At 69.2% G+C, this 56,995-nt stretch carries 50 protein-coding genes, 1 pseudogene and 1 riboswitch (2 of these 52 running past the window's edge); of the genes and pseudogenes, 33 read left to right on the top strand and 18 right to left on the bottom strand.

What is annotated here, in order from left to right:
• The 6 genes from ASE66_RS08610 to ASE66_RS08585 all read right to left on the bottom strand — a co-directional run.
• A protein-coding gene (locus ASE66_RS08610; RefSeq protein ID WP_057189203.1) for an SDR family NAD(P)-dependent oxidoreductase crosses the window boundary here: on the bottom strand, positions 1-60 show its 5' end (the start). 720 nt of this gene lie to the left of the window's left edge; the window shows 60 of its 780 coding nt (coding positions 1-60); the start codon lies at positions 58-60; the stop codon falls past the left edge of the window.
• A 121-nt stretch (positions 61-181) separates the two neighbouring features.
• The gene (locus ASE66_RS08605) at positions 182-1,726 is read right to left on the bottom strand and encodes a xylulokinase (RefSeq protein WP_082613287.1); all 1,545 of its coding nucleotides are present in this window, start codon (positions 1,724-1,726) and stop codon (positions 182-184) included.
• 203 nt (positions 1,727-1,929) lie between these two features.
• A complete protein-coding gene (locus ASE66_RS08600; RefSeq protein ID WP_057189202.1) occupies positions 1,930-3,231 on the bottom strand; it encodes an NAD(P)/FAD-dependent oxidoreductase in 1,302 nt (433 codons plus the stop codon).
• Between the two features lie 12 nt (positions 3,232-3,243).
• Positions 3,244-3,975 (bottom strand): amino acid ABC transporter ATP-binding protein, encoded by a 732-nt coding sequence (locus tag ASE66_RS08595; RefSeq protein ID WP_057189201.1) that lies wholly within the window; start codon positions 3,973-3,975, stop codon positions 3,244-3,246.
• A complete protein-coding gene (locus ASE66_RS08590; RefSeq protein WP_057189200.1) occupies positions 3,972-4,634 on the bottom strand; it encodes an amino acid ABC transporter permease in 663 nt (220 codons plus the stop codon). Before ASE66_RS08590 ends, ASE66_RS08595 begins: the two co-directional genes overlap by 4 nt.
• Before the next feature lie 87 nt (positions 4,635-4,721).
• Positions 4,722-5,477 carry an ABC transporter substrate-binding protein gene (locus ASE66_RS08585; RefSeq protein WP_057189199.1) on the bottom strand — a complete coding sequence of 252 codons (756 nt, stop codon included), beginning with the start codon at positions 5,475-5,477 and terminating at the stop codon, positions 4,722-4,724.
• Between the two features lie 137 nt (positions 5,478-5,614).
• Here ASE66_RS08585 and ASE66_RS08580 point away from each other — a divergent pair, with 137 nt between their 5' ends.
• The 6 genes and pseudogenes from ASE66_RS08580 to cueR all read left to right on the top strand — a co-directional run bounded on the left by ASE66_RS08580 (position 5,615) and on the right by cueR (position 11,550).
• Positions 5,615-6,202, top strand: a complete 588-nt coding sequence (locus tag ASE66_RS08580; protein ID WP_057189198.1) for a helix-turn-helix domain-containing protein — start codon at positions 5,615-5,617, stop codon at positions 6,200-6,202.
• Between the two features lie 318 nt (positions 6,203-6,520).
• Positions 6,521-7,393, top strand: a complete 873-nt coding sequence (locus ASE66_RS08575; protein WP_082613286.1) for an alpha/beta fold hydrolase — start codon at positions 6,521-6,523, stop codon at positions 7,391-7,393.
• Positions 7,394-7,474: 81 nt separating this feature from the next.
• Positions 7,475-7,735, top strand: a pseudogene (locus ASE66_RS08570) (c-type cytochrome); the annotation flags it as partial.
• A gap of 302 nt (positions 7,736-8,037) precedes the next feature.
• A complete protein-coding gene (locus ASE66_RS08565) occupies positions 8,038-8,502 on the top strand; it encodes an NUDIX hydrolase (RefSeq protein WP_057189196.1) in 465 nt (154 codons plus the stop codon).
• Between the two features lie 115 nt (positions 8,503-8,617).
• On the top strand, positions 8,618-11,161 hold the full coding sequence (locus ASE66_RS08560) for a heavy metal translocating P-type ATPase (RefSeq protein ID WP_244494835.1): 2,544 nt from the start codon (positions 8,618-8,620) through the stop codon (positions 11,159-11,161).
• On the top strand, positions 11,158-11,550 hold the full coding sequence (gene cueR / locus ASE66_RS08555; RefSeq protein WP_057189195.1) for a Cu(I)-responsive transcriptional regulator: 393 nt from the start codon (positions 11,158-11,160) through the stop codon (positions 11,548-11,550). The genes ASE66_RS08560 and cueR overlap by 4 nt, the downstream gene beginning before the upstream one ends.
• Before the next feature lie 104 nt (positions 11,551-11,654).
• On the opposite strand, the gene ASE66_RS08550 is transcribed toward cueR, so the two are convergent.
• Positions 11,655-11,936, bottom strand: coding sequence for a hypothetical protein (locus tag ASE66_RS08550; RefSeq protein ID WP_057189194.1), 282 nt, complete (start codon positions 11,934-11,936; stop codon positions 11,655-11,657).
• A 206-nt stretch (positions 11,937-12,142) separates the two neighbouring features.
• Between ASE66_RS08550 and ASE66_RS08545 the strand changes: the two genes are divergently transcribed.
• The 4 genes from ASE66_RS08545 (at position 12,143) to ASE66_RS08535 (ending at position 16,285) form a co-directional block, all read left to right on the top strand.
• The gene (locus ASE66_RS08545) at positions 12,143-13,567 is read left to right on the top strand and encodes a cytochrome P450 (RefSeq protein WP_057189193.1); all 1,425 of its coding nucleotides are present in this window, start codon (positions 12,143-12,145) and stop codon (positions 13,565-13,567) included.
• Positions 13,568-13,654: 87 nt separating this feature from the next.
• Complete coding sequence (locus tag ASE66_RS31985; RefSeq protein ID WP_156412066.1) at positions 13,655-13,933, top strand: hypothetical protein; 279 nt, start codon at positions 13,655-13,657, stop codon at positions 13,931-13,933.
• On the top strand, positions 13,933-14,388 hold the full coding sequence (locus ASE66_RS08540; protein ID WP_057189192.1) for a glycine zipper domain-containing protein: 456 nt from the start codon (positions 13,933-13,935) through the stop codon (positions 14,386-14,388). The genes ASE66_RS31985 and ASE66_RS08540 overlap by 1 nt, the downstream gene beginning before the upstream one ends.
• 136 nt (positions 14,389-14,524) lie before the next feature.
• A complete protein-coding gene (locus tag ASE66_RS08535) occupies positions 14,525-16,285 on the top strand; it encodes a hypothetical protein (protein ID WP_156412065.1) in 1,761 nt (586 codons plus the stop codon).
• 17 nt (positions 16,286-16,302) lie between these two features.
• Here the strand turns inward: ASE66_RS08535 and ASE66_RS08530 are convergent, their stop codons facing one another.
• The gene (locus ASE66_RS08530; protein ID WP_057189190.1) at positions 16,303-16,875 is read right to left on the bottom strand and encodes a hypothetical protein; all 573 of its coding nucleotides are present in this window, start codon (positions 16,873-16,875) and stop codon (positions 16,303-16,305) included.
• A 203-nt stretch (positions 16,876-17,078) separates the two neighbouring features.
• Between ASE66_RS08530 and ASE66_RS08525 the strand changes: the two genes are divergently transcribed.
• The 6 genes from ASE66_RS08525 to ASE66_RS08500 all read left to right on the top strand — a co-directional run bounded on the left by ASE66_RS08525 (position 17,079) and on the right by ASE66_RS08500 (position 31,801).
• Positions 17,079-19,445: a hypothetical protein gene (locus ASE66_RS08525; RefSeq protein WP_156412064.1), complete on the top strand. Its 2,367-nt coding sequence runs from the start codon at positions 17,079-17,081 to the stop codon at positions 19,443-19,445.
• Positions 19,442-22,981 carry a hypothetical protein gene (locus ASE66_RS08520; RefSeq protein WP_057189188.1) on the top strand — a complete coding sequence of 1,180 codons (3,540 nt, stop codon included), beginning with the start codon at positions 19,442-19,444 and terminating at the stop codon, positions 22,979-22,981. The genes ASE66_RS08525 and ASE66_RS08520 overlap by 4 nt, the downstream gene beginning before the upstream one ends.
• 315 nt (positions 22,982-23,296) lie before the next feature.
• On the top strand, positions 23,297-24,784 hold the full coding sequence (locus ASE66_RS08515) for a hypothetical protein (protein ID WP_057189187.1): 1,488 nt from the start codon (positions 23,297-23,299) through the stop codon (positions 24,782-24,784).
• Positions 24,781-27,438, top strand: coding sequence for a penicillin-binding transpeptidase domain-containing protein (locus tag ASE66_RS08510; protein ID WP_057189186.1), 2,658 nt, complete (start codon positions 24,781-24,783; stop codon positions 27,436-27,438). Before ASE66_RS08515 ends, ASE66_RS08510 begins: the two co-directional genes overlap by 4 nt.
• Positions 27,435-30,470 carry a hypothetical protein gene (locus ASE66_RS08505; RefSeq protein ID WP_057189185.1) on the top strand — a complete coding sequence of 1,012 codons (3,036 nt, stop codon included), beginning with the start codon at positions 27,435-27,437 and terminating at the stop codon, positions 30,468-30,470. Before ASE66_RS08510 ends, ASE66_RS08505 begins: the two co-directional genes overlap by 4 nt.
• A 164-nt stretch (positions 30,471-30,634) precedes the next feature.
• Positions 30,635-31,801 carry a helix-turn-helix transcriptional regulator gene (locus ASE66_RS08500; protein ID WP_057189184.1) on the top strand — a complete coding sequence of 389 codons (1,167 nt, stop codon included), beginning with the start codon at positions 30,635-30,637 and terminating at the stop codon, positions 31,799-31,801.
• Between the two features lie 50 nt (positions 31,802-31,851).
• Here ASE66_RS08500 and ASE66_RS08495 read toward each other — a convergent pair whose 3' ends face one another.
• From ASE66_RS08495 to ASE66_RS08475, 5 genes are all read right to left on the bottom strand, one after another.
• Positions 31,852-33,363, bottom strand: coding sequence for a hypothetical protein (locus ASE66_RS08495; RefSeq protein WP_057189183.1), 1,512 nt, complete (start codon positions 33,361-33,363; stop codon positions 31,852-31,854).
• A gap of 72 nt (positions 33,364-33,435) precedes the next feature.
• Positions 33,436-33,993, bottom strand: a complete 558-nt coding sequence (locus ASE66_RS08490; RefSeq protein ID WP_057189182.1) for a hypothetical protein — start codon at positions 33,991-33,993, stop codon at positions 33,436-33,438.
• The gene (locus tag ASE66_RS08485; RefSeq protein ID WP_057189181.1) at positions 33,990-35,549 is read right to left on the bottom strand and encodes a hypothetical protein; all 1,560 of its coding nucleotides are present in this window, start codon (positions 35,547-35,549) and stop codon (positions 33,990-33,992) included. The genes ASE66_RS08490 and ASE66_RS08485 overlap by 4 nt, the downstream gene beginning before the upstream one ends.
• Before the next feature lie 184 nt (positions 35,550-35,733).
• Positions 35,734-36,684: a hypothetical protein gene (locus ASE66_RS08480; protein WP_057189180.1), complete on the bottom strand. Its 951-nt coding sequence runs from the start codon at positions 36,682-36,684 to the stop codon at positions 35,734-35,736.
• Between the two features lie 48 nt (positions 36,685-36,732).
• Positions 36,733-37,368, bottom strand: a complete 636-nt coding sequence (locus ASE66_RS08475; RefSeq protein ID WP_057189179.1) for an OmpA family protein — start codon at positions 37,366-37,368, stop codon at positions 36,733-36,735.
• Between the two features lie 294 nt (positions 37,369-37,662).
• Here ASE66_RS08475 and ASE66_RS08470 point away from each other — a divergent pair, with 294 nt between their 5' ends.
• On the top strand, positions 37,663-38,616 hold the full coding sequence (locus ASE66_RS08470; protein WP_057189178.1) for a hypothetical protein: 954 nt from the start codon (positions 37,663-37,665) through the stop codon (positions 38,614-38,616).
• Between the two features lie 116 nt (positions 38,617-38,732).
• Here the strand turns inward: ASE66_RS08470 and ASE66_RS08465 are convergent, their stop codons facing one another.
• Both ASE66_RS08465 and cobD read right to left on the bottom strand, forming a co-directional pair.
• A complete protein-coding gene (locus ASE66_RS08465; protein WP_057189177.1) occupies positions 38,733-39,704 on the bottom strand; it encodes a D-2-hydroxyacid dehydrogenase in 972 nt (323 codons plus the stop codon).
• 104 nt (positions 39,705-39,808) lie between these two features.
• Positions 39,809-40,813: a threonine-phosphate decarboxylase CobD gene (cobD, locus tag ASE66_RS08460; RefSeq protein WP_057189176.1), complete on the bottom strand. Its 1,005-nt coding sequence runs from the start codon at positions 40,811-40,813 to the stop codon at positions 39,809-39,811.
• Here cobD and cbiB point away from each other — a divergent pair.
• The 3 genes from cbiB (at position 40,812) to ASE66_RS08445 (ending at position 42,529) form a co-directional block, all read left to right on the top strand.
• Entirely contained in the window at positions 40,812-41,798 is a 987-nt protein-coding gene (gene cbiB / locus ASE66_RS08455; RefSeq protein WP_057189175.1) for an adenosylcobinamide-phosphate synthase CbiB, read from the top strand. The genes cobD and cbiB overlap by 2 nt on opposite strands.
• A 66-nt stretch (positions 41,799-41,864) precedes the next feature.
• Positions 41,865-42,089 (top strand): hypothetical protein, encoded by a 225-nt coding sequence (locus ASE66_RS31980; protein WP_057189174.1) that lies wholly within the window; start codon positions 41,865-41,867, stop codon positions 42,087-42,089.
• Positions 42,086-42,529, top strand: a complete 444-nt coding sequence (locus tag ASE66_RS08445; protein ID WP_057189173.1) for a TA system VapC family ribonuclease toxin — start codon at positions 42,086-42,088, stop codon at positions 42,527-42,529. Before ASE66_RS31980 ends, ASE66_RS08445 begins: the two co-directional genes overlap by 4 nt.
• A gap of 5 nt (positions 42,530-42,534) precedes the next feature.
• Here ASE66_RS08445 and cobO read toward each other — a convergent pair whose 3' ends face one another.
• Both cobO and cobU read right to left on the bottom strand, forming a co-directional pair.
• On the bottom strand, positions 42,535-43,146 hold the full coding sequence (gene cobO / locus ASE66_RS08440) for a cob(I)yrinic acid a,c-diamide adenosyltransferase (protein ID WP_057189172.1): 612 nt from the start codon (positions 43,144-43,146) through the stop codon (positions 42,535-42,537).
• Between the two features lie 12 nt (positions 43,147-43,158).
• Entirely contained in the window at positions 43,159-43,671 is a 513-nt protein-coding gene (cobU, locus tag ASE66_RS08435; protein WP_057189171.1) for a bifunctional adenosylcobinamide kinase/adenosylcobinamide-phosphate guanylyltransferase, read from the bottom strand.
• An 83-nt stretch (positions 43,672-43,754) separates the two neighbouring features.
• Positions 43,755-43,936, top strand: a riboswitch (cobalamin riboswitch).
• Between the two features lie 34 nt (positions 43,937-43,970).
• Between cobU and ASE66_RS31285 the strand changes: the two genes are divergently transcribed.
• From ASE66_RS31285 to cobJ, 9 genes are all read left to right on the top strand, one after another.
• Positions 43,971-44,144, top strand: coding sequence for a CbtB domain-containing protein (locus ASE66_RS31285; RefSeq protein WP_082613285.1), 174 nt, complete (start codon positions 43,971-43,973; stop codon positions 44,142-44,144).
• Positions 44,145-44,154: 10 nt separating this feature from the next.
• Positions 44,155-44,910 (top strand): CbtA family protein, encoded by a 756-nt coding sequence (locus tag ASE66_RS08430; RefSeq protein ID WP_057189170.1) that lies wholly within the window; start codon positions 44,155-44,157, stop codon positions 44,908-44,910.
• 158 nt (positions 44,911-45,068) lie between these two features.
• Positions 45,069-45,494: a DUF1636 family protein gene (locus ASE66_RS08425; protein WP_057189169.1), complete on the top strand. Its 426-nt coding sequence runs from the start codon at positions 45,069-45,071 to the stop codon at positions 45,492-45,494.
• Entirely contained in the window at positions 45,491-46,540 is a 1,050-nt protein-coding gene (gene cobW / locus ASE66_RS08420; RefSeq protein ID WP_057189168.1) for a cobalamin biosynthesis protein CobW, read from the top strand. Before ASE66_RS08425 ends, cobW begins: the two co-directional genes overlap by 4 nt.
• Before the next feature lie 4 nt (positions 46,541-46,544).
• Complete coding sequence (gene cobN / locus ASE66_RS08415; RefSeq protein WP_057189167.1) at positions 46,545-50,015, top strand: cobaltochelatase subunit CobN; 3,471 nt, start codon at positions 46,545-46,547, stop codon at positions 50,013-50,015.
• Positions 50,012-51,295: a precorrin-3B synthase gene (gene cobG, locus ASE66_RS08410; protein WP_057189166.1), complete on the top strand. Its 1,284-nt coding sequence runs from the start codon at positions 50,012-50,014 to the stop codon at positions 51,293-51,295. Before cobN ends, cobG begins: the two co-directional genes overlap by 4 nt.
• A 14-nt stretch (positions 51,296-51,309) precedes the next feature.
• On the top strand, positions 51,310-51,942 hold the full coding sequence (locus ASE66_RS08405; protein WP_057189165.1) for a precorrin-8X methylmutase: 633 nt from the start codon (positions 51,310-51,312) through the stop codon (positions 51,940-51,942).
• Positions 51,939-52,691, top strand: a complete 753-nt coding sequence (locus ASE66_RS08400; RefSeq protein ID WP_057189164.1) for a precorrin-2 C(20)-methyltransferase — start codon at positions 51,939-51,941, stop codon at positions 52,689-52,691. Before ASE66_RS08405 ends, ASE66_RS08400 begins: the two co-directional genes overlap by 4 nt.
• Positions 52,688-53,479, top strand: coding sequence for a precorrin-3B C(17)-methyltransferase (gene cobJ, locus ASE66_RS08395; RefSeq protein WP_057189163.1), 792 nt, complete (start codon positions 52,688-52,690; stop codon positions 53,477-53,479). Before ASE66_RS08400 ends, cobJ begins: the two co-directional genes overlap by 4 nt.
• Here cobJ and ASE66_RS08390 read toward each other — a convergent pair.
• Positions 53,422-54,183 carry a cobalt-precorrin-6A reductase gene (locus tag ASE66_RS08390; protein ID WP_057189162.1) on the bottom strand — a complete coding sequence of 254 codons (762 nt, stop codon included), beginning with the start codon at positions 54,181-54,183 and terminating at the stop codon, positions 53,422-53,424. The two genes, cobJ and ASE66_RS08390, sit on opposite strands and share 58 nt — an antisense overlap.
• Here ASE66_RS08390 and ASE66_RS08385 point away from each other — a divergent pair.
• The 4 genes from ASE66_RS08385 to ASE66_RS08370 all read left to right on the top strand — a co-directional run.
• Positions 54,182-55,432 carry a bifunctional cobalt-precorrin-7 (C(5))-methyltransferase/cobalt-precorrin-6B (C(15))-methyltransferase gene (locus ASE66_RS08385; RefSeq protein ID WP_057189161.1) on the top strand — a complete coding sequence of 417 codons (1,251 nt, stop codon included), beginning with the start codon at positions 54,182-54,184 and terminating at the stop codon, positions 55,430-55,432. The two genes, ASE66_RS08390 and ASE66_RS08385, sit on opposite strands and share 2 nt — an antisense overlap.
• Before the next feature lie 151 nt (positions 55,433-55,583).
• Entirely contained in the window at positions 55,584-55,964 is a 381-nt protein-coding gene (locus ASE66_RS08380) for a cobalamin biosynthesis protein (protein ID WP_057189160.1), read from the top strand.
• Complete coding sequence (gene cobM / locus ASE66_RS08375) at positions 55,961-56,728, top strand: precorrin-4 C(11)-methyltransferase (protein WP_057189159.1); 768 nt, start codon at positions 55,961-55,963, stop codon at positions 56,726-56,728. Before ASE66_RS08380 ends, cobM begins: the two co-directional genes overlap by 4 nt.
• On the top strand, positions 56,725-56,995 hold the 5' end (the start) of the coding sequence (locus ASE66_RS08370; protein WP_057189158.1) for a cobyrinate a,c-diamide synthase. 1,055 nt of this gene lie beyond the right edge of the window; the window shows 271 of its 1,326 coding nt (coding positions 1-271); the start codon lies at positions 56,725-56,727; its stop codon lies beyond the right edge, outside the window. Before cobM ends, ASE66_RS08370 begins: the two co-directional genes overlap by 4 nt.

Raw genomic sequence — 56,995 nt, 5'->3', positions numbered from 1 at the left:
CGCAAGCGCGCCGCCGATGCCGCCGGATGCTCCGGTGATCAGGGTGACAGGCTTCGGCATCAGCCCGCCTTGCCGACTGAGGCGGAGACAGGAAACGCGGCGGCGCGGCGCGGAAGCGACATGGACCTCTCTTCGGAGATTGGTTCCATCTGGGTAAGGGGCAAGCTCTTTAGCCGCAACGTCAATCGGCGTGCAGGATCGCGGCCGCTGACGCATGGCGCGCGAGGTCGGCCAGCGGCCGTTTCTCCTCCGCGGCGGCGACGAGATCGCGCGAGATCGGCGCCAGCACGTCCTCGGCCCGGCGGAACAGAGCGAACAGCGCATCATAGGCTGGCTTGAGGGCCGGGTCGGGCTCGAAGCGGCGCGCGACGATGACGAGTGCCTCCTGCGCTTCCGCGAGCGAAACGAAGCGGCCAAGGCCGGTGAAAGCGACGATCGCCGCGCCGAGCAGGCCCGGCTCCTTCGAGGCTGCGACCACGACCGGCCTGCCACAGAGATCGGCCTTGACCTGGCTCCAGACTGGATTGGCCGCAGCGCCGCCGCCGAAGCGGATTTCGGTCGCAGCCCGGCCGAGTGCAGTCTCAGCCCGCTCGAGCACGATCCTATTCAGGCAAGCGACACCCTCCAGCACGGCAAAGGCAAGATCGGTCGGGCCATGCTGGCGATTGAGCCCGACGAGGGCGCCGCGCAAGGACGGATCCCAATAGGGCACGCGCTCGCCCTGGAGATAGGGCAGGAAGAGCAGCGGCTGCGACTGGCGCGGGCGGCCGAGGAGCGCATCGATCTCCGGCCCGATCTCGGCACCATCGCGCCCGAGCAATGCGAGCAGCCACGTAACGCTGTCGGCGCCGGTCTGGCTGGGGCCACCGAGCTGGAACAGGCCGCGCCAGTCGACGGTGAGCAAACCTTCCGCCCGCGCCGGCTCGCGGCCGATAACACCGAGCACCTCGGTGGTGCCGGAGATGTTGTAGGCATAGCCCTCGCGCATGGCGCCGAGGCCGACCACCGCCGCCCAGGTGTCGTTCGAGGCGCAGAAGACCGGCTTGCCGATGAGGCGATCGAGCGGCGCGGGCAAATCCGACTGAATCGGGCCAACCTCCTCCCAGGGCTCCAGCATTTCCGGGAGGATCGACGCCGGGATGCCGGCGGCCGCCAGCAGATCGCGGCCGTCATGCGACGCTGCCACAGCGAGCAACCGCGCCATCGAGACCGGGTCGCTGGCCCGTCGGCCGGTCAGGCGGAAATTCAGATAGTCTTTCGGCTCGAGCAGGCAGGCGAGCCTGTCGAAAAACTCTGGCTCCTGCTCGCGCAGCCAGGCCAGGCGGGCGAGCGGATGGAAGGCGTTAATCCCGGCGCTCTCGGGATGAGCCGGATCGAGCGTCTCGCGCAGACGCGCTGCGAGCGCATTCGAACGTGTATCCTTCCACGTCATGGCTGGGCGCACGGACCGGCCGTTCCGGTCGAGAAAGATCTGCGTGCGGGTGACGCCGCAGATCGCGACTGCCTCGACCGCCTCGAACAGCGCCGGCGCGCCCGCCGCCAGCCCGGAGCAGGCCTCAATCAGCAGGGCCCACCAGGCCTCGGCCTCGATCTCGGAGCTGCCCGATCGATCGTCTTGGCTCGCCGGCCCGGCAATGGCGTGCTGGGCTTGGATGCAGCCGGTGTCATCGACGAGGGCGGCGCGGAAGGAGGTGCCGCCGAGGTCACAGGCGAGGACGATGCTCATGCCCTCGCCCTGCGTCAGGTGCTGACATTGGTCAAGCGGCAATCACGACCGGACCCTGAGAGCCCTCATCCTGAGGAGCAGCCGAAGGCTGCGTCTCGAAGGATGGTCCAGAAGGCTCCGGAGACATCTGGACCATCCTTCGAGACGGCCCTGCGGGCCTCCTCAGGATGAGGGCTGAGGAGAGATATCCGGAGGAGGAACCCTCAAGCGGCGCGGTCCTTCATGCCGCCATCGGTCAGGCGGTACCAGGCGATGATCGCCGAGACATACAGCTCGTTCAGCGCGTGCAGCGGCAGCGGCGCGATCGACGTCACCGGGAAGGGCAGGCTCGCCCTGTCGCCGGTCGAGAGATATTCGGCCATCGCCTTGCCCATCGCCGTCTGCAGGCCGACGCCGCGGCCCATGCAGCCGATGTCGACGAGCAGGCCCGGTTCCGGCTCGTGCAGATGCGGCAGGAAATCGCGGGTCAGTGCGACACGGCCGCACCAGCGATAATCGAAGCGCAACCCCTTGGCCTGCGGATACATCTTGCCGACGACGCGTTCGAGATGGGCCCAGTCGGCGGCATCGCGCGGCTCGCGGAAAGGGCCGCGCCCGCCCATCAGCAGCCGGTTGCCGTGGTCCTTGCGGAAATAGAGCAGGAGCTGGCGGGTGTCGGAGGTCACCTGTCCCTCGGGCAGGATCGTGCCGGCGAGATTGTCGGAGAGCGGCTCGGTCGCGACGATGAAGGAATTCGGCCGGATCACCGTCTGGCGCAGTTTCGGGATCAGGTCGCCGGTATAGCCATTGGTCGCGATCACCACGCGCGGCGCGGTGACGCTGGCGCCCTGCGCGGTGCGGACAGTCCAATTCCCGCCGTCGCGGCGCAAGTCAGTCACCGGGCTCTGGCCGTGGATCGCGGCGCCCGCCTTCTGCGCGGCGCGGGCAAGGCCGCGGGCATAGGCGAGCGGCTGGACGCCGCCGCCGCGCGGGTCGAGCCAGCCGCCGAGATAGCGGTCGGTGCCGATCAGCCGCCCGACCGCATCGGCATCGAGGAAGCGTGCGCCGACGCCCCGCATTGCCCATTCGTCAGCACGACGCTTCACCGTCTCGACCATGGCCGGCGTATGCGCGCCCTGGATCCAGCCGGCGCGGCGATACGGCACGTCCATGCCGTGCTTCTCGATCAGCCCGAAGACGAGATCGGCAGTCGAGCCGACGAAGGAAACCAGGGCTGCGCCGGCCTCGGCCCCATATTTGGAAACGATCTCGGAGGGATCGTATTTGATGCCGGGGATGACCTGGCCGCCATTGCGGCCCGACGCGCCCCAGCCAGGCTCGCGCGCTTCCAGCACCACCACCGAGACGCCGGATTCGGCGAGATGCAGCGCGGTCGAGAGGCCGGCATAGCCGCCGCCGACGATGCAGACATCGGCCCGGACATCGCTCGCGAGCGGCGGCGTCTCGGCTGCAACGGGAGCAGTCGCATGCCAAAGCGAGGGCTGCAGCGGGAAAGGCTCGGCCATGTCGGTATCCCCTCAGATCGGCTTGAGCACGCGGCGCAAAAAGTCCTGCGTGCGCGGATTGCGCGGCGCGCTCAGCACCTCGCGGGCAGCGCCCTCCTCGACGATGACACCGCCGTCGAGGAAGAGTACGCGGTCGGCGACCTCGCGGGCGAAGCCCATCTCGTGGGTGACGACCAGCATGGTCATGCCATCCTCGGCGAGGCTCTTCATCACGCCGAGCACCTCGCCGACCAGTTCGGGATCGAGCGCCGAGGTCGGCTCGTCGAACAGGATCGCCTTGGGCTGCATGGCAAGCGCGCGGGCGATGGCGACGCGCTGCATCTGCCCGCCGGAGAGCTGGGCTGGATAGGCGCCGAGCTTATCGGCGAGGCCGACGCGAGCGAGCAGGTCGCGGCCGCGCTCGAGTGCCTGCGCCCGCGGCTCCTTCTTCACATGGATCGGCCCCTCGACGACGTTTTCGAGCGCCGTCCGGTGCGGGAACAGGTTGAAGCGCTGGAACACCATCGCCATCGCGGTGCGGACGGCGACGATCGAGCGGTCGGCGCGGTCGACTTTCATCCCATCGATCAGGATCGAGCCGCCATCATAGGCTTCGAGCCCGTTGATGCAGCGCAGGATGGTCGACTTGCCGGAGCCCGACGGGCCGATCAGGCAGACGACCTCGCCGCGCTGGACGCTTCCGGTGATGCCCTTCAGCACCTGATGGGCGCCGAAGCTCTTGGTGACGCCGGAGAGCTCGATCATCGCCTGGCTCCCTTGCCGAAGCGGCGTTCGAGCCAGCTGACGAAGGCGATCAGCGGCAGGCTCATCGAGAGGTAGAGCAGCGCCACCATCGAATAGACCGTCATGTTCTTGAAGGTCGAGGACGCCAGGATCTGGCCCTGCAAGGTCAGCTCGGCGACCGTGATGGTCGAGGCCTGCGAGGAATCCTTCAGCATCATGATCATGATGTTGCCATAGGGCGGCAGGATCACCTTGACCGCCTGGGGCAGGATCACCCGGCGCATCATCAGGAACCAGCCCATGCCGATCGACTGGGCCGCCTCGATCTGGCCGTGGTCGATCGCCTCGATGCCGGCCCGGAAATTCTCGGAATGATAGGCCGAATAGGCGATGCCGAGGCCGATGATGGAGGCCTGCAAGGCCGAGAGCGCCACGCCGAATTCGGGGAAGACGAAGTAGATATAGAACAGCTGCACCAGGATCGGGATGCCGCGCAGTACGTTGACGACGGTCTTCGCGACAAAGGCGAGCCAGCCGATGCCGGAGACGCGCATCAGCGCCCAGACAAGGCCGAGCACGGTGGAGATTGCCAGCGAGCCGAGCGTCACCAGGACGGTGAACTTCAGGCCCTGGAGCAGGATCGGCAGGAAGGTGCCGGCATCGCGCAGGACGGTCTGCATCAGCCTCGAACTGTCCTGAAAGGAGCGGCGCCGGGTGCGCCGCCTCGTGGCGAAAAAGGAGCGTGCTTCAGCGCGGCGGGCGCAACCTCAATCGAGGCCCCATTTGCCGAGGATCTTGGCGAGGCTGCCATCGGCCTTGAGCTTGGCGAGCGCGGTGTTGACCTTCTTCAAGAGTTCGCCATCGCTCTTGCGCACGCCGATGCCGACCGAGCCGGTGAGCATCGGCTCATAGGATTTCACCAGCCTCACCTGCGGGAACAGGCCCTGCTGCAAATTGTAGGCGACGATCGGCAAATCGGCGAAGCCTGCCTGGATGCGGCCGGCGTTCACGTCGGACAGGATGTCGGGAATGGTCTTGTAGATCTTGACCTCGGCGACGACGCCGCCCTTCTGCAGCGGCTCGACATAGGCGGTGCCGACCTGGGCCCCGACCGTGTAGCCCTTCATGTCGGCGATGGTCTTGTAGTCCTTCGTATCGGACTTCGGCACCATCAGGCCTTCGCCATAGGTGTAGATCGGGTCGGAGAAGTCGATTACCTCCTTGCGCGCCGGGGTGATGTACATGGCCGCCGCGATCAGATCGATCTTGTTCGTAGTCAGGCCGGCGATCAGCGTGGAGAACTGCAGCCCCTCGACCTCGACCTTGAAGCCGGCCTCCTTGCCGACCTCCTTGATCAGGTCGACCATCACGCCCTCGATCGTGCTGGTCTTGGTGTCGAGGAAGGTGAAGGGGATGCCGGTCGGCGTCGAGCCGACCTTGAGGACTGACTGGGCCGCGGCCGGCGTCACGGAAGCGGCGACGGCGCCTCCGGCCAGCAGGGTCAGGAAGGTCCGGCGTTCCATGCGATGTCCCCTCTTTATGTCCGTACGCCGCGACTGGCGTCGGCTCGAATTTTCATGAGCATGAAGATACGAGCACAGGGCGGCCTTGCCCGCAAGCGATTTTCATGCACATGAAGAATTGAGAACGAGGAATCGCGATGAGCCTGCCTGCCGCCGACCTGCCGCACCTGCATGTCGACCGCGAGATCGGGGCGCGGCTGCGCCTGCTCAGGCGCGCGCGCCGGCTCTCGCTGGAGGAGCTTGCGAGCCGAACCGGGCTGTCGATCGGCTTCCTCAGCCAGATCGAACGCGGCCTGTCCTCACCGACGCTGCGAGTGCTCGCCGCCGTCGCCGATGCGCTCGGCGTCGCGATCTCCGAGCTCTTCCCAGCCGATCAAAAGCAGGTCGACCCGACCGCCACCATCGTCCGCCAGTCGGATCGCGGCGAATTGCAGCTCTGGCGCTCCGGCATCCGCAAGCAATTGCTCACCCCTCAAGCCGAGGGCGCCAAGCTCAATCTCTTCATCGTCGAGATGGAACCGGGTGCCAGCACGGGCGACGAGCATTACATCCACAATGGCGAGGAGGCCGGCCTCGTGCTCAGCGGCACCATGCTGCTCAACGTCGAGAACGAGAGCTGGGTCATGCGCGAAGGCGACAGCTTCCGCTTCCTGTCCTCGCGCCCGCATCGCTTCGCAAATCAGCATGACGGCGTCACCCGCGTACTCTGGGTCAACTGCCTGTAGCCCGCGCCTGCATGCGCTCAACGCATGACAACGCTCTTTCCTGATAGCCCGATCTGCGTCTAAGCCAATGCTGCCATGAGGAAAGGCGGCTGGACACAGCGCTTCTCCCGGCACGATCGTTGACCAGGGAAACGCAAGGGAGGTCGGCATGGCAGGGCAAGCCGCCAGCGAGACCGTCCCGTTGGGCTCCGAATCCGGGCCGCAGCGGCACACCATCCGTGTGATCCAGATCAAGGCGCCGGCGTCATCGGTGCCGAACGATCGCGCCGTCCCTCCCGGACAGCCAGTCAGCCTTACCGCGCCAGAGGATATGCAGTCATGACACAAGCGCGACGGCACCAGCACGACGCTCCCGATGGAACCGCCGCCGGCCCGGCCAGGCCGGCCGAGATCAATGGCGAATTTCGGGTGACGCTGGCTGACGGGGCGATGCTGCGCGCCGTGTCGCAGGGCCAGGGCCGGCCGCTGCTGCTGGTCAGCGGGCTCGCCGGCAGCGCCGCCTTCTGGGACGACAACGCCGCGACGCTCGCCCGCTCTTTCCAGGTGCTGCGCTTCGACCAGCGTGGCATCGGCGCCAGCGACCGCGGCAGCGCGCCCTGCACGATCGACCAGCTGGCGCGCGACTGCCTCGCCGTGCTCGATGCCGCCGGCATCGAACGTGCTACCGTCCTTGGCCACTCGACCGGCGGCTGCATCGGCCTGTCGCTGGCGCGGCAGGCGCCGGAGCGGCTCGACGGGCTGATCGTCAGCGGCAGCTGGCTGAAGCAGAACCGCTATATGACCGCCCTGTTCGAGACCCGCCTCGCCATCCTCGACCAGCATCCGCGCGCCTATGCGGCGACGGCAGCGCTGATGGCCTACCCACCGACCTGGCTGGAGGCGCATTGGAGCGTCTATGAGGCAGCGGTCGCGGCCGCGCCCGACAGCCCGGAGGCCAAGCAGGTGGTGCGCGAGCGCATCGACGCGCTGCGCGCTTTCGATGCCTCGGGCTGGGCCGGCGAGATCGAACTGCCGACGCTGATCCTCGGTGCGCGCGACGATCTGATCGTGCCCGCCTTCCTGCAGGAGGAACTCGCGGCGGCCATGCCAGGCGCCCGCAAGACACTGCTCGATTCGGGCGGGCACTTCTTCCCGATCTCCCGCCCCGACGCCTTCACCGCCAATATCGCCGAATGGGTCGGGGCGCTGTAACAGCCGCGACGAACTGCCCTGTATTCAAAGGAGCAGGCTGCGCTATCTCAGAAGGAGTCTAAGCTGAGGAGAGACGGCCCCATGTGCCTGCCAACGAGACTGATCGCCAGCGCCACCCTACTTGCCCTCGCCGCGATTGCCGCCTCCCCCGCCTCGGCGCAGGACGTCTCCGCCGGCGAGCGCTCCTGGAACAAGTGCCGCGCCTGCCACCAGGTCGGTGAGGGCGCCAAGAACCTGGTCGGCCCGCAGCTCAACGGCCTGTTCGGCCGGCACACCGGCGAAGTCGAGGGCTACAGCTATTCCACGGCCAACAAGGGCGCCAACATCACCTGGGACGAGACCNAAGGAAATCGTGGATCTCACCGCCTTCCTCAAGCAGTTCGGCAAGGACGGCAAGAAGCTCTGAGACCGGCCGCCGGGCCGATCGTATCGGGATTCTGACGGGGGCCGCCGGCTGAACGGTGCTGGGGGCACCCGCAACAGCCCGGCTCACCACCACCTCGACGACGCGGAAAAAAGCAGCGGCTCACGCGGGATCGACGCGTGGGCTGGGCTTCAGCGTGCTTCGCCGGAAAGCATTGCCGGCTACAAATTTGACTGGCGGGCAGCCCCCCGAATCACCATATGCTGCCGCCGGAGGGCGCATGGGGAAGTCGGCAAGGGCAGCAAAGGCGGGCGCCGCGAAGCGGGCGGGCGAGCCGAAGGTTCAGATCGGCGCGATCCCGTATCGGCACCGGCCGGACGGTGCTGTCGAGATCATGCTGGTGACGACGCGCGAGACGCAGCGCTGGATCGTGCCGAAAGGCTGGCCGATCCGCGGGCTGAAAGGTCATGAAGCCGCCGCGCGCGAAGCCATGGAGGAAGCCGGGCTCGTCGGCGACGTCACCAAGAAGCCGGTCGGCCGCTACACCTACTGGAAGCGGCGTACGCGCGACTTCGTGCTGTGCAAGGTCAGGCTCTATCTGCTCGCAGTGAAGGACCAGCTCCCGAGCTGGCCCGAGCAGGACCAGCGCCGCAGTCAATGGTTCACCCAGGCGGATGCAGCCGATCTCGTCGATGAACCGGCGCTCGGCGCGATCCTGCGCGGCCTGAAGCTCGACAAGGCCTGAGACCGCACTCTTCCGAATCCGCCAACCATCGCGGACCGACAGAAAACAGGCGCTTGACCTTCCCATGATGGGAAGGTGTAGCCATCTTCCAACGACAGAAGGAAGGTGATGCGTCATGACGATGCATGCGAAGCATGAAGTGCCCGCGGGCGGGCCCGGCACGATCGATATTCCGGTCGAGGGAATGACCTGCGCGTCCTGTGTGGGGCGGGTGGAAAAGGCGATCTCGGCCGTACCGGGCGTGAGCCGAGCCGAGGTCAACCTGGCGACAGGCAAGGCGCGCGTGACCCTGGCCGGCGGCAGTGCCGGGTCGGTCGCCGAGGCGATCCGCAAGGCCGGCTATGAGCCCGGCGCGACCGATATCACGCTGGCGATCTCCGGCATGACCTGCGCGTCCTGCGTCGGCCGGGTCGAGAAGGCGCTACGCGCCGTGCCGGGCGTGCTGAGCGCCGAGGTCAATCTCGCGACCGAGCGAGCCACAGTCCGGGCCGCCGATGCCGGCATCACGCCGGCTCTGATGGCGGCGGTCACTGTCGCCGGCTACGAGGCCGAGCCCATCGACGAGGGGCGCAGCGACGACGGCGATGCCGCCGCCGCGCGCCGCCAGGCGGAGCAGAGCGCACTCGGCCGCGCGGTCGTCGTCGCTGCGCTGGCGACCCTGCCGCTGATGATCCTCGAAATGGGGCCGCATCTGAGCGAAGCCTTCCACCATTGGCTCTACGCCCGCATCGACGCCTTCGTGCTGAAGCTCATCGCCTTCGGCCTCACGACCGTCGTGCTGTTCGGGCCGGGCCTGCGCTTCTTCCTGAAGGGCTGGCCGGCGCTGCTGCGCGGTGCGCCCGACATGAATGCGCTGGTCATGCTCGGCGCCGGGGCGGCCTATGCCTATTCGGTGGTCGCGACCTTCGCGCCCGACTGGCTGCCGGCCGGCACGGACTACACCTATTTCGAGACCGGGGCGGTGATCGTCACCCTGATCCTGCTCGGGCGCTGGTTTGAGGCCCGCGCGAAGGGCCGGACCAGCGAGGCGATCAAGCGGCTGGTCCAGCTGCAGGCGCGCTCGGCCCGGGTGCTGCGCGACGGCGTCGAGAGCGAGATCGCGATCGAGCATGTCCGGGTCGGCGATCTCGTGCTGGTCCGGCCGGGCGAGAAGATCCCAGTCGACGGCGAAGTCGTCGAGGGCGCTTCTTACGTCGACGAGGCGATGGTGACCGGCGAGCCGGTCCCGGCGCATAAGAGCGTCGGCTCCACCGTGATCGGCGGCACGATCAACCGCAACGGCGCACTGCGCTTCCGGGCGGAGAAGGTCGGCGCCGATACCCTGCTCGCCCAGATCCTGCGCATGGTCGAGCAGGCTCAAGGCGCCAAGTTGCCGATCCAGGCGCTGGTCGACCGGGTCACCAACTGGTTCGTGCCGGCGGTGATCGCCGTCGCGCTTATGACCTTCGCGGCCTGGCTTACCTTCGGCCCCTCGCCTGCCTTGACCTATGCGCTGGTCAACGCGGTCGCGGTGCTGATCGTCGCCTGCCCCTGTGCCATGGGCCTGGCGACGCCGACCTCGATCATGGTCGGCACCGGCCGGGCCGCCGAGCTCGGCATCCTGTTCCGCCAGGGCGCGGCGCTGCAGGGTCTGAGCGAGGTTTCGACCATCGCCTTCGACAAGACCGGCACGCTGACCAAGGGCCGGCCCGAGGTGACACGCTTCGTCGCCGCCGAGGGTTTCGCCGAGGACGAGGCCCTGCGCCTCGCCGCCTCCGCCGAGAGCGCCTCCGAGCACCCTTCCGCCGAGGCGATCGTCGCGGAAGCCAGGCGGCGCGGCCTCGCGCTCGCTTCGGCCGCCGATTTCGCGGCGGAGCCCGGCCTCGGCATCTCGGCCCGGGTCGAAGGCCGCGACATCCTGGTCGGCTCGGCCCGGCTGATGGCCGAGCGCGGCATCGCCGCCGCGATCTTCGCCGAGCAGGCCGCGGCCTCGGCTCGCGACGGCGAGAGCCCGCTCTATGTCGCTATCGATGGCAAGCTGGCCGGCCTCGTCGCCGTGGCCGACCAGGTCAAGCCGGGTAGCTCGGCCGCGATCTCCGCGCTCAAGGCGCTCGGCCTGCGCATCGTCATGGTCACCGGCGACAACCGCGCCACCGCCGAGGCGATCGCCGCCCGGCTCGGTATCGACGCCGTCGAGGCCGAGGTGCTGCCGACCGACAAGGCGGCGATCGTCGAGCGGTTGCAGGCCGGTGGAGCCAAGGTCGCCTTCGTCGGCGACGGCATCAACGACGCACCCGCGCTGGCCCAGGCCGATATCGGCATCGCCATGGGCGCCGGCACCGACATCGCGATCGAAAGCGCCGACATCGTGCTGATCTCGGGGGATCTGCGCCATGTGCCGGAGGCGATCGGCCTGTCCAAGGCGACGATGACCAACATCCGCCAGAATCTCGGCTGGGCCTTCGGCTACAACGTGCTGCTGATCCCGGTCGCGGCCGGCGCGCTCTACCCGCTCTGGGGCGTGCTGATGTCGCCGGTCTTCGCCAGCTTCGCCATGGCCTTCTCCAGCGTCAGCGTGCTGGCCAACGCACTCAGGCTGCGCCGCTTCGCGGCGCGGCAGGACATCACCGCGGCAGAGCGGGGCGCCGCCCCGGCCACCGCCTTCGGGAGGATAGGATGAATATCGGACAAGCTGCCGAAGCCTCCGGCGTCAGCGCCAAGATGATCCGCTACTACGAGCAGATCGGACTGATCGAGCCGCCGGCGCGCTCGCATTCTGGCTACCGGGTCTATGCCGAGCCGAACGTCCACACCTTGCGCTTCGTGCGCCGCGCCCGCAGCCTCGGTTTCTCGGTCGAGGAGACGGGCTCGCTGCTGGCGCTCTGGCGCGACCGCTCGCGGGCGAGCGTCGATGTGAAGACGCTGGCGCTGAAGCATGTCGCGGAGCTTGAGGAGAAGGCCGCGGCGCTGCAGGCGATGGCGGCGACGCTGCGCCATCTTGCCAGCCATTGCCATGGCGACCAGCGACCGGATTGCCCGATCCTCGACAAGATCGGCTCGTCGAACTGAGCATATCCTGCCCACCGCGCCGTCCCGCGGCCTGCAAAGCAAAGCGCCGGAGGCCTATCCAGGCCTCCGGCGCTCGCAGATATCGAAAGAATGCTGTGCGCCGTTCAGCGCCGCATCGCCTCGGCGAGGCGCGGCGAGAAGGTGCGGCTCGGCCGGCGGACCACGACGACCGAACGGTTCGGCGTCATCACGGTGGTGCGGTGCGCGGCCTTGCGGATCAGCGGCACGACCTCGGCGACGGTAACGCCCATGAGCTGGGCGGCGAGCTCGGCCTGCTGCTCCGGCGAATCGCTCATGCACTGCGCCGCCGTCACCGCCTCTTCGAGGGTCGGCAGTTCGACGCGGGGGCGCAGGACGCGCGGGGGAGGATTCTTGTACTCGGGCATCTCGGTGGCTCCTTGGACGCCTAAAGTAACACTTATTGTGCACTGCACAAGATTGCGTGGATTATTCTCTGCAATGCAACAATCGCAGGACGGTTGGCACGCGGCTTGCGCCTTCGGAATGTCTCAAACCGGAACGAGATTGTTGCCTTCAGAACCGGTTCCGATCGGCCAGGCCCGTTCGGCTTCGACTCTGCAAGGAGAGAGCCATGATTGCAGTGGATGCAGCCGCGCCGGCCGCCCATGCACGCCGGCGCCGCCCACCGGCCCCCGTGCCGGAAGAACATGAGTTCGGTCGGCTCGAACTGCTGCTGCGCCTGCGCCGCAATCCGCTGACGATCTGGCGGACGCGGCATTTCCGCGAGCCGATCGTCGCCGGCGAAGGCCTGTTCGGCTATGGCGTGGTCGTCTCCGACCCGGAGGTCGTCCGCCATGTCCTGGTCGAGAACGCGGCCAATTACCGAAAGGACGATCTCCAGCGCACCGTCCTGGCGCCCGGGCTCGGCGAAGGGCTGCTGACGGCGGAGGGCGACGCCTGGAAACGGGCCCGGCGGACCCTGGCGCCGCTGTTCACGCCGCGCTCGGTCACGGCGCTGGCGCAGCGCATGACGGGGCCGGCCGAGCGAACCGCCGAGCGCATGGCCCGCCGACGCAGCGGCCGCATCGTCGACATCTCCGCGGACATGACCCGCGTGACCTACGACATCCTGGCCGAGACGATGTTCTCGAACGCGATCGCCGGCGGCGCCGACGCCTTCGGCAAGGCGCTGACCCGCTATTTCGAGACGCAGGGGCGGATCGACCCGCTCGACGTGCTCGGCGCGCCGGCCTGGCTGCCGCGCATCGGCCGCTGGATGGCGCGACCGGCGATCACCTTCTTCGAGGCCCAGGTTAAGGCGATCATCGCCGAGCGGCAGGCGTTGCACGCCGGCGGCAGCTGGCGGCCGGAGAAGCCTGACCTGCTCGACGCCCTGCTCGCTGCACGCGATCCCGAGACCGGGACCGGGCTGAGCGAGGAAGAGGTCGGCGCGAACATCGTCACCTTCATCGGCGCCGGCCACGAGACCACCGCCAACGCCCTGACCTGGTCGCTCTTTCTGATATCGCTCTCGCCGGATGTGCGCGACGCGCTCGAGGCCGAGATCGATGCCGCCGGCGAAGATCTCGCGGCCGCGGCCCTGGCGGGCGAGCGCCTTGCGCTCACCCGCGCCGTGATCGAGGAGGCGATGCGGCTCTATCCACCAGTGCCCTCCCTGTCGCGCACGGCGCTGGCGGACGACGCGGCAGGCGCATGCGTCATACCGAAGGGCGCGCTGGTGGTGATCTCGCCCTATCTGCTGCATCGGCACGAAACGCTCTGGGAAGCCCCCGATCGTTTCCGGCCGGAGCGCTTCCTGCCTGGCGCGCGCGAAACGATCTCCCGCTATGCCTATCTGCCCTTCGGCGCCGGCCCGAGGGTCTGCATCGGCCAGCAATTCGCCATGGTCGAGGCGGTGATCGTCCTGGCTACGCTGTTGCGGCGACTGCGCTTCGACCATGCCGGCGAGGAGGCGCCGATGCCGGTCCAGCGCATCACGTTGCGCCCGAGCCGAGGCATGCCAATGCGTGTGACGGTGCGTCGCTCATCGCGGTAAGGAGGCAGCGGACCGAGGCGAATTAACCACAGCTGCCGGAAAAGTATTAAAGATGAACCCCGCGTTTTTAAAGATGTCATGCCGCCGATGGCCGATGCGACCGAGCAGCGGCTGTGCGGCAGCCCGACAGTCCCGGTTTTTCTTGGCTTCCGGGGCGAACTCTGGCTTGCGAACATTTTAAAGATTGCCGGAATTGTCACAAACTGCGCTAGCCCTTGCCCAGAAATGGCCAATATGGAAGAGATGCCGGGTGTGGCGCCGTATGGTCTTGCCCGGGTTTTGCGAAACTGGCTCTGCCGGATGCAAGAGTTGCCAGATTGCAGGCGCCATGGATTTTGGAAAACAACCTTTACTGGGGTGACGTGATGCATGCCAAGACCATGAAGGCCGGAACCATCCTCGTCGCAGGCGCGCTCCTGCTCGGCGGCTGCACCGGGTCGCAAGAGCGTGTCGCTGCGGGCGGCGCGCTCGGCGCCGGCGCCGGCGCCCTGATCGGCGGCGCAGTCGGCGGCGGCCGCGGCGCCCTGATCGGCGCTTTGATCGGCGGCGTTGCCGGCCTGGTCATCGCCGACGCGATCGAGAAGGAGCGCGCTCGCGAGGCGGCTTACATCGCCGCGCGCTCGGGCGGCTCGAACACCCAGCGCTTCCGCAATTCGAGCGGCCAGAACGTCACCGTCCGCGCCCGCACCGTGCGGACCTACAACAACAGCCAGGGTCAGAAGATCCGCGTCGTCGAGCGCACCGTGACCCGCGAGGGCAAGGCCGCCGGTACCGACCAGGTCGAGGTCAATCTGGCGACCAACGAAGCGTCCGGCATCTGAGCCGCGGCGAAGCGAGAACCGGTCCTCCCTCGTTCGCGAGGGGGGACCTCATGAGTATCGAACCGAGATGATTGCGAAAGCGCTGACCAAACGAATCCTCTGTCTGACGGTTGCCTGCCTCATAGCAGTGCCGCCGGTGGAGGCTACGGCGCAGACGCAGATCATGCCCGGCTTCGACCCGTACAACCCCTTCGGTTCGGCCGCGCAACTGCTCTGGCAGCGCATCCAGCAGCAATGCCCGCAGCTCAAGCTGCCGGTCACCGTCGGCATCGCCTCGCGCCCGGCGACGCGCGATGCGTTCACGACCGACCAGGGCAACAACATCATGCAGCAGATCCGGGCTGCATTCTCGAATATTCAGGGCGTGACGATGGCGCCCTGGCTCGACCTCGACCCGATCAAGGGCATCGTCGACACCGGCGTGCTCGACAATCCGCTGGCAGGCGACAACAAGGAACAGCTCAGCAAGATCCAGCTCGAGATCCGGGCCTCCGGCTACAAGGCCGGCGTCGCGACGCGCTTCAATCTCTCGGCGCACGGCTGGAACGGCTATGAGAGCTGCTCGCCCAGCCTCGACCCCTTCACGGTCTCGCAGGACTTCATCGGCGAGGAATATACCTCGACGGACGAGCTCTTCAACAAGGTCGCAGCCGGCGTCTGGGCCGCTTCGGTCGACACCTCGAACCCGCTGACGCTCTCGATCAGGATGCTGAGCGGGCTGCCGGTCAGCCCGGGCTGGTACGAGTTCTTCTCGGACAAGATGCGCCGGGCCCTGAGCCGGCAGAATGCCGAGGAAAGGGAAACCAAGATCCGGGCCGAGCGTCATGTCACCCTCGTCATCGCGCATGACCCGTCTGGCGACGAGGAGAAGCGTTGGGACGGCATGGTCACGATCGACGCGCGCCCACTTGGCTACCGCCTTTCGGTCAGCGTCAACCGCCGCAATACCACGCCGGTCTCGGAAGACGGCGTCGTCACGCTCGACGAGCTGCCAACGATGCAGCAATGGGCCGCCCTCGGCCCGACAAGCGTGACGCCCCGGCTCGACCAGACGCCGCTGCGGATCAATGCACGCATCGAAGGCGGCCGTGCGCAGCAGCAATATCCCTTCCTGGTGGCGCAGGAATCCTATGTCGAGGTCGACATTCCGACCGCTAGCGTGCGCGGACCTCACCCGGCCGTTCCCGTCGACGTGCTCGGGCGCAACAATGCGCCGATGAAGACGATCCACATCGCCAATCCGGGCCGGCCGAACCTGCGGCGCTACAAGCTCGGCCCGGGCGAGTACACGATCCGTGTCGCCAGCGCCGGCCCCGTCGCGCAGGACTTCCAGCTCCGGGCGCGCGCGATCGACACCAAGGACATGCTGATGCCCGAAGCGCCGGGCAGGCTGCTGCGCCGCTTCCAGGACTGGTACGCCAGCGTCTCCGAGGATCCGCGCACCGGCCAACGCACCTGCTTCGCCTATACGGCGGCGCAGGAAGCCGGGCCGCGCTACTGGCGCGAGCAGGCGCCGTTCATCCTGCTGCAGGCAAGCAGCGGCGGCAGCGGCGATCTCCAGCACCTGATCGAGGACAAGCGCTACTACAAGCCGGGCACGCCCTTCGAGGCCGTGATCAGGGAAGGTGGCAGTGCCGTGCGTCGGCTCAACGCCGTCCCGACCGCCGCCGGCAACTTCATCCGTCCGACGAAGCAGGGCTCGAACGGCCAGCCGATCCTCGATATGGACGCCGTCGCCGGCTACAACCGGGGCACGACGCTCGAGATCAGCGGCACCGCACCGGACGGACGGCCGGCCCATGTGATCTACTCGCTGCAGGGCTACCGCGCCGCCGTCAACGCCATGTCGCTGGAATGCGGCCGGCGCGACCTCGCCAACGCCCTGGTCTGGAAGTAATCGGCCGGCCTATGCGCTCAGGCAAGCGCCAGCGCCGCCCGCGCCGGCCCCTCATCCTCGGCCGCTTCGAACCGGATCAGGCCGCGGCGGACATTGGCAGCCGTATCCAGCACGGCCGGCAGCGAGCGGGCGGACCGGTCGAGTACGCCGAGCAGGCCGGGGGCGAGACGCGGATCGTTCCAGACTTCCCGGGCCCGGCGGCCGAACGGCGCCAGGAAGGGCTCGACCCCGCTCCAGGCCAGGACGACCTCCCGTGGCCGTTCCGCCGCGGCATCCAGCCCCGACAGGATCCGCTCGATGATCGGCGCCCAGACGCCGTCGTCATAGCGCCCGACCGGCAAAAGGATGATCAGCCGCCCGGCGCCCAGCAGGGCCGCCTGGGCCTGCGAAGCCGCCTGGGCCGGATCGCGGAACAGCCGCGGCAGCAGGCGCGGCGCGATGAAGCTCGCCTCGACCTCCTGCGCCTCCGCGTCTGCGGCTTCCGACAACGCCAGGCGACGCAGCGCGACATCCTCGCCGGCGGTCGCCTGGGCGAGCGCGGCGGGCAAGGCGGCCGGCAGCGCGGCGAAGCAAACCGTTTCTGCCGTCATCGCATCCCGCTCCGTCTCGGCTCCGGTCCGACCATCGTCGGCAGCCCGGCGCGGCAGGTTTCCGTAAGTGCAGCCGGCCGGCCGCAAGATCTGGCCCGAACCGAAAAGGTCGAGCCGAGCGCATGTCTTGCAAGACGGCGGGCCATCGCGCAAGGTCTGCTTACGTCGCCCCGCCCAGCTCGCCTTCCCCGGAGCCTGTTTCCGTGACTTCCTCCGTGGCGCCCGTCGCCATCATCTGGGACGGCTCACGCCATGTCGCCGCGATCTGGCGGCAGAGCGCACCAGCCCGCTTCCTTGCCGCCGAAGAGACGAGCGGCCGCATCAGCCTGATCGCGGCCGCCGATGCCGGAACGGCGCCTTTGTTCGCGACCCTGCCTCCGGGGAGCCACGCCCTCCATGCCGTGACGGTCGAGCCCGATGGCCGGCTGGGCACGATTCCGGTGCAGCTCGACGACAGGCTGTCGCTCGCCGAGGCCGACCGGAACGCCGCAAGCCTGACGCTGGTGCAAGCCTATCGCGATGATGATGGCGGGCTCGCCGAGCAGACAGGACCGGCCGAGACGGCGCTGGGCGCGGCGCTTCTGGCCTCCGGCCTGAACCGCACCAGCGGCTCGAAGGCGGAAGGCTACCGGCTCCTGGCCGGCCCCTTCCTGCATCCGGACGACGAACGCGCCGCGACGACAACGCTGACGGCGCGCCGCAGCGCGAGCGGCGGCCTGACGCTCGCCTTTGCCGGCGATGCCGGCGAGGCGGCTGCGGACGGCCTCCTGGTGGCGCATCTCCCGGCGGCGATGCGCGAGGCCAGGCAGGCGCTCGCGCAGATCGATCAGGACCTGCGGCTCGCCATCGAGGCCGAGCTCGACACGCTGGCGGCCTCCCCAGCCGATCAGCGCGATGTCGACGCGACCGGGCTCGGCCGCGTCGCCGCGCTGCGCCGCGGCTTCCGCCTGCTCCGCCCCCGCGCCGAGGCCGAGGGCGGCGTGCTCTCACTCCCCGACTGGGTCGAGGCCGACGACATCATCGTCTTCTCCGAACCGCGTCGCCAGCTCGTCTGGAACGGCGACAGCGAGGCGGTCGGCGGCAGCCCGATGACGCTGCGCTGGCGGGAGGGCGCCTTCGCCGCGGTCCCGCACGGCGCACGCTACACGGCATCGGCCGCGACCGGCCTGACACTCGGCCAGGGCGGCGGCAACGCCCTCGTCGTCGCGGTCGCAGGCGGCGCCGCACCCCTGCACGACGACCTTGCCCTCGCGGCGGGGCGACTGGCCGACGGCCTGTGGCGCGCGACGAGCACGGCGAGGCCGGCGCGCCTCGGCGCCCTGCTCGGCGAGATCGCGCTGCGCCTGGCGCAGGCGCCGACCGGAGCTCTCGCCCGGCTCGATGCACGCAGCAAGAGCTCCGGCGCACCGGCCGGCCTGCTGGAAGCGCTGGCGGGGACGAGCGGGATCGACCCGGACCGGATCGACGAACTCGGCGAGCGCTCGCTGTCCGAGCAGGTCGCCATGCTTCTGCGCGCGCTGGCGCAGCCTCGGCTCGCGGCGCGCGCCTGCGCCGCGAGGCTCGTCCTGCCCTTGCCGGGATCGGGGCCGGACGAGGCCGGGCTGGAGCGGCTGCTGGCCTGGTACGAGGACCCCAACCTGCCGCAGGCGCTCGCCCGCGAGGCGATGGCGCTGGCCGGGCACGACCGGCGCGCGATGCGGCTGCTGCACGATGTCGCCGCCAGCGTTCATCAGACCTGGATCGAGACCGGGCTCGCAGCCGAGGTAGAGCAGGCGGTGGCGGTGGCGGCGACGCAACGCGGGCAGCGACGCCTGTCGCCGCTCGATGCCTTGCTGCTCGAGCTGCGCCGGCGACCACAGCGGCAGCCGACGCCCGGCCTCGAAGCGATCGCCCGCATGCGCAGCGAACTCGCCGAGACGGCGCAGCAATCCGGCCAGTCGCCGGCAATCACGGACGAGCTGTCGCGCCGGCTCGGCGAGCTCACCCCGGGCGAGATCGTTCTGCTGCACGGCCATTTCGCCGTCCTGCGGCGCGAGGCCGACCAGGCGCTCGCAGCCGCCGCTCTGATCCGGAGCTGGGAAGCGGCGCTCGGCCTGGAAGGGCTCGCGGCCCGCGCGCATCGCGGCGGCGACCCCGTGCGCGGCGCGCAGCGGCTCGCGGCGGCCAGCCGCAGTTTCGCCGGCTCTCTCTCGCATATCGAAAGCCTCGCGCAGGCCCTGACCGAGCTCAAGACCGCGATCGACGGGCTGCTCGGCCCCGCCGATGAAGGGACCGCCCGCAACAAGGCCCTGCGCGAGACGCTCGACGGCTACGGCCGGCTCCTGCTGGCGCAGTTGGTCCGGCACGAAGCCGACTCCGCTTTCGCCAGCGTGCCCTTTGCCGGAAAGGCCCTCGCCGACTTGCGGGACACCGGCTTCGGCGCCGCCTATCGCCGGCTCAGGGCCGGCAGCGGCGACATGCTGCCGCGCTATCTCGCCGCCGCCGCCGCGCTGACCGGGCTCGATCATCATTGGGGCACCGCGCTCACCGGCGGCACCACGGCGGACACCGCTTCGAGGCAGGACGCATGACCACTCTGCCCTGCTACAACCTCGAGACCCGGCTGGGGAGCTTCGCCGCGACCATCGCGCTCGACCGCAGCGGCGAGCTGATCGACCTCCTCGCCTTCGAGGCGCCGGAGGACATGGTCAAGGCGGTGACGGTCTCGCTGGTCTCGCATGCGCCGAGCCTTGCGAGCGGCGTCGACATCGGCTGGCTGCAAGGCAATGCCCTGCTCGACAAGGCCGCGATCCGGGCCGGCGAGCGGCTGGTGCTGGGACTGAAGCGCGAGGCGGTGATGCGCGCGGTCGCGAACCACCGCGCCCAGGCCGATGTCGACAGCGACGCCAGCATCGAGATCGCCTTCTCCACCATCGTCGAGACCGCGAGCGGCACCCGCGCCTCGCCGCGACGCCTCATCAAGATCGCGGCGCTCGCCGGAGCCTCGCAGCCGGAGTGGCGGATCGAGCCGGTCGAGATCGACCTGGATTCGCTTTTGGCCGGCAAGCAGCTCGCCGTCAGCCAGATCGCGATCGACATCCCCCGCGACATCGTACTGGAAGGCCGACGCGGGCTGACCATCGAAGCGAGCTGCTTCGGCATCAAGGCGCAGCATCTTTCGCTCAGCATCGCCGCGCCGATGGACCATTCGGTCTCGCTCCGGCGCTTTCCGGACGCCGGCACCTCGACCAGCCGGCACCTGATCTGGCTTGCCGACGCGCCGGCGCTGGCCGGCCAGGAGGTCCGCCTCGACGTGACGCTGACGCGCGACGCCGTGCTCGACTTCGTCGACGAGACGATCCAGGCCAATCCGAAGGCGCCGCTGCAGGTCAGGCTCACCGCCAAGCTCGGCGGCTGGGTCGGCCAGGACGGTGCAGGCCATGATCCGGACGGCCCGGCCAAGCCCTGGTCGAGCGCGCTCGAAGCCCGCTCGGTGCCGATCCGCAGCCAGAACCGCGGCGAGGTCGCACTGACGATCGCGGGGCAGCATTTCACCTGCCCACTCGGCGGAGCCGCGCAGTTCGAGATCACCGGCGGGCTCAACGCCGAAGTCGACCCGGACGACGAGACCTCGATCGTGCGCTGCGACGGGCTGGTGATCGACCTGCGCCGCTGGCCGCTGACCCGGACCGCGCCGCTGATCGTCGAGGTCACCAGCCGGATGGGCGAAACCGAGATCGCCGAGCCGCCGATGCCCTTCCCGCTCGAGATCGTGCGCGAGGGCGATTTCGGCCGGCGCGGCCGGGCCGTCGTGCCGATGCAGAACCTGACGACGACCTTGTCGCGCGCCGTGCGCACCAGCGGCGCCAATGTGCTGCGTGGCGAGATCACGATCTTGCTCGCTATCAAGTCCGCTGACGAGGGCGGCCAGGCCTTCGCGCAGGCGAGCCTGCCGCTGCGCTATAGCCGCCGCGTCCATCGCCTGCCGATCTGCATCGACCTCGGGGCCTCCGCGACCTCGATCTGGTCCGGCGCGCCGCGCGCCGCCGGCCGAGCGACCGAGATCAGGCCATTGGCACTGGGCACCTGGCTCGCCGCCCATGTCGACCCGCGCCACGGCGAAGCCGCCCTGCAGGATGCCGGCGCCGCGCCGCTGATCCCGAGCCATGTCGGGCTCGATTCGGGCAACAACCTGCGCGCCGACCATGCGCCGCACAGCCTCCCGGACCTCGCCCTGATCGGCTCGGACCGAGCGAGCGTGGCGCGCCGGCTCAAGGCGTTCGCGCGGCGCTACGACGTCTCGGCACCCGTCCCGCCACCGCAATCCGGCCTGGCTGAAAGCGGCAAGCGGATCGACTCGCTCAAGCATGCGCTGACCTCCGGCGCCGTTTCGCTGACGCTGAACGAGCAGGTGCATCGCTACGATGCCGCCACCGACCGCGTCGTCGCCACCAATACGGTCGAAATCGCGCCGCTGGTCGCCGACGTGCTCGACGAACTGGTCGATCTTTATGTGCTGCGCCTGGGCGAGGACCGCCTGCGCGTCGAGGACCATGCGCCGCCGCCAGTGGTCCCGCGCATCCTGGTCTCCTGCCCGAGCGGCATCGGCGACGAGATCGCCTCGCGCTATCGCGCCGCGCTCGAACTGTTCGCGCAGCGGCTGGAGCGGCTCTTCCCCGGTACGACCAGCTTCCCGGATGCGGCCGTCACCGTGCCCGAGGCGGTCGCGGCGGCGCGCTATGTCGCCAGCCTGCCGGAGGTGCGCGCCGCCGTGCCGGACCAAAGCGAGGCGCTGCTGATCACACTCGACATCGGCGGCGGCACCAGCGACGTCGCGCTCGCGTCCCTACGTCGCGACGGCGACCGGCTGAACCATTCGACGCTCGCGACCTTCGGCCTGCCTGTCGGCGGCGACCTGATCGACGAGGCGCTGACCGGCATCGCTGCTACCCTGATCGACCGGGCGATGGACGGGCAGGACGCCCACTGGCAGCCGGCCTTCGCCGAGGCCTCGCTCGCCCGCGCCATCCAACGCGAGGACGCCGCCGCGCTGGCGGCGCGCAGCTGGCTGCGCCAGGCGGTGAAACAGGCCAAGGCTGGTCTCGCCACCCGTCTCAGCGAGAAGGCGCAAGCCTCCGGCAGCGCTTATCGCTGGGATACGGATGCGACCGATGAGAGCTTTGACCTCGTCCTTGCCGAGATGAGGCCGGACGGCGACCCCGCCGGGCTCTACGTCGCCCAGAACGAGCCGACACTGGCGGACGTGACGCAGCGGCCGGGCCTCCAGCTTGCGATCGACGGGCCCGACAAGGCCGGCACGCGCCGGCTCGTGCTGAAGCTCTCGCGCAGCGCATTGGAGACGGGCGCGGGCGAAGCCTCGCAACGCCTGACCGAGATCGGCGCCGTGCTCGGCGGCATGCTGCCGCGCCTGGCCCGCGCCGCCGGGCCCAACCCGGTCAGGCGCCCGACCGTGATCATGGTGCCGACCGGGCGCGCCGCGCTCTGGCCGCCGATCTTCGAGGCGATCGCCGCCGAAGCCGAGGCCAGCCGCGCCGCCTTCCCGTTCGAGCGCCCGTTCTCGCCGGCGGCGATGAAGAAGGCGGTGATCGCCGGCGCCGCCATCCTCGGCATCGAGGGCGACATGGCCGGCAGCGCCGTCCAGCACAAGAACCCGCTCGGCATCGCCGCCATGGCGGTGCAGATGCGCGATCTCGGCGCCACCGGCCTGCGCACCGAATTCGCGGCCGAGCGCATCCATTATCTCGGCTACGACATCGCCTCCGGCGCGCGCGTCCATGCCGAGCACGACGAGACGGCGCCGAGCCTCGGCGGGCGCGCCAATCTCGGCCGCCGCTTCCAGTTCGTGCGCACGATCCCGGGCCTCGACCCGCAGGGCAAGGCGCTGTCGCGCCTGCGCCCGCTGCTTGGCGGGCAGGATCCGATGGTGCTGCTCGAAGGCGATTCGATCGTCGAGGCGCATCGCGAGGGGCTCGACGGCTTCGGCGTCTGCGAGATCATCAGCGAGGTGCTGTCGCCGGTGAGCCGCAAGGTCACGGTGGTCGCCGCCAATGAAGGCTGGGAAGCCTGCTGGCGGATCGAGCACGACCGCGTCTCGCGGATTTATTGAGCGCGACCATGTATCGATACGAAGGGGACAGGCGCGACGCGAACCCCTCTCCCGGATGGGAGAGAGGCAGGGGTGAGGGACCGCCGCTGATTACTAGGGCGAGACGGCGCCGTTGCACCTTTCTGCGGATAGGGCAGTCCCTCATCCCTGCCCTTCTCCCACACGGGAGAAGGGTTCCCCGCGCCCTTCATCCGCCCGGGACGACTCGCTTGTTTGATAATGTCCGGCTCCGAAAATCGCTCCGGAACCCGCAAAGGCGATTGCGCGCCGCGAACCCTTCCCTCCATCCTCCGCACGCCCGAGTGAGCTGACGCCATGGCCCTGCCCGATCTCATGGACCTGGTGATGCACGACCCGCGGCGGCTGACCAGCCTGCGCGCCGTCGCCGGCGAGCCGGGCGAGGCCATGCCCGGCATCGAGAACCTCTGGCGCAAGCCTGTCTTCAGCCTGATGGCGGGCGGGCAACCGACCAAGGACGGCAAGGCCTCGCTGGAAGACCTGATCGATCGCCATCGCAGCATCGCGCTGACCGATGGCGGCAGCGGCCCGCAGCCGATCGACGTGCCCTTCACCTCGCTGGTGGTGCTGACCGCCGAGGCACTGCCGGGCGCGCAGGAGCTCGGCCGCTTCCTCGCCGACCGGATCGAGCAGCGTTTCCGCGACGTGATCGACCCCGATATCGGCGTCACCGTCCATGTCGAGCAGAGCCTGCATGCGACCGCGCCGGTCGCGGTCTATCTCGGCCATGGCGTCTACGCCCCGCCCGCCGACAACCGGCTGCCGCATGGCGAAGTGGTCATCCGGCAGGATGCGGAGACCGCGATCGGCCAGCCGATCATCGGCGTCAACACGGCGGGCGGGCTCTATTCCGGCCAGGCACGCTTCGCCTTTTCGCGCAGCGAGATGCTGACGCCGGCCGTGCATCCCGACCTGCCGGGCGGCACGATCTTCTTCCTCGGCCGCTATCCAGTCGACGCCTCCGCCCGCGATGCCGGCGGCCTGCCGCTGCTCACCGCTTTGCCGCAGACGCCGGAGGCACGCGCCCAGGCGATCCAGGTCGAGACGCTGGCGCTGCCCGGCGGCAATGTCGACGCCCGCTTTGAGATCCTCGGCGTACGCCCGCAGGTCGGACGCGTTTCGCTCGGCCTGGTCGACGTCACCCTCGACCGCAGGCCGAGCCGCCTGCAGGCGCAACCGCCAAAGGGCCCGCATCTCGCCGTGGTCGGCCTCGCCATCCCCGAGAATTTCGGCGGCCGGCGCCTGGCGCGCTACTGGGTGGAGCGCAGCCATGGCGGGCGATTGATGTCGTCGGCCATGCTGGCGCAGCGCGACAGCATCGTCGTGCAGGGCCGCGACGCCCGCCGCTACGACCGACGGGAACTGCGCTACAGCCGGCCCAGTGGCGAGTTCCGGGCGGAGAGCATGAGCTTCGACGGGCGCCGCCGCTCGCTGCTGATGCTTGAGGATGGCGAGTTCGGCTATATCGGCTTGCCGCGCGAGCAGACCGCGATCGCCTTCGGCCCGGACCAGTCCTCGCGCGGCTACGGCACCTTCGACTGGCTTGGCGAAGCGGTGCGCGTCCAGTTCGGCTCCGGCGTGGTCGAGCGGCTCGACGATCTCTATGATCACAACCCGGTCGGCTTCATCGCGGCTGCGCCCAGCGGCGTCGCCGTGCAATCGGCCGGCGACATCTGGCTCCTCGGCGGGCGCAAGCCGCAGGCAGCCGGGACCTGCATCATCCCGGCGAACGGGCCCTTCGTGCTCGGGCCGCTGGTGGTCGAGCTCAGGGAGGCGACGCCATGAGCCATCCGCTCTTCCGCGGCCTGAAGCGCAGCGTCACCGCCGTCACGGTCGGCACCGTCACCATCGTCGGCTTCCTCTGGCTCTCGGGCGGGCTGATCGGCGAACTCGCCGCCAGCCGCGCCTGGATCAAGCAGCCCGACTTCACCGAGACCAGCCGCTCGAACGAGGACCTGTTCCAGCAGGGCGTCGCGACCGGGCTGATCTGGCTGGATCCGGCCGGGCCGGTCATCCGCTCGCAACCCTGCGAAGCGCTCTACGACGCCTCGCTGACCCTGCCGACGCCGCAGGGCGCCAAGGAGTTCTCGCGCACGCTGCTCGACCGGCTCTGCAATCTGCCCGCCGGCCAGCAGATCCGCTCGGAGATGCTGGCCTGGAACAACTCCTTCCTGATCGCCGCCGCCCGCGACGACCGCGCGCCCGACCGACGCTGCGCCGACGGCACGCCATTGACGTTGCCGGTGGTGCCGGCTGGCTGCCGTCCGTCGGGCTGGACCGCCCGCGTCGCCCAGACCACCGACCTCGCCGCGCCGCTCAACGTGATGCCGAACGCGGTGCCGCCGCCGCGCGACTTCGCCGATTTCGCCAAGCGCCGGGCCAACCAGCTCTCCGACTGGGCCCTGTTCGGCCCCCTGCGGGCGCCGGATGACCGGCTCGTGCTCTCGACACGGCTCCCCCCCGGCAATCGCCGCGTCACCGTCGACATGATCCTCGAGCCGGCGCGCATCGTCGTCGGCAATGAGCGGGTCAATCTCGATCCTAAGCGCGACGAGCAGACCGTGCGCATCGCCGGCCTTGCCATCGCGGCCGAGCGCATCTGCTCCGACAGCGACGAGTTCGCCACCTGCGCCGAGGAGGCCCAGCAGGGCCTGCCGCATGGCTGGCGCTTTACCATCACCGGCGCGCGCCGCCGCGACGTCGAGATCGGCTTCGAGGGCCAGCCGGTCCGGGCGGTGCCGCCGCGCGCCCGTGAAATCCTCGGCGGACCCAGCGTCCAGAGCGAGGACGGCAAGGTCAAGCTCTGGCGCTCCTCGCATATCGAGGCCGATTGCGAGCGGGCCAAGACCAAACTGGTCTGCGAACTCGGCTGGCGCGGCGCGGTCACCCAGCGGCGCACCGGCGCTGCCCGCGCCCTCTTCTTCGCCGACGGCACGCCGGCGCTCGACAACAACGGCGTGCCGCTACCGATCGTCGACGAGCTCGGCCTGACCGCGATGATCGGCTACGGCGCCGGCGACGTCGGCTCGCTCTCGGCCGCGCTCGGCCGGGCCCGTACCCGCGAGAACCTGACGCTGACGATCGAGCCCCGCCTGCAGAAGCTGGTGCAGGAGGCGGTCTACGAGCATATGGGCGAGCGCCTCGGCCGCGGAAAGCGGCCGCGCAAGCCAGGCCCGCTGCCGGTCAACCTCGCCCCCGAGCAGGAGCCGCCGGACCAGGGCGACGGCCGCGCCGTCGTGCTGCTGATGGATGCCGGCGACGAGCCGGGCTCGCTGCTCGGCCTCGCGAGCTGGCCCGATTTCGTGCCGGGCATGCACAGCTGGGACATCCAGGCGCTCTCGACCGGGCGCGACAGCGACTCGCCGCTCGCCGGCCATGGCTGGCGCGCCGGCGACGTCCACACCATGCCGGGTTCGACCTTCAAGCTGGTCACCGGTCTCGCCAGCATCCTGGCGGTGCGCGAGCAGCCGCGCTTCGCCGACATGATCATGGGCCGCATGCCGCCGGCTCAGCAGGCGCAGATCTTCGGCATAGCGGGCGGCGGCGGCCTCAATGTCGACGGCGTGCCGATCGCCAACTATGGCGGCGCCGGCTTCAACTACGGCATCCTGGCGCCGGCGCAAAGCGGCTGCCCCGATGGCGGCCGCGGCGCCCAGATCGGCTTCTGCGAAGCGTTGATCAAGTCGTCGAACCTGTGGTTCGCCGGCATGGCGCTGACCATGGACGGGCGCAAGGTCGGCGGCCGCGCCACGACCGTTCCCGGCCGCACCGGCACGATCCTGGCCGAGCTGACCGAGCATCTCTACCCGATCACCCAGCCGGGCAGCCTTGCCCAGCCCGGCATCGACCTGACACGCGGCATCGTACCGGGCGCACAGCGGCTGACCGGCGAGGCGCTCGATCTCGCGGTCGAGGACAAGCGCAATGCCAGGCGCATCGACCTCGCGACCAACTCCTACGGCCAGGGCGTGCGCGCGACCCCGATTGCGATGGCCTCGATCTATGGCTCGGTCGGCGCTCGCAAGGTCATCCAGCCGCGCGTGCTGAAGCCGGTCTCGGACGTGGCGGAGACGCCGCTGCCGAACGAGGGCAAGCCGGTGATCCCCGGCATGGACCCGCGCCAGGCCGAACCCTTCCTCGACGACGCCCAGCGCGGCCTCTACGGCGTGGTCAACTCCCCGGGCGGCACCGCCGCCGGCGTGATGGCCTCGCTGCCGCCGGATATCCGCCGACGCATCTTCGGCAAGACCGGTACGGCCGACACCGTCGAAGGCATGAACTCGGCCTGGTTCGCCGGCTGGATGGACAATGTCGCGGGGCACAAGCGCGTCGCCTTCACCTGCCTGGTCTCGCATACGCGGGAAACCGGCGGACGCGCCTGCGGCCGGCTGATGGCCGGCCTGCTCGCCAAGATGGCCGCGCTCGGAGACAAGAAGTGAGCGAGACCACCGCGCTGCGCCAATTGATGGGCCGCTGGCTGACCTTGCGGCCCTTCCGCCTGCCGCGCATCCGCATCGGCGGCGCAGGAGGGGTCGTGACCGGCCTCGTCCTGCTCGCGCTCTGCCTGACTGTGCTCGGCTTCTGGTGGCACAACACCACCAACCTGATCGAGAGCGCCCGGCCGGTGGTCAGCCTGGAGCGGCTCGATCTCGCGCTTGCCCGCGGCGAGACCGTGACGATCGGCCGGCGCGAACTGCTGCAGCCGCAGCGCTTCGACGCCGCCGAGGCGCGCCATGTCTCCCTGACCCGCCAGCAGGACGGCCGCGTCACCATCCGCAACGTCGCCGCGACGCGCCGGCTCTGGCTCGATTATCTCAACGGCGCCGGCAGCTTCTCGGCGCGCTGGCGTTTCCAGCCGGGCGACCGCATCGCCGCCGGGGCACTGGCGATCGCGGTCGACGAGGCGCGGCCAGGGCGGCTGGCGCTGACCTTGACCGAGGCCGGCAAGCAGGGCGCCCGCAAGCTCACCGTCGACTCGACCGGCCCGCTCTCGACGCTCCGGCTCGACGGCAACGCGCTCCCTGTCTGCCAGCCACGCAGCGGCGCGGACCGCATCCGCGAGATCGTCACCGGCCTGATCGCGACCGATGAGCGCGGCGAGGACCGCATCGTCTCGCTCGGCGGCCGGCTGACCTGCTCGGTCCGTGAGGAGACGCATGTCGGGGCCAGCGCCCTGCCCTTCAAGGCGCTGACCATCGTCGCGCGCGGCGGCAGCTACTTCCTGGCGCCGGGCGACGCCGTCGATGCGCCGCGCCCGCCCGTGCTGTTCGCGCGCGGCAACCAGCGCGTCACCGACTTCACCGACATCGCCTGGGAACTCGACCCGGACGGGCCGGCCCGGCTCAGCCACATGATCATCGGCCGCACGCGCTATGCCGTCGAGATCGGCCAGGAATCGAACGGGCGCCTGCCGCTGCGGCTGACGCCGCTGAGCAAGACCCACCGCTTCGCACCCGACGATGCCGAGATCCTGCGCAGCGCGGCGACGACCGAGAGCGTGCGACCGGTGGTAACGCCCGCGCGCCAACCCATGTCGGGCGCGGAGCTCGGCAACCCGCTCTCCTCGCTCAACGGCGTCGAGCGCATCGTGCGCCTGCTGCTGACCCTCGGCGTCGCCGTGTTCGGCGTGCTCTCGGCCATGCACCACGCGACGTTGTTCCGGCGCAGCGCCATCCTGGTGCGGCTGGTCGGCGCGCTCGGCTCGACCGCCTTCATCGGCGCGACGACCATGCTGGTGCTGGCCCCGGAGCTGTCGCGGCTCGGCGGCGCTTCGATCTCCTACGAGGCGGCGCTGCACGCCACCATCATCGCCTATGCGATCGCCTGCATCGCGATCATGGTCGGGCCACGCTTCACCACGCCGCTACGCCTGACCTGGCTCGGCTTCGTCATGCTCTGCTGCCTCGGCAGCCTGACCCTGCTCGCGCTCGGCATCGACGCGGAGAAGACCGACTTCACCATCCATGCCGAGAAGAACAAGCTGCTGTTCTTCGACCTGATCCCGGTCGCGGCGGTGGTGATCGCCTTCCAGCCGCAGCGCTCGATCGCTGCCTTGCCACGCTCCTTCTTCATGGGCGTCGGCTTCAAGGACCAGCTACTGCGCGCCGTGCCGGCGATCCTGATCCTCGCCGCCTTCGTCGCCTGGGGCGTGCTCGGCACCGAGACCGGCGTCGCCGGCTTCCAGCCGGTCGAACTCGGCAAGATCGCGCTCGTCCTGGTGCTGGCGCACATCTTCCTCGGCTTCTCGCGGATCGACTACTTCTACAACCAGCGCCACTACGTCTCCTGGCTGACCGTCAGCCTCGCGACCGTGCTGGTCTTCATCCTGTTCCTGACCGCGGTGCCGTTCCTGAAGAGCGACTATTCGCCAGCGCTGATCATCATCATCACCACGGTCGTGCTCGCTTTCGCCTTCCTGTTGCCGAGCACGCTGAAGCGTCTGGTCGAGATCATGCGCATCTTCCTGCGCCGCTCCGACGCGCCGCAGCGCAAGGTCCGTCGTCTCGGCTGGCCGCGCGGCGGCGTGCTGGCGCTGGTCCTGGTGATCCTGCTCGGCATCAACGCGGCGCTGATCTACGCCTTCCCCGGCCTCGTCACCTACGCGATCTCGGGCCAGTGGAGCCTGCCCAAGGAGCGGCTCGCCGCCATCGACACGCTCGAGAAGGCGCGCGGCGGGCTCTTCCGCGTCCCGGCCGAGCGGCTGCTGACCTGGTACGATCTCGACCACGCCACCAAGCGCACGCAAACGGCGGCTCAGGATCGCAGCCCGGACGTGATCCACCGCGATCTCGGCTTCCAGCTGCTGCAATCCAAGGTCGCGCTCGCCGAGATGCCGTGCACGCTGGCAAGGCTCGATCTCGGCCTCGACAAGACGCCGCTCGAGGTCCGCCGCGCGCTCGATGAACTCCCACCCTCGCCGGTCTCGCTCTGCGCCATGCTGCCGGGCGCCCGCGTCACCCCGATCGCCGAGCGCAAGGGCGAGGAGCAGGACGAGACCGTCAGCCGCTTCACTGTCAGCGATCTCGTGCGATTGCCGGTGGTGCAGAACGACTTCATCGCCACCTTCCTGATGGTGCGCTTCGGCCTGCCGGCGGGGCTCGCCTTGCTGGCGGCGCAGGTGATCACCGTCTTCGGCCTGCTTTCGTTGGCTGTCAGCCTGATGCGCGAGCGCGCCATGGGCTCGGCCCAGGAAGGCGCCAACAAGGGCATGGCGATCATCCTCGTCGGCATCGCCACGATCTTCGCGCTGCACTGGAGCATTTCCTGGGGCAATGCGCTCGGCCTGTTACCGGTGATGGGCCAGCCGATGACCTTCATCGCCGCGGCGACCTCACATCACATGCTGATGGCACTGCCCTCGATCGCGATCGCGTTGATCGCCGGCCGGCTCGCAGCGATCCGCCAGCTCTCGCCGACCAGCGACCCGCCGCCCTGGGGCCTGTGGCGCGGACTGACGCGTGCGGGGCTGTAAGCGTCTGCCAAAGGCCGGCAGCTAACCCGAACGGGGGAGTTGCCCCGCGCAAGATTGCTTTAAACTCCCCAAGCTTCGGAGATTGGGCTCCCGCCAGCCCGCGGGACCGATTGACCGCGGCCCGGCATCTGCAATCGTAGACGCCGGGTGGGAGGCAGGCGGAGATGGGAGCACGCGTTTCCGACAGCAGCGAGCGGGCGATCGCGCATCTCGGTGAGCTGGTCGACGCCGCCGCGATCGCGCCCGAGCACTGGCAGGAGGTCTGCCGCAGCTTCCAGGACATCCTCCCGGACGCGCGCGTCCTCATGCAGGGATATGATGCCGCGGCGCCCTATGCCATGCCGCTGGCCGGCGCCGGCTGGGAGGACGTCGATTTCGAGATCTACTTCGACCACTACGCCGCGCTCAATCCCTGGACCCCGGCCTGGACCGATCTGCCGATCCTGCGCAGCACGCTAGCGGACGCGGTATTGCCGCGCCGCATCCTCGAGCAAACCGAATTCTACAACGACTGGATCAAGCCGATGGGCGGGGCCGACGCGGCCAGCGGCATCAAGATCGTCCAGGACCGGTCGCGGATGGCTACGCTCTGCGTGCACTATGACCGGCGGCGCGCGGAGCAGAGCCACGAAGCGCTCGTGCCGATCTTCCAGGCGCTGGCTCCGAAGATGCGGCGTGCGCTCGACTGCAATCGCGCTGTGATGCGCAATAATCATTCGATGCTCGGGGACTCGCTGATGCGCAATCTCATCGATCCCGCGCTGGTGCTGGACACTGATTGCCGCGTCCTCGACCTCAATGCCGCGGCCCAGGATCTCAGCGAAAGCGGCCGGTCCCTGCGCGTCACCGCCGGCGACAGGCTGGTGCTCGGCGATGCCGAGGCGCAGGCGAAGCTCGCCCTTGCAGTGGCAGCCGTCTGCTCGCGCCGGCTGGGTTCGATCGGCCGTCACGACATCTCGTTCCGGCAGGGACCGGAACGGCTTTCCTTCTCCGTATTGCCGGTCGCGCAGAACCTGCGGGATTATGCGTTCGGCGGGCCGGCCAGCCTGTTCATCCCCGGCACGATCGCACTCGTCATCATCCGGCGGGAGCTGGTCGACTCCAGCATCGAGCTGGACGCGCTCAGGCAGCGCTTCGACCTGAGCCTGCAGGAGGCGCGCATCGCGCTTGCCCTGCGCGAGGGCGGCACGGTCGCCGAGATCGCCATGCGCATGGGCATCGCCTACGAGACTGCCCGTGTGCATCTCAAATCGGCCTTCGCCAAGACCGGCAGCCACAGGCAGCGCGAATTGCTGGCGCTGGTGCTCGACACGGCCGGTCCGCGCGGCTGACCCGAACGCGACGTGCGGCGCTTGCCCTCGGCGGCTTCAGACTTCGCGGCTCAGCGCCGCTTGATCTCGACCGAGAGCGCCTTGGGCTCCTCGAACTGGACCACCGGGAAGGCTGCGATGCCGCCACGGATCGCGTTCGGATTGAAGACCAGGCGGGTCGCCGTCGACTTCGAGGCCACCACGGCCGGGCCGGTTCCGCTCTGGAACTTCGCCTTGGCCGGCGCAACCGGGGCGAGCGCCAGCCCGCAGATGTCCTGGCCGTCGATCGCGACGCTCGTCATCTCGCCGATATCGACCGAAGCCTCGCTGTAACGCGGGCGCAGCTCGTAGATCTGGGCCTCGCAGGTGCTGCCGGCTGGTGCGGACAAGGTCACCAGCCTCGCCAGAGCGGAGCCTGTCATCGCGGCAGAGCCGCTTTGGGCGCCGGCATTCTGCTGCCCCAGGGAAGGCGCCGTCGTGCTTTGCTGATTGCCGGCCTGCTGACCGGTGCTCGGCTGCGTCGTCCCGCCGGTCCCGGGCTGGGTCAGCGTCGGCGGGGCCTGATAGGGGTCCTCGGTCGCGGTCCCGCGCGTCAGGTACCAGCCCGCGCCGGCAGCGCCGGCGACGAGCACCAGAGCCGCAGCAGCAATCACGGGCAGGCGCGAGGACGAGGAGGTCGAGGCCGACTTGTCGCCGAGCACCGAGCGGCGCGGCCGCGGCGCCTGTGGGCTCTTCAGCACATCGGCGATCGAGGGTTCGTCCCCAGCCGGACGCGGCTGGACCAGGGTCTGCTCCGGCTGCGCTGCAGCCATTTGCGCGGGCTGCGGCTGGGCAGGCTGCTCGGCGGTCTTGGGCTCGAACGGTTTCAGGGCCATCGAAGACGATCCCGGTGCGACCGGCCGTTCCGGCGCGGACGCCGCGGCCTGCGGTTCGAAGGAGCCGCTGCGCAGGAAGAGATCGATCGGCGCAGCGATGTCCGCGAGGGAAGAGACCACCACGATATGATGCGGCTGACCACCGAGAATCTTGCCAAGGATCGCCACAGTGCGCTCCGCCTCGTCGCCGCGTGGCACCAGCGCCAGCACCGGGGTTGCGCCGTGCTCGGCATCGGCGAAGAGATGGCGGCAGCGGTCGATCTTGGTGGTGAGGTGGTATTCCTGCTGGGTGACGCGCGCTTCGCTCGCCGTATCGGCGACGGAAAGGTCGATCGCGCCGGTGCCCCAGATCACGAGCTTGGCCTCGGACGCCTTGTGCGTCACCGCCTCGCCATGGGCGAGCGCGCAATGGGCAGCGAGCGTCGGCACCATCCAGCTCTTGCCCTGGTCGATCGCGCCGGAGGCGGCGAGGCGATAACTGCCGCCATCGGGCAGGCCGAGGATCTGGCGCAAGGGCTCGCCCGGACGCAGGAGATTGCTGTACTGCGTGCTCCAGGGCTCGCAGACCTCGGAGCTCTCGGTCGCCAGCACGACACGCGAGACCGGGACGCGTGCCGACCAGGCGAGCTTCTTCAGGATGATCGGCTGGTCGGTCGTCGGCACGACGACGAAGACACCGGAGCGCCTGACGTTCTGATCTCCCGCCATCATCTTCTCGCAGGCCCTGCCGTTCCCTCAGCCAGGCAAAAGCGCCGCTTGAGGCAGCGCTCCTGACGTTACTTACAGCAGATAAACGCCCGCGAGCGGGTTGGCGAGCATCAATCGCAAGAGGTCGCGCTCGGCATCCTGCCGCGGCAGGTCGATGACGATGTGCTTGTCGACCGGCGCCGGCAGCGGCAGGCGGACCACGCCCTCGATCGAGACGACCTCGATCATGGTCGGGGCGGGATCTGTCTCCGACAAGCACTGGATGACCAGAGCCGGCGGCGCATCGTCCTCCTCGATCACGTCGAGCTCGAACGAGCCGATGCGGCGGTGCGTGGCGCTGCTGTCATAGGCGGCAGCAGCAAGCTCGCTACGCGCCACGGCCTGGAAGGAGAGCAGGCGGCGATAGAGCCGCGCCGCTTCCGGATCGGTGCGTATGGCGCGCTCCGCGGCGAAATTGACGGGCTCGCCACGGACGCGGCGGGCATGCGCCCAAAGGTCGGCGCGGCTGATGCTCGCGGCAGCCGCCTCTTCCGGCTCGGCGCTCGCGAGCGCCGCCAGCACCAGGCGGGCCGTGGCGCGGCCGACGCGGGGGTCGTCTTCGAGCGGACCCTGGTTGAGGAACTCTGTCATGGCCGTTTCGATCGCCCTTGATAACGCTGCGAAAAGACGTCGGTGAACCGCGCCTCGTCGCTGGCGGCCTGGGCTACCAGGTCCGTCGTTTCGCCAAAGCGCTTCTGTTGCCTGTTGATCCGGTGCAGGGCTGCTGCGACCGTTCTCAGTGCTCCCCCATGCCTTGCGAAGATCAGCATCAGTTTCGCATCGTCGATGCGGAAACTGGCGCGGTCATGGCGCCAACGCCGCAACAGCTTCTGCCCCTCGGCCGTTGCAGCCTCGCTCTGCGGGCCCTCGATCGCCTCGAGCGCGTTGCCGATCAGCAGCAATTCGTCGAGCCGCTTGCCCAGCGCGGCAAGCGCCGCGCCGATACCGGCATAGTCGAACGCCTCCGGGCTCTGGTCGACCTGGCCGCGATTGGAGCCGGCGATGCGGCGGCTCGCCTCGACCAGCCGGTTCTCCCAAGGCGCGACGGCGCGCGAGCGCACCAGCGTCAGCGGCTGCTCATGGGCGAGCGGCAGGATGGCGAGTGCCCGGCCGATCGCTTCACGCTCCTCCTTGTTGAGGAATTTCGGCTCGGCAGGCAGGCGCATCAGCGCGGCGTAGACGCGCTCGCGCACGATGCCGTCCTCGTCCTCCTCTTCCGGCTCGTCGTCCTCTTCCTCGGGATCCTCCGGCTCGAGCTCGCCGAGGATCGTTTGATAATCGAGCCAGGCGATCAGCGCCTCCTCCGGATTCTCCGAGGGCTGACGCGCCATCAGCGTGTCCATCGAGGCCGGGGCGATGAAATCGCGGCGGCCGACGCTGGAGCGCTCCTCGCGCATGAGCGCGCTGAAGCGCTCGGCAAAGCGGGCGAAGCTCCAGGTCTCGCCATGCAGCAGGGCGAAGCTCCAGAGCGAGACGAGATCGTCCGGATCGAACTCGCGCTGGCGCTCGCGTCGGCCGGACGCGTTGAGGAAAGCCTCGCGCTGGCGGATCAGGTCGGCGAAGGCCAGCAGCGGCAGATGGCGCCGGCGCCAGGCTCGCATGAAGCGCGCCGGCTCCTGGACCGCCCGCTTCAGCCCGTCCTCGTCGAAGGCCGACAGGGCGAAGACGGCATCGAGCGCAGTGCGCAAGGCCGCAAGGCCGCCCTCGGAGCGCTCATCGGCCTCGGCCGCGAAGAGGAAGTCGGCGAGGCCGAGCGCACGTCTGATCCGGCTCCAGGAGAAGGAGCGGCTCTTCGCCTCCTCCTTGCCGCCATAGGACAGGACGATCTCGGTCGCCGACGCCTCGATGGTGGCCCCGGCGAATGTGGTGCGGACCGGCCCCTCCTGGCGCAGTGGCCGCAGCAGGATGCCGCTCTCGTCGAGCATGCAGCCGATGGCGGCGTCCCGGGCCGGCATGCGCGGGCCCGCGGTCAGCGCGCCGAGCGAGAACAGCACCTGCAGCATGTCCCAGAGTGGCAGGTCGGCATTCTCCGAGCCGCCACCCGTGATCGCGAGAACGAACTTCTCTGTGTCCCGCGCAGAGAACCGGCGCGAAGACGCGATCGTGCTGATCTCCGCGACCCGTGCCGGGTCAATGCCCCAATCCATGTCTCAAATATCCGCATCCGACACCGGTCGGCTGCTACGAACGGAACCCTGCCCATTCCGCTCGTGCCAGACCGGCGCATATTGCTGCCACAATTAAAGTAACAAGCCGCCCGGTCGATGTCGACCGGGCGGCATTTTCGTATGGGAGGGCCGGGATTTATGGTTACCCGGACGCCCTTTTCAATCAGCGGGTGGCGACCTTGCTGACCACCAGACGGTTGCCGGAGAAGGTGACCTGACCGTTCAGACCGACCAGTTCCAGCATCAGGCGGAAATTGCGGGTCAGCCGAGCCGAGTCGGCCGAGGTCGAGTAGAAGAAATCGGCCGAGGTCGAGGTCATCTGCGTGGCGCGATGGGCGCGGTAGCAGCCCCAGCGGACGAACTCGCTCTCGACCCGATCGACTTCCGTGGCGGTGAAATCGCGCAGCTGGATCACGTAGTCGGTCGGCAGGCTGTTGCAGCCGTCGCCACCAGCCGCGACCGGAGCCGCACCGCCGCCAGCGCCACCGCCAAGCACGATGCCGTCCTTGCCGACCGCAGCCGCACCGCCGCTCGGGCGGGCAAAGCCTTCGAGCTTCTGGGCGATCGCGGCGCCGAGATCGGCGGCAAGAACGCGGGAGTGGGTGCCGACGGTCTCGAGCAGGCACTCGGCGCTGCAGGGATTCGGCAAAGCGGGCAGCTGGAAGCCGCCGACCTCGAAGGAGGCGATGAACTGGCCCGAGCGGACATTGAGCACGCGGCCGGCAATGCGGATCTCGGGGAAGCGGATGTCGGCTGCGACGGCGCGGCGGGCCGAGGCGTAGATCTGGTAGACGACCATGGCGTCGACCGGGGTCGAAACGGCACGGGCGATCTCGATCAGCTCGGCGTCGCGGCGACGGACCCGGGCGGTCTGGGTGATGCCGAGCGCCAGGCTGGTCTCGTCATAGACCTGGAAACCGCGAGTGTTGAGGTACTCCGAGAGCTGGAGCTGGACCCGGTTGAAGATGCGGTTGTTGCGCGGAACCGTATCCGGATCGGCGTCATCCGACATCACCAGGAGGTTGATGCGGGAATTCGGCGATTGAGCCTGGGCGACGGCTGCGAAGGACAGCAGCAGCGCGAAGCCGAGCATGAGACGCTTGAACAAGGCCATGACAGTGCCCCCTGAGGCAAATGGTTGTTTCGGGAAGACGGTAGAAACTCAGCCGGTGATGGCGATGACTTCAACGCGGCGATTGACAGGCGAATAAGGGCTGCGCGGACTGCGCAGCATGTCAGGGCCGAAGCCGTGGGCGACAAGGCGGCTCGGACCGATCTCACCATAGGAGACCAGCCAGTCACGCACCGCGGCGGCCCGCTCCTGCGAGAGCTCGACATTGTAGTCGTAGCCGCCCTCGGCGCTGGTGTGGCCGGCAATCAGAAAGCGCTGGTCGAGCAGGATCGGATCGCGCAACGCCAAGGCAAGCCGCATCAGCGTGGCTTCCGCGCCGCGGCGCAGTGACGCCGAGTCATTGTCGAAGAAAACGGTGACCTCGACGCGGCGGGTCAGATCGATCACCACGTCCTGGCCGTAGCCGCGGGGATGAACCCGGCGCGGCACCGGCGCGACGCGGCGGACCACGACCCTGCCGCCACCACTTGCGCCACCACCTGAGCGACCCGGCACCCGATCATGCGGCGCCAGCGAACGCAGGATGTTGGTCGCGCCCTGATCGGTCTGCGCCAATGCAGGAACGGCACTGAGCAGCGGCAGCGAAAAGATGAATCCGCCGAGCGCACGGCGGGACATCATCTGCGGAAGCTCGCTGTTGTCCTTGCGCTCATCTGCGTTCTTCATAGCCAGACCCCCTGTTTACCCTCTCTTCGCATAGTCCAGTAGCCTCGACAATGCGACGTCCCGGTCGGGTGAAAGCGGGTCGCAGCAATGGCGTTGCCCGAGCTTTGCCACTGTTTGCCGGATTTTCGCGTCGAGCCGCATTTTTTCCTGAACAGTGAATGAATGTGGCCTCCCCACGCGCGCGCGTTCGACATCCACGCACCGCCGTTGCGCAGGCATTCGCGAAACCGGCTCAGGGGTCGCCAAGGGCAGGGCAACGTGCCCAGTGCACACCCGTTCATGAGGAGACCCGCCATGGGCTTCCAGCTCGACCAGACCGTCCGCCAGCGCGCCAGCCGCTTGCGCATCGCCGTCGCCGCAGTCGCCGTCATCGTCTCGGCCGGCACCGGCTTTGCCCAGACCGACGGTGGTAACCCGGATGCACCGAAGGTCGCAGAGCGGCCGCAGTCGCTGAAGCTGGAGTTCTCCTCGCGTACGGTTTCGCTCGGCGTCGCCCAGGCGGCTCGCGAGATCATGACGACGCGCCAGATCGCCTTCGCGCCCGGCAGCTGGGAGGTCACCTCCGAGGCGCGCCGCGCCATCACCCAGCTGCGCGACGTCTTCCGCGGCAACGCCCCGAAAGGCGCGCCCTTCGTCATCCTGGTCTCGGGCGGCGACGAGGTGGTCAATTACCGCCGCGCCCGCGCGCTCCGCACCCAGCTGATCGAAATGCAGCTCGAGGACGCCGCCAAGGTGGCGATCGCCGCCCGCGCGACCGGCGAGGGCCAGGCCAATGACGACGGCAAGGCGCGTGTCGACCTCGTCCCGCTCGACCCGGCCCGCTGCGGCGGCTGCGGCGATGTCCCCTTCCGCACGCTCGTCCTCGACACCGGCGTCCAGAAGCTGGTGCGCGCCAGCGCCGAGGACGTGGTCGTCCCGGCCTCGCAGGTCGCCGGCAAGGACACCACCGATGTCGCCGCCGCGCCCGTGCCGCCGGTGCGCCAGCAGGCCACCGAAAAGGCGCCGCAGCGCGCCCAGGCACCGCGCGTGGTGGCCCAGAGGCCAGCGCTCGATCGCCCGGCGGAGCCGCGCTATGACGGCCGCACCGTCTGGGCCGATCCCGACGACTACGGCCAGCAGCGCCGCCGCATCAGCCGCAGCGTCAATCGCGGTGGCTGCCAGATGCCGGACATCGTCATCGACGACTACTATCCGGGCGGCCCGCTCGTCGGCTGCGACGGCAGCTACGGACCGCGCCCGCGCTGGTAAAGCCTGGGATTGATTCAGAGCCGCCCCGGCGAGCACAGCTCCGCCGGGGCGGCTCTATCTGCATTGGTTTCGGGTAATTGCGGAGGCGAAACCGCTCCGCACTTTGCTGGAATTGCTCAGACGATCTGATTGAGCAATGCGGCCTCGCCGCGCTCGAGCCGGCCGAGATTGTCGAGCAGGATGTCGACGACATTGCTCTCATAGGCGCGGGTCTCGCCCGCGCTGTGCGGCGTCAGCAGCACCTGCGGCATTCCCCAGAGCGGCGAGCCTGCCGGCAAAGGCTCCTCGTAGACGCAGTCGATGCCGGCGCCGGCGATGCGACCGGCATCGAGCGCGGCGATCATCGCCGGCTCGTCGACGACGCGGCCCCGCGCGACATTGATCAGGTAGGCGGACGGCTTCATCGCGGCGAGCGCGGCGGCGTCGATCAGCCCCTCCGTCTCCGGCGTCAGCGGGCAGGTCAAGGCGACGAAATCGGCCTGCGCGAGCGCAGCGTGCAACTCCGCCGGCGGCACGATCCGCTCGACATTCGGCTCCGAGCCCGACCGGCGGCGTACGCCGATGACGCGCATGCCGAAGGCAGAGGCGATCGCCGCTAGGCGCAAGCCGATGCGGCCGAGCCCGACGATGACGAGGGTGCGGCCGCCGAGCTCGTCCTCGCGGCGGGAGCGGTCGCTGATCATCGGCCGCCAGGAGGCCTTCGCCTGATTGTCGCGGGCGAGATGAAGCTGGCGCGCCAACGCCAGGATCAGCGAGATCGCGTGCTCGGCGACGGCGCGCTCATTGCCGCCCTGGGCGCTGGCGAGCCGGATGCCGGAAGCAGCCAGCTTTTGCTTGTCGAACTGGTCGGTGCCGGCGCTGACCGACTGGATGAAGCGCAGCTTGCTCAAGCCCTCCAGCATGTCGTTGCGCCAGAGGCCAGAGACGACCAGCACATCGGCCTCATGGGCGCGGGCCTTGAGATCATCGACTGTTCGGACCTCGAAGCTCGTCGCCGCGCCGTTGCGGGCGAGATACTCGTCGCGCAGCTGATAGGCCGCATGGGCGAAGCCGATGGTGAGGGCGGACTGCTTCGGCCAGGGCTGCATGCGTCTTGTCTCCGATCGCTGGAATCACCTGACGATAGCGTGGGTGCGTGGCTTCGTCCCGCTCTCGCCCGCATGCGCCTGCTGCGATGGCCGCGCAGCGGAACTCAGGCCGCTGCGAGCGCATCCGCCAGCCGGGTCCACGCGGCCGCGTCGCCCGGCAAGCCAAAGCGCAAGCGGGCCGGATCGTGCTGGAAGCGGCGGACATAGATCCCGGCTCGGCCGAGCCGCGCGAACAGAGCGGGCGCCTGCGATGTTTCGAGCAAGCGATAGAGCACGGTTCCGCCGACGACGCGGCCATGGCGGCTAAGGAGCGCATCGAGCCGCTTGCTGTCAGCCCCGCGCGCCTCGCCCGCTGCCGACAGCCAATCCCCATCGCCGAGCGCGGCAGCCCCGACATGCAGCGCCGGCCCCGCCACAGCCCACGGACCGAGCATCGCCTGGAGGGCATCGGTAAACCGCGTTTCGCCGACCGCGAAGCCGAGCCTCAGGCCAGCCAGCCCATAGGCCTTGCCGAAGGAACGCAGGACGAGGGCCCCTTCCGGCAAGATCGGCAGCAGGCTCATCTCAGGCGCGAAATCGGCGAAGGCTTCGTCGAGGACCAGCAGGCCGCCTCGCGTCGCGAGCACCCCGGCCAGCGCGACCAGGATCTGCTGCGCGACGATGCGCCCGTCCGGATTGTTCGGATTGACCAGCACCACGACGTTGGCGTCGCCGATCTCGGCAAGGTCGGTGATCTCGCGCACCGTCGCGCCCGTCTTGCGCCAGGCCGGTGCGTGCTCGCCATAGGTCGGCCCGAGCACGGCAACCTTCGCGGCCGGCACGAGGCGCGGCAGCAATTCGATCAGGATCTGCGTGCCGGGCGCCGCCATCACGCCGCTTTCCGGTTGAATGCGATAGGCTTTGCGGGCCGCCGCGAGCAGCGCCGCCTCCTCGATTTTCCCTGGCAGGTGCTGCCACAGGCTTAACGGCAGCTCCGGAAGCGGATAGGGGAGCGGGTTGATACCGGTCGAGAGATCGATCCAGGGTTTTGGCGCCTGTGGAAACAGCGCCTTGGCCGTGGCGAGATCGCCGCCATGCCAGATCGTCTCCTTCGTCTCCCCGGCCGCCATGTCGCTCTCCGAAAGTCTGCCGCTTCTCCTCGCCGCCCTCCTGATCGAGGTGGCGATCGGCTATCCGGCGCGCCTGTTCGCATGGATCGGCCATCCCGTCACCTGGATCGGCGCGCTGATCGCCTGGCTCGACCGCAGCCTCAACCGCGAGACTGCGAGCTTCGCGATGCGGCGGCTGGCCGGAATCGCCGCCTTGCTGCTCTTGCTCGGCGTGACGCTGGCCGCCGCACTGGCCCTCGTTGCGCTCTGCCGTCTCACCGGGCCGTTCGCCCTGCTGCCGCTGGCAATGTTGGCCTCGACCCTGCTGGCGCAGCGCAGCCTCCATGAGCACGTCGCCCGCGTCGCCGAAGGACTGGAACAGGGTGGGCTCACTGGGGGACGCAAGGCGGTTTCGATGATCGTCGGCCGCGATCCGGAGAGCCTCGACGAGGCCGGCGTGGCACGCGCCGCGATCGAGAGCCTGGCCGAGAATTTTTCCGACGGGATCGTCGCGCCGGCCTTCTGGCTCGGTGTCGGCGGCCTGCCGGGCGGCGCGCTCTACAAGGCGATCAACACCGCCGATTCGATGATCGGCCACAAGAACCCGCGCCATCTCGCCTTCGGCTGGGCCGCGGCGCGGCTCGACGACCTCGTCAACCTGCCGGCTTCGCGCTTTACGGCGCTGCTGCTCATTGCTGCGGCGGCGCTCGATCGAAATGCCGATGCCGGCGCGGCCTGCCGGGCTGTGCGTCGCGACGCCGGGCGCCACCGCTCACCCAATGCCGGCTGGCCGGAGGCGGCGACGGCGGGTGCGCTCGGGCTCCGCCTTGCCGGGCCGCGTGTCTATGGAGCGGCCAGGGTAGAGGATGGCTGGATGGGCGATGGCCGGGCGGAGGCAACCGCGGCGGATATCCGGCGGGCGCTTGGCCTCTATCGCCGCGCCTGCCTGCTGCTCTGGGGGTTGGCGGCATTGGGGGCGACTGTCGCCGTCATGGTCAGCGCGTAACCGTTATCGGTTACTCTCATCACAAAAAGAGCTACATTGCGGATCGGGAACAGACGGATCGCCGCCATGGGAACGCATGTCACGATCGATGACGACGTCGTCCGCGCCGCGGAAAAGCTGGCGCGCGAGCAAGATCGCCCGGTCGGAGAGGTGATCTCGGAACTGGCGCGCAGGTCGCTGCCAGCGGAGCAGCAGATCGTCTATCGCAACGGCATACCGTTGCTGCCCGAGCGGCCCGGCGTTCGCGTCACCATGGAACTCGTCAACGCGCTCCGCGACGAAGAGCCGTGACCTTCCTGCTCGACGTCAACGTGCTGATCGCGTTGATCGATCCGAGTCATGTGAACCATGCCGCGGCACATGGCTGGCTCACCCAGATCGCGCAAGATGGTTGGGCGACCTGCCCCATCGTCGAGAATGGCGTAATCCGCATACTGAGCCACTCGGCCTACCCGCTTCCCGACAGCGCCGGTTTTCCCGGCCGCGTCGCCAAAGTACTGCGCGAACTGCGCCGAGCTCCCGGATACACATTCTGGGCCGACGATCTCAGCCTGCTCGACATGGACCGCGTCGACCTCGATGCTATACTGAGTTCGCGGCACGTGACCGACACCTACCTCTTAGCCCTTGCCGTCAAGCATGGGGGCAAGCTCGCGACCTTCGACAGGCGACTGAAGCCCGACGCCGTCAAATCCGGCGCCGACGCGCTGCACATCATCGCGACCACCTGACGCGATCAGAACTCGATCCCTTCCTGCGCCTTCACACCGGCGGCGAAATGATGCTTCACCAGCGTCATTTCCGTCACAAGGTCAGCCGCCTCGATCAGCTCCGGCTTGGCGTTGCGGCCGGTGACGACGATGTGCAGATCCGGCCTGCGAGCGACCAGGGTCGCGACCACCTCGGCGAGCGGCAGGTAGTCGTAGCGCAGCGCGATGTTGAGCTCATCCAGCACCAATAGCCGGATGCCCTCATCGGCCATCAACTCCTTCGCCTTGTCGAAGGCGCGGTTGGCGGCGGCGATATCGCGGGCCTTGTCCTGCGTCTCCCAGGTGAAGCCCTCGCCCATCGAATGCCAGGAGACCTGGTCGCCGAAGGCGTCCAGCGCCTTGCGTTCGCCGGTCGACCAGGCGCCCTTGATGAACTGGACGACCCCGATGCCCCAACCATGGCCGAGCGCCCGCAAGATCAGGCCGAAGGCGGCGGTCGACTTGCCCTTGCCCGGACCGGTGTTGACGATCAGCAGGCCCTTTTCCAACGTCTTGCCGGCGACCTCGGCGTCCTGCACCGCCTTGCGCTTTTCCATCTTCGCCTTGTGGCGGGCGGCGTCCTCGGTCTCATCCGTCATCACTTCGCTCTTCTACTTCACCTGCATCGGCAATCCGGCGACCATGAAAACCACGCGCCCGGCCTGCGCCGCAAGGCGTTGATGCAGCCGGCCGGCCTCGTCGCGGAAGCGGCGGGCGAGCGCATTGTCCGGCACGATGCCGAGGCCGACCTCGTTCGAGACCAGCACGATCGACCCTTCTGCCTCGCGGCAGGCCGCGATGAGTTCGCCGGTCGCGATCGCAATGTCGCGCTCGGCGAGCAGGAGATTGGTCAGCCAGAGTGTCAGGCAATCGACCAGGATGGGTTGCCCGGACCGGGCATTGCGGATCGCCTCGGGCAGCGCCACCGGCGCATCGACCGTCTGCCAGTCGCGGGAACGGCGGGCGCGGTGCTCGGCGATGCGTGCCCGCATCTCGTCGTCATAGCCCTGGGCCGTGGCGATATAGGTCCAGGGCGCCGGCAACGCCTCGATCAGCGCCTCGGCATGCCGGCTCTTGCCGGAGCGGGCGCCGCCGAGGACGAGGGTGAGTGGGGAAAGAGTCATTTGGCAGTCTCCACGTCATGCTTCGGCTTGCGCCGCGCTCCGCCGGGAATGACGAGACTGCATTGCACAGCGACCACCGGATGGCTAATGATCATCGTGACGGTGCCTCGACAACGAGGTGAAAAGGGAACGCGGTGAAGGACCGCGGCTGCCCCCGCAACTGTAAGCGGCGCGTCCTGCGCCATCGGCCACTGGGTTTCCCGGGAAGGCGGAGCAGGACACCAAGCCGTGAGCCAGGAGACCTGCCGTCATTCGATGTCGTCCAGCAGGCTGCCGGTGGGGTGGCCAGGAGTGAGCCAATGAATACCGCAACCGTCACCAGCCAGGCCAGCGTCTCGGAACGGGCGAAAGCCGTCGCCGCAGCGCTGATCCTCGGCTTCGTGCTGATCTACACCGTCGGCTTCGCCGCCTCGTCCACTGTCCACAACGCGGCGCACGACACCCGTCACGGCCTCGCCTTCCCCTGTCATTGAGGGGAAGCACATGGTCACGCGTATTCTCACGGTCAGCATCCTGGCCGGGCTTTTGGCTGGACTGCTGATCTCGGCCCTCCAGCACGTCACCACCACCCCGCTGATCCTCAAGGCCGAGACCTATGAGGCGGCATTGCGCACACAGGGCGCACCGATGCAGGCCGCCTTTGATGGGCAGGCACGCATCATTCTCGCCCATAACGACCCGAAAGCCGGGGCAGAGCACACCGGCGAGCACGAATGGAAGCCGCAGGACGGCTTGCAGCGCACCGCCTTCACCAGCCTGGTGACGATCGCCACCGCGATCGGCTTCGCGGCGCTGCTGCTCGCCGGGATGATCGCGGCAAACGAGCAGATCGACCAGCGCCGGGCCTTGGCCTGGGCGGTGTGCGGCTTCTTCGCCTTCGGACTCGCCCCGGCGATGGGACTGGCGCCGGAGTTGCCGGGCTCCGCCGCAGCCGAGCTGCAACAGCGCCAGCTCTGGTGGCTGCTGACGGCCGTGGTCACCGCTGGGTCGCTCTTCGTCTTCCTGCGGGTCGAGGCCTCCTGGGCGCGGGCGCTCGCCGTGCTGGCCCTGCTGCTGCCGCACCTGATCGGCGCACCGCATCCGGTAGCGCCGGAGAGCAAGGTGCCGGCCGAGATCGCCGCGCATTTCGCCGCGCTGTCGCTCGCCATCCAGGCCGCGCTCTGGCTCGCCACCGGCTTTGCGGTTGGCGTGCTCTGGCCCTGGGCAACTCGCCGTAGCGCCGCGACGGCCGCGGCCTGACGCCTCGCACGGCCGGCGACGGCCGCGCCAATCCACGAGCATGGTCCGCAAAAGTGGACACCATTTTTGCGATCAGAACATGCGCAACTTTTGATTTTGCGCGAATTCTTATCGTTCGACCGTTCCGGTCGAACGGAAAGCGCGCAAGGAGGCGTTTCATGCTCGAAGGCGATCTCGCTTTCGCGACGGAAGCCCGGCTGGAGCCGGGCTGCACCATCCATGTTTGCACCGTCTGCCGGCGCCAGCGCGAGGACCTGCCGGAGGGTTACGACCAGCCCGGCATCGGCCTAGCAGCGGCGCTCTCCGAGCGTATGGCCGGCAGCGGCATCGCCGTCGTCCCGGTCGAGTGCCTCGCCGTCTGCAAGCGGCCCTGCACGGTCGCGCTCACGGCCGACGGCAAATGGACCTATCTGATCGGCGATCTCGACGCCGGTCTTCATCTCGACGAGATCGTCGGCGCGGCGGAGAGTTTTGCCGCCAGCGCCAACGGCATCGTTCCCTGGAAAGAAAGACCCGTCTCGTTCCGCAAGGGCGTGGTCGCGCGCGTGCCACCATTGCCGCGCACACAAGGATCAAACGAATGAACGCTCCGCAGAACCCCGCGCTCGGCAAGGTGCCGTGCACGATCATCACCGGCTTCCTCGGCGCCGGTAAGACCACCCTCGTTCGCCATCTGCTCGAGAACGCCGGCGGCAAGCGCCTCGCCGTGCTGGTCAACGAGTTCGGCGATCTCGGTTTCGACGGCTCCTTCATCGCCGGCTGCGGCATCGAGGGCTGCACGCAGGACAACATCGTCGAATTGCCGAATGGCTGCATCTGCTGCACCGTCGCCGATGATTTCGTGCCGGCGCTGGAGAAGCTGCTGAACCGGCCGAACCCGCCCGAGCACATCCTGATCGAGACCTCGGGGCTCGCCTTGCCGAAGCCACTGGTCAAGGCCTTCAACTGGCCGGCGATCCGCAGCCGGGTCACCGTCGACGGCGTCATCGCCGTGGTCGACGGACCGGCGGTGGCCGAAGGCCAGTTCGCGGATGATCCCGAGGCGCTGAAGGCGCAAGCGGCGCAGGACCAGGCGGTCGACCACGACAATCCGCTCGAGGAGGTGTTCGAGGACCAGATCCTCTGCGCCGACCTGATCCTGCTCAACAAGAGCGACCTCGTCGACGCCGCCGGTCGCGAGCGGGTCAAGGCCGAGATCGCGCAGCATCTGCCCAAGGCGATCAAGGTGGTCGAGACGGCCCATGGCAGGGTCGAGCCGGCGCTGATCATCGGCCTTGGGGCCGCAGCCGAGGCCGATCTGGCGGCCCGCCCCTCGCATCACGGCGAGGGCGAGGACCATGACCATGACGATTTCGACAGCGTCGCACTGCCGCTGCCGCAGGCGGCCACGCCGGAAGAGCTCGTCGCGCGCGTCGCCAAGGCGGCCGAGGCCGAAGGCGTGCTCCGCCTCAAGGGCTTCGCCGGCATTCCCGGCAAGCCGATGCGGCTCGTCGTGCAGGGCGTCGGCCGGCGCATCGGCCATCATTACGACCGGGCCTGGGGGGCGGACGAAGCACGCGACGGCCGTCTCGTGGTGATCGGCCTCAAGGGCTTCGACCGTGCCGCCGTGGAAGCGGCGCTCGCCGGATAATGCGATGCACCTTCTCCCGACCAGCGAGGTGAGGCTCGACGACGGCGAAGACGCCGTCGATCTCGCTCTGCCGCCGGGAGACCTCGTCGTCCTCTCCTTCAGCGACAGCGATCTCTCGGCGCTGGCGGCGGCTGCGCCCGATAGCGGGCTGGGCCTCCGCCTCGTTCCGCTCCGGCGTTTCAGGCACCCGCTCTCGATCGACCTCCTGATCGAGAACACGCTCGCCGGCTCGCGCTTCGTGCTGCTGCGCTGCCTCGGCGGGCTCGATTATCTGCGCTATGGCGTCGAGCAAATCGCCAGTGCCTGCCGGCAGCATGGCGTGGCGCTGGCGGTGCTGCCGGGCGATGATCGCGAGGACGAGCGGCTCGCTGGTTACGGCACGGTGCCGCTGGGTTTTGCGGCGGACTTGCTCGGCTATTTCCATGCCGGCGGCGGTGCCGAGAACATGCGGCGGCTGCTGGGGCGGGTGGACGCCTATCTGCAAGCGCAGTGCGACCCCTCATCCCCCTGCCAGTGGCTCGGCGAAGCCGAGACGGATGAGGGGTCGCAAGACGCTTCCGACCTCACCCCTGTCCCACTCCCAACCCTCTTCGCTCTTGGCCCCAACGCCACGCCCCTATCCTGGCGCGACGCACTCACCGCCTTGCCGGCAGAGGCATCGCTCGTCCCCATCCTCGTCTACCGCTCCGGTGTCGCTGCCGGCGACACGGCGATGGTCGAAGCGATCGCAGCGGCTCTCGCCGAGCGGGGCCTCCGCCCCCTGTCGCTCGCCCTGACCAGCCTCAAGGACGCAAGCGTCGCCAGCGAACTTGCCGCCCTGATCGCGACGCGCAAGCCGGCGCTGATCGTCACCACCACCGCATTCTCGGCCCGCGACGGCACCGATTTCGTGCTCGACGCCGCCGACTCCCCGATCCTGCAGGCTGTGCCCGTCGGCAGCGCCCGCGAAGCCTGGGCGGAATCGCCGCGCGGGCTCTCTGCCGCCGACCTAGCCATGCAGGCGGCGCTGCCGGAGTTCGACGGCCGGCTCGGCGCCATCCCCGTCGCCTTCAAGGAGGAGGTCAGCGACCCGGTGACCGGCCTGATGCTGCGGCGGCTAGCTCCCGATGCCGAGGGCATCGCCGCGCTCGCCGACTTCGCGGCGAACTGGGTCGCGCTCGGTCGCAAGCCGCAGAGCGACCGGCAAATCGCGCTGGTGATGTCGGACTATCCCGCCCGCGGCGGCCGCGCCGGTTTCGCCGTCGGCCTCGACACGCCGGCAAGCGCGCTGGCGATCCGGGAGCTGCTGCGAGACGCAGGATATGAAGTCGGCAGCAATGCGACCATCCCTCACAGCCCTCATCCTGAGGAGCCGCGCAGCGGCGTCTCGAAGGATGATCCAGCACGCTCTGGAGCATCCTTCGAGACGCGGCCTTCGGCCGCTCCTCAGGATGAGGGCTGGAAATTGATGCATGCCCTCACCGAGGGCCCGGCTGACTTCGCTGTCCCGCTCGCCAGCTACCGCGCCTGGCTCGTCGCCATCCCGGCCGACGCCCGCGAAACCCTGCTCGCGAGCCACGGCCAACCCGAAGCCGACCCAGCCTGCGACGGCGAAGCCTTCCGCTTCCGGACCGTGCAATGGGGTCATCTCACCATCGCGCTGCAGCCCCCTCGGGACGTCTCGCCCGACCGCAAGGCACGCTATCACGATCCCGACGCGCCGCCGGGCCATGCCTATCTCGCCTTCTATCTCGGCCTGCGCGAGGTCCTGCGCGCCGATGCGCTGATCCATCTTGGCACCCATGGCACGACCGAATGGCTGCCCGGCAAGGCGGTGGCGCTCTCGGCCGCCTGCTGGCCGCGGCTCGCGATCGGCGCTCTGCCGGTGATCTACCCCTATGTCGTCGACGATCCCGGTGAGGCGGCGCCGGCCAAGCGCCGACTCTCGGCCCTGACGCTCGGCCATCTGCCGCCACCGCTGGCTGCGCATGACGCTGCCGGCGAGACGGCGCTGCTGCGCGATCTCGTCGAGGAGTATTCGCAGGCGCAGCTGCTCGATCCCCGCCGGGCGGAGCTGGTTGCTCGCGAAATCCGCGACCGTGCCGAGGCGAGCGGCCTCGCTGCAGCCTGCGGTGTCACGCCCGATCAGGACATGCCGAGCGCGCTCGCCGCGCTCGACGCCCATCTCTGCGATCTCGCCGAGACCGCCTTTCGCGACGGTTTGCACATCTTCGGCAGCTCCAAGGCCGACCCGGCCTCAGCCGAAAACGAGCGCCGCAACCTGCTGAAAGCGCTGGATGCCGGCTTCGTCCCGCCCGGCCCGGCCGGCGCGCCGCATCGCGGCCGGCCCGACGTGCTGCCGAGCGGGCGCAACCTCTCGACGCTCGACCCGCGCGCCCTGCCGACCCGCTCGGCCGCAAAGCTCGGCGCCAGGGCGGCGCAGGCGATCATCGCTAGGCATCTCCAGGACGAGGGCGATTACCCCCGCCGGATCGTCATGGACCTCTGGGCCTCGCCCACCCTGCGCTCGGGCGGCGAGGATATCACCCATGCCTTGCATCTGATGGGTGCCGAACCGCTCTGGGACCATGGCTCGACCCGCGTCACCGGCTTTGCGATCATCCCGCAGGCGAAGCTTTCCGCGCCGCGCGCCGACGTCACCATCCGCATCTCCGGCGCCTTCCGTGACACCTTCCCGGCGCAGATCGCTTTGCTCGATGCAGCCACGCACGCCGTCGCCGCGCTCGACGAGCCGGAGGAGTGGAACGAGCCCGCCGCCGCCCGCCGCAGGGGCGAGACGGGCGCCCGCATCTTCGGCGCAGCGCCCGGCCGCTATGGCGCCGCCATGGCCGACCGGGCGCTCGACGGCGACTGGCGGACACGCAGCGAACTCGGCGAGGCCTATCTCGCCGCCACCAGCCATGCCTATGGCGGGCCGGATGGCTCAGCCTCGCCCGATGAGAGCTTCTCGACGCGCGTCGCCGAGGCACAGGCCTTCGTCCATGTCAGTGACACCGCCGGACGCGACATCATCGAGGCGACCAGCGCCGCCGATGTGATCGGCGGTTTCGTCGCGGCGATGCAAGCTGAAGGCGGCAAGGCCGCGCTCTACAGCCTCGACACCTCCGACCCCGAAAAGCCCAAAGCACGCACCCTTTCCGAGGACGTCTCGCGCATCGTCCATGGCAGGCTTTGCCATTCCAAATGGATCGCGAGCCATCTCGCCCATGGCTGGCGTGGCGCGGCCGAACTGGCGGAGGCGGTCGATGCGCTCTTCGTCTATGCGGCTGCTACGGATGCCGTCTCGGACGGCCTGTTCGATGCGGTGTTCCAGGCCTATTGCGGCGATGCAGTCGTCTGGCAGGCTCTGGAGCAGGCGAATGCGCCGGCCGCCGCCTCGATCCGGGCGCGCCTCGCCGAGGCGCAGGAGCGCGGGCTCTGGCGCAGCCGGCTGAACTCGGCTGCAATGCTCGCAGAGCAGGAGGCCGCCGAATGAGCGCCTCGGCCCGCGAGACGATGCGGCGCGGCTGGTGCCCCGGCACCTTGCGGCCGATGCTGACCGGCGACGGCCTGCTGGTGCGCCTTCATCCGCCGCGCAATGCACTGACACCGGGCCAGCTCGCTCATGTCGCAGAGCTCGCGAGCCGACACGGCAACGGCCAGATCGAGATCTCCGGCCGCGGCAATCTGCAACTGCGCGGCATCCGCGAGGATGCCCACCCGGCGCTGGTGGATGATCTGCTGGTTGCCGGTCTCGTCGACGAAGCCGACGGCGATGGCCCGAGCCGGCTTACGCTGACCTCGCCGCTCGCCGGCCGGGCGACTGACGAGTTGCTCGACGCTGCCGCGCTGGCAGATGCGGTGGAGCGAGCCGGTCGCGGCGTCACCGGCCTGCCGGCAAAATTCTCGATCGTTGTCGATGGTGGCGGCGCGCTGGCGCTCGACGGCTTCGCTGCCGATCTCAGGCTGCGGGCGGTTTCGGCCGAAACGGTCGTTTTCGGCCTGCCGGGTGAGTTCTGGCTCGGCCCGGCTGCGCCGCATGAAGTGGCGATGTACGCGGCTCATTTGCTCGACGGCTTCGTTGCCGCGAGCAAGGGGAGCTCCGGGAAAGTCCGCCGTATGCGCGATCTTTCTTCCGATGAGCTGACACAGCTGGCGACGCTGTCCGGACTCAGACCGCTGCCGGCTCCGGCCTCCCGACCGAAGCCGGCTTCCTCCGGCCTCGTCGCCGAGCGAGACGACAGGGTCGCCCTGCTGGCGGGATTGCCCTTCGGCCGGACCGATACCGCAGGGTTGCGCCGCCTGGGCGAACTCGCCCGCAATGCCGGCCTCCGCGAGATCAGGGTATCCCCCTGGCGCGGCCTCGCCTTCTGTGGCCTCTCGGCGGACGCCGCGAGCATCCTGCAGGAGGCCCTGCGCGATGAGGGCCTGATCGTCGAACCGAACGATCCACGCCTTGCCGTCTCGGCTTGCGCCGGTGCGCCGGCCTGCGCACGCGGGGAAGCAGCGACACTGGCCAATGCTGCGGTCCTCGCAGAAGCGATGACGCCAATGCTCGCGGGTGGCCTCAGTCTCCATGTCTCCGGCTGCGCCAAGTCCTGCGCCCATCCCGGCATCGCCGACCTCACGCTGGTCGGCAGTGGCGGAGGCTACAACGTGATCGTCGGCGGAAGCACCGGCGACGCCGCCATCGCCCATCTTTCGCTGGGAGAACTTGTGCGCCGGCTCGAACCGGGTCAGGACATCCGCGCGCGGCTGGAAGCGGCGCAGCACTAGAAGCAGGTTGGAAGTTGAACACGCGTCACGCCTATATCCGCGACGGGGCCGCGATCTATGAGCGCTCCTTCGCCATCATCCGCGCCGAATCCGACCTGTCGCGCTTTTCGGGCACTGCCGAGCGCGTGGTCGTGCGGATGATCCATGCCTGCGGCATGACCGACCTGCCGAAGGACGTGGCTATGTCGCCTGATTTCGCTGAAGCCGCCGAGGCTGCGCTGGCCAGGGGCGCACCGGTCCTGTGCGACGCCCGCATGGTGGCCGACGGCGTTACCCGCACACGCCTGCCGGCGAAGAACGAGGTGATCTGCACGCTTCCCGATCCGTCGGTGCCGCAGCTCGCCGAAGAAATGGGCACCACCCGCTCGGCCGCGGCCATGGAGCTCTGGCGTCCCCACCTCGCCGGATCGGTCGTCGTCATCGGCAACGCGCCGACCTCGCTGTTCCGCCTGCTCGACATGCTCGACGAAGGCGCGCCGAAGCCGGCGGCGGTGATCGGCATCCCCGTCGGCTTCGTCGGCGCAGCGGAATCGAAGGAGGCGCTGGCGCTGGACGGGCGCGTGCCCTTCCTCGTCGTGCACGGACGGCGCGGCGGCTCGGCCATGGCGGCGGCGGCCGTCAACGCGCTGGCGCAGGTCAAGGAGTGAGCGGCGTGAGCGAAGAAGCGCCCCGCACCCTGCTCTATGGTGTCGGCCTCGGTCCGGGCGATCCCGACTACATGACCGTGCGTGCCCGTGATGTGATCCTCAAGGCCGACCGTCTCGTTCACTTCTGCAAGCGCGGCCGGCGCGGCAATGCCCGCGTCACGGCCGACGCGATCATCGCGCCCGATCCGGCCCGCGAGATCGAGCTCGCTTTCCCGGTTACGATCGAGGTGCCGGTCGAGGACGAGGGCTATACCGGGCCGATCGCTGCCTTCTACGACGAGGCGGCTGAACAGCTCGCCGGCGAGATGGCGGCCGGCCGCAGCGTTGCCGTGCTCTGCGACGGCGACCCGTTCTTCTACGGCTCCTTCATGCATCTGTGGCGCCGCCTCGCCCACCGCTTCCCGACCGAGGTGGTGCCGGGCGTGACCGGCATGGCCGGCGCCTGGGCCCGCGCCGAGGCCCCGATCAGCTGGGGCGACGACGTCATGACCGTAGTGCCCGGCACGCTCGCCGAGAGCGAATTGACGCGCCGGCTGGTCGATACCGACGCCGCCGTGATCATGAAGCTCGGCCGCAACCTGCCCAAAGTGCGCCGCGCGCTGCAGGCGGCCGGGCTGATCAACCGCGCCATCTATGTCGAGCGCGCCACCATGGCCGGGCAGGTGGTGACGCGGCTCGCCGACAAGGGCGACGACGAGGCGCCGTATTTCTCGATGATCCTCGTGCCCGGCGAAGGACGGCGGCTGTGACCGGCTCGCTCGCCATCATCGGCCTCGGACCGGGCGAGGCGCGCTACCTCACGCCGTCGGCGCTGGCCGCGCTCGAGGCCGCCAGCGATCTCGTCGGCTATGGGCCCTATCTCGACCGCGTGCCGGTGCGCGCGGGTCAGACCAAGCATGCCTCCGACAACCGCGTCGAGGTCGACCGCGCCCGGCATGCGCTGATGCTGGCCGCTGAAGGCCGAGCCGTCGCCGTCGTATCCGGCGGCGATCCCGGCGTCTTCGCCATGGCGGCGGCGGTGTTCGAGGCGCTGGAAGCGGGCGAGCCGTCCTGGCGCAAGCTTCCGATCAGCGTCGAGCCCGGCATCACCGCCATGCTGGCGGCGGCAGCCAAGGCCGGCGCCCCGCTCGGCGGCGATTTCTGCGCGATCTCGCTCTCGGACAATCTCAAGCCCTGGGAAGTCGTGACCGCCAGGCTCAGCGCGGCCCTCACCGCCGATTTCGTGATCTCGCTCTACAACCCGATCTCGAAGGCGCGGCCCTGGCAGCTCGGCAAGGCGCTGGAGCTGGCAGCGACGATCCGCGCGCCCGAAACACCGGTGATCTTCGCCCGCGCTGTCGGGCGGCCCGACGAGAACCTGCGCATCCTGATGCTCGCCGAGGCAGTCGCGGCGGCAGACAGCGCCGACATGGCGACCTTGGTGATGATCGGCGCCAGCGCGACGCGATTGATCGCCCGCGAAGGGGCGAACCCGATCGTCTATACGCCGCGCTCGGTGACGAAGAGCCCCTGCGTCACCAGCCAGGGCAGGACCTGATCGATATGCTCGACGGTCTCGACATCGGGCTTGGGCGGCCGCTCGACCATCACCACCGGAAGTCCGAGCCGTCGCGCCGCGACGAGCTTGCCGAGCGTCATCGGCCCGCCGGCATTCTTGCTGACGAGGACCTCGATGCCCTCCTCCCGCATCAGCTTCTCTTCCGCCTCGGCTTCGAACGGACCGCGCTGCTGCAGCACCTTGGCGTGCGGCAAAGGCAGGTCGTTCACGGGCTCGATCACGCGGATCAGGTAATGGTGCTGCGGGGCGGCGAAGACATGCGGCAATTCGAGCCGGCCGATGGTCAGGAAGACGCGGCGCGGCTCGTCTCCGAGCGCCTCGACGGCGGCGTCGATGTCGGGCACGCATTTCCAGCGGTCGTTAGCCTGCGGCTTCCAGGATTCGCGCCTGATCGCCAGCAACGGCACGCCTTCCGCCTTGCAGGCGGCCTCGGCATGATACGGCATGATCGCGGCGAAGGGGTGGGTCGCGTCGATGACGGCGACGACACCCTCGTCGAGGAGATATTGCCTGAGGCCGGCAATACCGCCGAAGCCGCCGGTGCGGGTCGGCAAGGACAGAGGGCGCGGGTCGGAGGTATGGCCTGCGAGCGAGATCACGGCGCGAATCTCGGGTGCCTGTTCAGCCAGGAGCTGATCGAGCGCAGCCGCTTCGCTGGTGCCGCCAAGGATGAGGACCGTCATGGAACAGTTTTCGCCTGAAACGACCAAACTGTCGAGCGCACCGCCCGGCCCTTGGCTTTCGCTGGTCGGGCTCGGCGAGGATGGCCGTGCCGGCCTCTGCGCCGAGGCGCTGACGGCGCTGGAGAGCGCCGAGATCGTCTTCGGCGGCGAGCGCCATCTCAAATTGATCGGCGATGTCCCCGGCGACGCGCGGCCCTGGCCGCAGCCTTTCCGCAATGCGCTGCCGGCGATTCTGGCCGAAAAGGGCCGGAATGTCTGCGTCCTCGCGACCAGCGATCCGTTCCATTACGGCATCGGCGCCGGGCTGACCAAGGCGGTGCCGGCGGCCGAGATGCGCGTCATCCCGCAGCTGTCCTCCTTCTCCATGGCCTGCACGCGCATGCGCTGGCCGCAGGAAGAATGCGGGCTGGTCTCGCTGCATGGCCGCGCCCTTCAGAGGATCATCCCTTTTCTCCAGCCGGGCGCGCGGGTTCTGGCCCTGTCCTGGGACGATTCGACACCGCTCGCAGTGGCCCAGCTGATGAGCGCCCGCGGCTTCGGCGAAAGCACGATCACCGTGCTGGAAACGATTGGCGGCCCGAACGAGCGCATCCGCGAGGCCCGCGCCGACAGCTTCGCGCTCGACGGCATCGTGCCGCTCAACATGCTGGCGATCAGCGTCGTCGCCAGCCGCGATGCCCGCATCCTGCCGCTGGCGACCGGCCTCTCCGACGACTGGTTCGAGCATGACGGCCAGCTGACCAAGGCCGATATCCGCGCGATCACGCTGTCGGCGCTGGCGCCGCGCGCCGGCGAACTGCTCTGGGATATCGGCGCGGGCTCGGGCTCGATCGGCATCGAATGGAGCCTGCGCCACCGCCACAGCCGCGCCATCGCCTTCGAGGAGCGGCCGGAGCGCGCCGCCCGCATCGCCCGCAACCGGCTCGCACTCGGCGCGCCGCCGCTCGAAGTGGTCGAGGGCAAGGCGCCCGAGAGCTTCGCCGGAAAAGCCTCGCCGGACGCCGTCTTCATCGGCGGCGGGCTGACCGATCCCGGCGTGTTCGAAGCTGCCTTCGCGGCGCTGAAGCCGCGCGGACGACTGGTAGCGAATGCGGTGACGATCGAGGGCGAGGCCAGGCTCGCCGCGCTGTTCGCCGTCCATGGCGGCAATCTGCGCCGCATCGGCGTTGCGCATCTCGATCCGATCGGGACGATGCATGGCTGGCGCGCCCAGATGGCGGTGACGCAATGGCGGGTGGTGAAGCCGTGAACGCACGCGCGATTGCCACAATGCTCTCTGTCATCCCGGACGCAGCGAAGCGGAGATCCGGGATCCATTCCGGAACCTCATTCGGCAAGGCTCCGGAATGGATCCCGGGTCTCCCTTCGGTCGCCCGGGACGACCGGGAGAGGTTTGAGACATGATCACAGCCGGGATCGGATTGCGTCCGGGGACGCCGGCAGCAGAGGTTGAGGCATGCCTCGACCAGACTCTGACGGCCGCCGGTCTCTCGCCTTCCGCTTTGGCGCGCCTCGCCACCCTGGCCTCCCGCCGGGACGAGCCGGGGCTGACCGCCGTCGCGCAGGCACATGATCTCACTCTCATCGCCATCCCCGACGAAGCACTCGCCGGCTTCGAGGCCTCCTGCGCGACGCGCTCGACCCGGATTTCCGGCCTCTATGGCGTCGGCTCGGTCGCCGAGGCGGCAGCGCTGGCCGCTGCCGGGCCGGGCGCGACCCTGATCCAGCCGCGCATCGCCACCGCCCGCGTCACCTGCGCTCTCGCCCGGAGCGCCGCGTGACCGTCCACTTCATCGGCGCCGGTCCCGGCGCGGTCGATCTCATCACCCTGCGCGGGCGCGAACTGATCGGCGCCTGCCCGGTCTGTCTCTATGCGGGCTCGCTGATCCCCAAGGCGATGCTCGGCTGGTGCCCGCCGGGCGCGCGCATCGTCGACACCGCCCCGCTCGACCTCGACGCGATCATCGCCGAAATCCAGAACGCCCATGCAGAAGGCAAGGACGTCGCCCGGCTGCATTCCGGCGATATCTCGATCTGGAGCGCAACCGGCGAGCAGATGCGCCGGCTCGATCAGCTCGGCATCCCCTATGAGATCACGCCGGGCGTGCCGGCCTTCGCCGCCGCGGCTGCCGCGCTCAAGCGCGAGCTGACGCTGCCCGGCGTCGCGCAATCGCTGGTGCTGACGCGCACCTCCGGCCGTGCCTCGGCCATGCCGGAGACCGAAAAGCTCGCGACCTTCGCGGCCTCGGGCGCGACGCTCGCGATCCATCTCTCGATCCATGTCATCGAGCAGGTCGTGGATGAACTCACCCCCTTCTATGGCGCCGAGTGCCCGGTCGCTGTCGTCTTCCGTGCCTCCTGGCCGGAGGAGCGCATCCTGCGCGGACAGCTTTCCGACATAGCAGGGCAGGTTCGGACGGCAGAGCTGGAGCGGACCGCGCTGATTCTGGTCGGCCCGGCGCTGGCGGCGGAGGACTTTTCCGAGAGCGCGCTCTACTCGGCTGGCTATGACCGGCGCTTCAGGCCAAGTGGAGGCCAGGAATGACGGCAACGGGTCTCCTCATCGCCGCGCCGCGTTCCGGCTCGGGCAAGACCACGATCACGCTCGGCCTGCAGCGGGCGCTGTCCCGGCGCGGCCTGAAGGTGCGCGGGCTCAAATGCGGGCCTGATTATATCGACCCGGCCTTCCACGCCGCCGCGACAGGCGCGCCCAGCGCCAATCTCGACAGCTATGCGATGGCCGACGCGCTGCTCGGCCAGATCGCGAACGCGGCGGCAAAGGACGCTGACATCATCGTCGCCGAGGGCTCGA

The organism is Allobosea sp. Root483D1 (genome assembly GCF_001429505.1).
Lineage (GTDB): Bacteria > Pseudomonadota > Alphaproteobacteria > Rhizobiales > Beijerinckiaceae > Allobosea.
Note: the sequence above shows the minus strand (reverse complement) of the source record. Positions and strands in the feature narration are given on the sequence as shown.

Coding starts and splice junctions, on each gene's coding strand:
- cbiB (WP_057189175.1), top strand. CDS start 40,812: ATGTCGCTCTCCGAAAGTCTGCCGCTTCTCCTCGCCGCCCTCCTGATC.
- ASE66_RS08485 (WP_057189181.1), bottom strand. CDS start 35,549: ATGGATTGGGGCATTGACCCGGCACGGGTCGCGGAGATCAGCACGATC.
- ASE66_RS08470 (WP_057189178.1), top strand. CDS start 37,663: ATGGGCTTCCAGCTCGACCAGACCGTCCGCCAGCGCGCCAGCCGCTTG.
- ASE66_RS08590 (WP_057189200.1), bottom strand. CDS start 4,634: ATGCAGACCGTCCTGCGCGATGCCGGCACCTTCCTGCCGATCCTGCTC.
- ASE66_RS08515 (WP_057189187.1), top strand. CDS start 23,297: ATGGCCCTGCCCGATCTCATGGACCTGGTGATGCACGACCCGCGGCGG.
- ASE66_RS08500 (WP_057189184.1), top strand. CDS start 30,635: ATGGGAGCACGCGTTTCCGACAGCAGCGAGCGGGCGATCGCGCATCTC.
- cobN (WP_057189167.1), top strand. CDS start 46,545: ATGCACCTTCTCCCGACCAGCGAGGTGAGGCTCGACGACGGCGAAGAC.
- ASE66_RS31285 (WP_082613285.1), top strand. CDS start 43,971: ATGAATACCGCAACCGTCACCAGCCAGGCCAGCGTCTCGGAACGGGCG.
- cobG (WP_057189166.1), top strand. CDS start 50,012: ATGAGCGCCTCGGCCCGCGAGACGATGCGGCGCGGCTGGTGCCCCGGC.
- ASE66_RS08490 (WP_057189182.1), bottom strand. CDS start 33,993: ATGACAGAGTTCCTCAACCAGGGTCCGCTCGAAGACGACCCCCGCGTC.
- cobW (WP_057189168.1), top strand. CDS start 45,491: ATGAACGCTCCGCAGAACCCCGCGCTCGGCAAGGTGCCGTGCACGATC.
- ASE66_RS08380 (WP_057189160.1), top strand. CDS start 55,584: ATGATCACAGCCGGGATCGGATTGCGTCCGGGGACGCCGGCAGCAGAG.
- ASE66_RS08550 (WP_057189194.1), bottom strand. CDS start 11,936: ATGCCCGAGTACAAGAATCCTCCCCCGCGCGTCCTGCGCCCCCGCGTC.
- ASE66_RS08585 (WP_057189199.1), bottom strand. CDS start 5,477: ATGGAACGCCGGACCTTCCTGACCCTGCTGGCCGGAGGCGCCGTCGCC.
- ASE66_RS08560 (WP_244494835.1), top strand. CDS start 8,618: ATGACGATGCATGCGAAGCATGAAGTGCCCGCGGGCGGGCCCGGCACG.
- ASE66_RS08495 (WP_057189183.1), bottom strand. CDS start 33,363: ATGGCGGGAGATCAGAACGTCAGGCGCTCCGGTGTCTTCGTCGTCGTG.
- cobO (WP_057189172.1), bottom strand. CDS start 43,146: ATGACGGATGAGACCGAGGACGCCGCCCGCCACAAGGCGAAGATGGAA.
- ASE66_RS08385 (WP_057189161.1), top strand. CDS start 54,182: ATGGAACAGTTTTCGCCTGAAACGACCAAACTGTCGAGCGCACCGCCC.
- ASE66_RS08575 (WP_082613286.1), top strand. CDS start 6,521: ATGACACAAGCGCGACGGCACCAGCACGACGCTCCCGATGGAACCGCC.
- ASE66_RS08545 (WP_057189193.1), top strand. CDS start 12,143: ATGATTGCAGTGGATGCAGCCGCGCCGGCCGCCCATGCACGCCGGCGC.
- ASE66_RS31980 (WP_057189174.1), top strand. CDS start 41,865: ATGGGAACGCATGTCACGATCGATGACGACGTCGTCCGCGCCGCGGAA.
- ASE66_RS08540 (WP_057189192.1), top strand. CDS start 13,933: ATGCATGCCAAGACCATGAAGGCCGGAACCATCCTCGTCGCAGGCGCG.
- ASE66_RS08390 (WP_057189162.1), bottom strand. CDS start 54,183: ATGACGGTCCTCATCCTTGGCGGCACCAGCGAAGCGGCTGCGCTCGAT.
- ASE66_RS08565 (WP_057189196.1), top strand. CDS start 8,038: ATGGGGAAGTCGGCAAGGGCAGCAAAGGCGGGCGCCGCGAAGCGGGCG.
- ASE66_RS08580 (WP_057189198.1), top strand. CDS start 5,615: ATGAGCCTGCCTGCCGCCGACCTGCCGCACCTGCATGTCGACCGCGAG.
- ASE66_RS08595 (WP_057189201.1), bottom strand. CDS start 3,975: ATGATCGAGCTCTCCGGCGTCACCAAGAGCTTCGGCGCCCATCAGGTG.
- ASE66_RS08520 (WP_057189188.1), top strand. CDS start 19,442: ATGACCACTCTGCCCTGCTACAACCTCGAGACCCGGCTGGGGAGCTTC.
- ASE66_RS08465 (WP_057189177.1), bottom strand. CDS start 39,704: ATGCAGCCCTGGCCGAAGCAGTCCGCCCTCACCATCGGCTTCGCCCAT.
- ASE66_RS08475 (WP_057189179.1), bottom strand. CDS start 37,368: ATGAAGAACGCAGATGAGCGCAAGGACAACAGCGAGCTTCCGCAGATG.
- cobD (WP_057189176.1), bottom strand. CDS start 40,813: ATGGCGGCCGGGGAGACGAAGGAGACGATCTGGCATGGCGGCGATCTC.
- ASE66_RS08530 (WP_057189190.1), bottom strand. CDS start 16,875: ATGACGGCAGAAACGGTTTGCTTCGCCGCGCTGCCGGCCGCCTTGCCC.
- ASE66_RS08510 (WP_057189186.1), top strand. CDS start 24,781: ATGAGCCATCCGCTCTTCCGCGGCCTGAAGCGCAGCGTCACCGCCGTC.
- ASE66_RS08600 (WP_057189202.1), bottom strand. CDS start 3,231: ATGGCCGAGCCTTTCCCGCTGCAGCCCTCGCTTTGGCATGCGACTGCT.
- ASE66_RS08480 (WP_057189180.1), bottom strand. CDS start 36,684: ATGGCCTTGTTCAAGCGTCTCATGCTCGGCTTCGCGCTGCTGCTGTCC.
- ASE66_RS08605 (WP_082613287.1), bottom strand. CDS start 1,726: ATGAGCATCGTCCTCGCCTGTGACCTCGGCGGCACCTCCTTCCGCGCC.
- ASE66_RS31985 (WP_156412066.1), top strand. CDS start 13,655: ATGGCCGATGCGACCGAGCAGCGGCTGTGCGGCAGCCCGACAGTCCCG.
- ASE66_RS08430 (WP_057189170.1), top strand. CDS start 44,155: ATGGTCACGCGTATTCTCACGGTCAGCATCCTGGCCGGGCTTTTGGCT.
- cobU (WP_057189171.1), bottom strand. CDS start 43,671: ATGACTCTTTCCCCACTCACCCTCGTCCTCGGCGGCGCCCGCTCCGGC.
- cueR (WP_057189195.1), top strand. CDS start 11,158: ATGAATATCGGACAAGCTGCCGAAGCCTCCGGCGTCAGCGCCAAGATG.
- ASE66_RS08425 (WP_057189169.1), top strand. CDS start 45,069: ATGCTCGAAGGCGATCTCGCTTTCGCGACGGAAGCCCGGCTGGAGCCG.